This window comes from Citrobacter amalonaticus (assembly GCF_018323885.1).
Lineage (GTDB): Bacteria > Pseudomonadota > Gammaproteobacteria > Enterobacterales > Enterobacteriaceae > Citrobacter_A > Citrobacter_A amalonaticus.
On sequence record NZ_AP024585.1, the window covers coordinates 1,671,708 to 1,728,171 of the forward strand.

The window sequence follows — 56,464 nt, forward strand, 5'->3', positions numbered from 1 at the left end:
CCCATCGAGGCGGCAATGATCGCGCCAAGCGCCAGCAACTGGACAAACGTGAGCGTTTCGCCCAGAAACAGGATACCTGCCAGTGCGGCTAGTGCGGGTTCCATACTCATCAGCGTGCCAAAGGTGCGCGTAGGCAGACGGGTTAAGGCAATCATCTCCAGCGAGTAGGGGAGCGCCGTCGACAGTACCGCAACCGCCAGACCCAGCGGAATGACAGACCAGTGCCAGAGCGCTTCCCCGGCCTGCACAGCCCCAAGTGGGACGAAAACCAGAGCCGCAATCAGCGAACCTATCGCGACAGTGGCCGGGCCGTGCTCAGCGCCGGCGCGTTGTCCGCTGAGAATATAGATAGCCCAGCAGGCGCCTGCGCCCAGTGCCATGGTGGCGCCGAACAGGTCGACATGCGAAACGTCCTGACCCAGCGGCAGCAGGAACCAGAGTCCGAGAACCGCGAGTACCACCCAGATAAAATCAACGGGGCGTCGCGAAGAGAACAGGGCGACCGCCAGCGGCCCGGTAAACTCCAGCGCGACAGCGATCCCCAGCGGGACCGTCTGAATCGACAGATAGAAGAGGTAGTTCATTCCCCCCAGCGACAGGCCGTAAAAAAGCAGCGGCAGACGCTGCTCTTTGGCAAACCGCAGACGCCATGGCTTGAAGAAGACAATAAGAATCAGCGTGCCTAACGCCAGACGGAGAGCGGTGACACCGGGCGCGCCAACCAGCGGAAACAATGATTTTGCCAGCGATGCGCCGCTCTGGATTGAGGCCATGGCAATAAGCAGTACTAAAACAGGCAGCCAAACTGGCGTTTTACGTGACGACCCTGGCATCCGTTCTCCCGACATAACTGTAGATACACGCCATCCAGCAACTTGCCTGATTTGTGTATAGAAAAGTAAAAGAGGCAGTGTAATGGAAATAACCATCTACGGTTGAGTCTTCGTTGAAAAAAAATTTCTGGAAAGCCGTAAAATGGCGGCAAATTGATGGATTAATGCGCTGGCAGATTAGGAATAATCTGGATGAATGTCCTTTATTATGCGCGTAATAATGGGGCAAATATCTGGAAAAGTGATGTTAATTGAAAGAGATAGCGATTGATGGAAACGTTCTGTTACATGAAATTGCCCGTTAGACATCACTAATCGCAAAGAGTTTCTCATCAATTTTTGATATATTTAACACTTAGGATTTATTTGAAGCACATTTGAGGTGGTTATGAAAAAAATTGCATGTCTTTCAGCACTGGCCGCTGTTCTGGCTATCTCCGCAGGTTCCGCTGTCGCTGCAACGTCTACCGTTACCGGTGGTTATGCTCAGAGCGATGCTCAGGGCGCGGCGAACAAAATGAACGGTTTCAACCTGAAGTATCGCTATGAGCAGGACAACAACCCGCTGGGCGTAATCGGTTCCTTCACTTACACCGAAAAAGATCGTACTAACGGTGCAGGCGATTACAACAAAACTCAGTACTACGGTATCACTGCTGGTCCGGCTTACCGTCTGAACGACTGGGCAAGCATCTACGGTGTTGTGGGTGTGGGCTACGGTAAATTCCAGGACACCAACTATCCGACGCATAAAGATGACACCAGCGATTATGGTTTCTCTTATGGCGCAGGTGTGCAGTTCAACCCGATCGAAAACGTTGCTCTGGACTTCTCTTACGAGCAGAGCCGTATTCGTAGCGTTGACGTTGGCACCTGGATCGCAGGCGTCGGTTACCGCTTCTAATCACGTCAGTGATATAAAAAATCCGCCTCAAGAGGCGGATTTTTTTTGGATGTATTTCAATAGGTTATCGCGATTTGGTGCTAAAGATATCGGTTCCCAGGTGGTTATAATCCACCTTCTGCAATTTGAAATTGGTGATATACACCGGCCCGGCTTTCTGTTCAGAGATAAACCGGTACTTCATCTTAATCTCTTTTGCACTGATCCCTGTCCACTGTGAGAAAAAGCCAAGGAAGTCGTTGGCGGAGCGCCGCGCTTTGATGACTTTATGCGCTTTGTCATCGCTGGAGAGCACCATAAACGGGACCTGAAAGTTTTGCTGGAACTGGTCGTCATGCGCCAGATACTGCACTTCCTTCCCACGCTCTTTAAAGGCGAGACCGTGATCGGAGAAATACGCCAGCGAGAAACTGTCGCCGCTGTTGCGGAGCTGATCGTACAGTTTTCGCAGCAGGTCGTCGGTCTGAGTCATGGTATAGAGATAGCAGGAGGTTTCTTTCGACTGGACGAACGTGTCGTACTTGCCTTTTGTCCGATCGCAGGCCTGTGGATGAGACCCCATCAGATGCAGGACAATCAGCTGCGGCTGGGTGCGTTCCGTTTCCAGCACCTGTGCGGTCATTTTTAACAGCGCCTCGTCCTGGGTGTTTTTGTCCGCCTCGAAGTCACCGTTTTTAAGAAAATGCACTTCATCAGCCCGCTTTGCGATACTGGCGATAGCGGTATCGTATTCGCCGATTTGTCCCTGATTCGAGAACCACCACGTCTGGAAACCGGCGCGGTTTGCCAGCGTGACAAAGTTGTCCTGATACTGCGGCTTATCATCAACGACCCGGTTGAGGGTCAGCCCGAGCGATTTTTGCGTTGACCCGCTGGCCGCGACGTAATCGGCAAACAGGTAGCCGTTAACGCTGCTGGCAAACGGAGTGTTATCCCAGTGCCCGCCAAACGCCCCCAGCGCATCACGACGAGCGCTTTCACCGATCACCACCACATAGGTGTGATATTTCGGCTTCACGGCGGTGACAGTCCAGGTGTCTTTCATGCTGGCTAACTTCGCCATGCGCTCCTGCTCGTCAATGACTTCATTGTTATTGACGATGACGTCTTTGGCGAAACGGAACACCGGATAGCCGGTATCCTTTAATTTAAACACGCCGCCCCAGGCCAGGTTCTGTACGGGGGTGACAAAAAAAGCCACGACGCTGAACAGCAGGCACAGGCTGTCATATTTATTCCAGCGTTTCTTCTCTTCGTCAGGTTTGCGACGCACGGCGATCACGCCAAGAGCAAAGATAAACACCCCCATCAGGTAATTATACCAGGGGAAAATCGTCAGGATTTCCGTGGACTCTTCCATATTGGTCGAGTGCAGAGCCAGCAGCGTATTAAAGTTTGGCGATCCGTAGGCCTGGCCGAAAGGAAAGTAACAGGCGGCGACCAGCGAACACACGCCGATCAGCACCTTCTGCGCTTTCGGCGCGCTCCGCCAGAGCAACTGCAATATGCAGGTGAAGGCAAGGGTATACAGCAGACTAAACGGATAGCCCAGCGCCAGGTTGATCAGCAGCGACTGCAGAACATAAAAGCCAGTCCACGGGCTAAGGGCCCGGCTGCGAGCAAGAAGTGAGTCTTTGACGGTTAAATTCATATGCCACTATCGTAAAAACGCCATGTGCTTACCCTGGCGTCAAGGGTCATTACCTGCTGAGAGTGCGTGAAGAGGGAAAGAGGTCCGCATCTGCGAGCCGCAAGTTAGGCAGGGCTGCAAGAAGATAGAGCGTGTGAATGTGAAGGTCAACGGGCAGACAGAAATTGTTTTGCGAAGGGGTTAGCAAATCCGACAAAAAGAAGGGCTATTTTGACATAAGCAGAAGTGTAACGGCCGTAGATGACAGCCAGATGACGCGGCGTACCGCGACGCCGCGTTATTTATCCGAGGGCTTATCCTGCTCAGGTTTGCTGTTGATCATATCGCACAGCATTGAGAGCAGCATTAACCGGACTTTAAAGGGAGAGTGGCTAAACACGCGCATACACCTCTTAAACTCGTTCATATTGACCTCCTGACGTTCTGGTCCCTCGATCCGTGAGAGATGACTGCATTACATACAGATATAGCACAGGCTATATTATATAGCTATTGCTAAAACGTTAATTTTTTGTGCCTGGGCAACTCTGGTTTACAATGGACGCTCTCCAATTAGATGCTGTTAACGCGTCACAGGAATGAGGAAGCAGAATGAGTCGTCGCGCAGGTATGCCAACAACAAAAAAAGTGACGCAGTTAGTGAACGTTGAAGAACACGTCGAAGGGTTTCGTCAGGTGAGAGAGGCACATCGGCGTGAGCTGATTGACGACTATGTTGAGTTGATTTCTGATCTGATTATCGAAGTCGGTGAAGCGCGTCAGGTGGATATGGCGGCCCGGCTCGGGGTGTCCCAACCCACGGTGGCGAAGATGCTCAAACGCCTGGCCTCGGTGGGATTGATCGAAATGATCCCCTGGCGCGGCGTTTTCTTAACCCCGGAAGGGGAGAAGCTGGCGCAGGAAAGCCGTGAGCGCCATCAGATCGTGGAGAACTTCCTGCTGGTGCTGGGGGTGAGCGCTGAGATAGCCCGTCGCGATGCTGAGGGGATGGAGCATCATGTCAGTCAGGAGACGCTGGACGCATTCCGGCTGTTTACCGAACAACACGGAACTTCCGTTGAATGAACCTGCCTTTATTGCGGGCGTTGAAACGCGACCGTTTTTTTCAGCTATTGATTGTCGTTGGCGTGGCGTTGAGTCTGTGGGTGCCGTTCACGCCACGGACGTGGCCTGGCGCTATTGACTGGCACACCATTATCATCCTGAGCGGCCTGATGTTGCTGACTAAAGGCGTGGAGCTTAGCGGCTATTTCGATGTGCTGGGACGTAAAATGACCCGCCGCTTTGCGACTGAGCGCCGTCTGGCGATGTTCATGGTGCTGGCAGCGGCGCTGCTTTCCACTTTTCTGACCAACGACGTCGCGCTTTTTATCGTTGTGCCGCTGACCATTACGCTGAAGAAGCTGTGTGCGATACCGGTCAACCGGCTGATTATTTTTGAAGCGCTGGCCGTGAATGCTGGCTCGCTGTTAACGCCCATCGGCAACCCACAAAACATTTTGCTGTGGGGGCGTTCTGGTCTCTCATTTTTTGCCTTTATCAGCCAGATGGCGCCGCTTGCCGTTGCGATGATGGTGACGCTGCTGGTCGTGTGCTGGTTCTGCTTCCCTAATAAGCCGCTGTCGTACCACACCGGCACGCATGCGCCGCAATGGCAGCCGCGACTGGTATGGGGGTGTCTGGGGCTGTACCTCGTTTTTCTGACGGCGCTGGAGTTCAAACAAGAGCTGGTAGGGCTGGCGATTGTCGCGCTGGGGTTTCTGTTACTGGCGCGGCGTGTGGTGTTGAGCGTTGACTGGACGCTGTTGCTGGTGTTTATGGCGATGTTTATTGATGTTCATCTACTGACGCAACTGCCGGCATTGCAGGGAACGTTAAGTCACGTCGGCTCGCTGTCTGAACCCGGCCTGTGGCTGACGGCAATTGGTCTGTCGCAGTTTATCAGCAATGTTCCCGGCACCATCTTACTGCTGAATTACGTGCCTCCGACCGTGCTGCTGGCATGGGCGGTCAACATCGGTGGATTTGGTTTGTTGCCGGGATCGCTGGCGAATTTGATTGCGCTACGGATGGCAAACGACCGACGCATCTGGTGGCGCTTTCATCTCTATTCACTGCCGATGCTGGTGTGGGCGGCGTTGGTGGGGTATGGGCTGTTACTGCTGAGATAATCCCAAATAGAATCAACAAAAAAGGGCGGAAAAATTATCCGCCCTTTATATTGTCCAGATTCGTATCAATTCAGACGAACAGGCATCCCTGAACGGTTCTGAATCGCTTGCTCTACCACGTTCTGGTCAACATCGGCCTGATTGGTGATGTTCTGAATGCTCTTCGACAGGGTAATCGGTACGATTTCGCCGCCTTCAAACTGCGCTTCAGTCGTCGACAGTGGGTTGTGAACTTCGATGTAACGGCTGCCATCAGGCTCAGTGGTTGCTTTTACCGGCTCATCGATAAACTGTACGCGCGTGCCAACAGGCACATTCTGGAACAGGAATTTGATGTCTTCGTTACGCAGACGCACGCAACCGTGGCTCACGCGCAGGCCGATACCGAAGTTGGCGTTGGTGCCGTGAATGGCGTACAGACGCCCAATGTACAGCGCGTACAGACCCATCGGGTTATCCGGACCTGCCGGAACAACGGCAGGCAGCGGTTCACCTGCGGCACGATATTCAGCGTGCATTTTCGCGGTTGGCGTCCAGGTCGGACCGGCTTTCTTACGTTCTACTTTGGTGGTCCAGTTGATAGGCGTGTCTTTACCTAACTGACCAATACCGATAGGCAGGACGATCACCGTATTGGTGCCTTTCGGGTAGTAGTACAGACGCATTTCCGCGCTGTTAATCACGATACCTTCGTGCACGGTGTCCGGCAGAATCAACTGCTGCGGAATATTCAGCACGGTGCCGCCTTTCGGCAGGAAGGTATCCACGCCCGGGTTGGCTTCCAGCATGTTGGAAAGTCCCATCTGGTATTCAGCAGCAAAATATTCCAGCGGCTGCGTGTTACCTTCCGGGATGGTGATCACCTGATTCTGACCAATGACGCGACTACCATCCGTTGGCAGGGGATAAGTGACAGCGGATGCGGTATTGCAAAAGCCGACGACCGCGAGTGCTGCCGCGAAAAACGTTGTTAATTTCATATTCATGTTATGCGAGATTCATTGCCTGGCAGGCTGTTGGGTTGAGAATTCTGTAGTGTTGGGAGCGCATTATATGTGCATTCCTGTTAACAGGGAATTCAGATGTGTACGAAATCACATTTTTTTCCTGTTACCCCAGTGTAGTCGTTTGCGACGAGGCGCGATCTTATTTCAGACTTGTGGCATAATACGCGGTTTGTCACATATTCTTTAGGATACGTCCGTGTTAGTTTCCAGCAACGTCACCATGCAGTTCGGCAGTAAGCCGCTGTTCGAAAACATTTCCGTCAAATTTGGCGGCGGCAACCGTTACGGCCTGATTGGCGCCAACGGTAGCGGTAAATCCACCTTTATGAAAATTCTCGGCGGCGACCTTGAGCCGACGCTGGGTAACGTTTCTCTCGATCCGAACGAGCGTATCGGTAAGCTGCGCCAGGATCAGTTTGCTTTTGAAGAGTTCACGGTGCTCGATACGGTGATCATGGGCCACGGTGAACTGTGGGAAGTGAAGCAGGAGCGCGATCGTATCTACGCCTTGCCGGAGATGAGCGAAGAGGATGGCTACAAGGTGGCCGATCTGGAAGTGAAATACGGCGAAATGGACGGTTACTCGGCTGAAGCGCGCGCCGGTGAACTGCTGCTTGGCGTTGGTATTCCGGTAGAGCAACACTACGGTCCGATGAGCGAAGTCGCTCCCGGCTGGAAGCTGCGTGTACTGCTGGCCCAGGCGCTGTTTTCCAATCCGGATATTCTGCTGCTCGACGAACCGACCAACAACCTGGACATCGATACCATTCGCTGGCTGGAGCAGGTGCTGAACGAACGTGACAGCACCATGATCATCATTTCGCACGACCGTCACTTCCTGAACATGGTGTGCACGCACATGGCGGATCTCGACTACGGCGAACTGCGAATTTATCCGGGGAACTACGACGAATATATGACCGCCGCGACGCAGGCGCGCGAACGTCTGCTGGCGGATAACGCCAAGAAAAAAGCGCAGATTGCCGACCTGCAATCCTTCGTCAGCCGTTTTAGCGCCAACGCCTCTAAATCTCGTCAGGCGACGTCTCGTGCCCGTCAGATTGATAAAATCAAACTCGATGAAGTGAAGGCATCCAGCCGTCAGAACCCGTTTATCCGCTTCGAGCAGGACAAGAAACTGTTCCGTAACGCGCTGGAAGTGGAAGCGATCAGCAAAGGTTTTGATAACGGTCCGCTGTTTAAAGGCGTGAACCTGCTGCTGGAAGTCGGTGAAAAGCTGGCGGTACTGGGGACCAACGGCGTGGGTAAATCGACGCTGCTGAAAACGCTGGTGGGCGATCTGGACGCCGACAGCGGTACCGTGAAATGGTCGGAGAACGCGCGCATTGGTTATTACGCGCAGGATCACGAATATGAATTCGAAAACGATCTGACGGTCTTCGACTGGATGAGTCAGTGGAAGCAGGAAGGCGATGACGAACAGGCGGTGCGCAGCATCCTCGGTCGTCTGCTGTTCAGCCAGGACGATATCAAAAAGCCAGCTAAGGTGCTGTCGGGTGGTGAAAAGGGTCGCATGCTGTTCGGTAAATTGATGATGCAGAAACCAAACATTCTGGTCATGGATGAACCGACTAACCACCTCGATATGGAATCCATCGAATCCCTGAACATGGCGCTGGAGCTGTATCAGGGTACCCTGATCTTCGTTTCTCACGACCGTGAATTTGTGAGCTCGCTGGCGACCCGCGTGCTGGAAATCACCCCAGAGCGCGTGGTGGACTTCAGCGGCAACTACGAAGACTACCTGCGTAGCAAAGGGATCGACAACTAATTTCCCGTCGTCTTTCACGCTGCAGATGCGTTGGCTTCACCTGTTCACCCCGGTCACTTACTTATGTAAGCTCCCGGGGATTCACAGGTTTGCCGCCTTCCTGCAGCGCGAAATACTTAGGGAAAGGAGGCGTGCTCCTGTTCCCTCTCCCCGTAGGAGAGGGTTAGGGTATCAGCCCGCACTACACCACCCATTCACTCTCTTCAACGCCATTCACCAACAGCGTGCGTCTTTCGCCTGCCGGTAACGACACCTTCAGCGCTTTCCACGCCGGACGATAATCCCCGCGGGCGTTCACCTTCAGGTTAATGGTTGCGCCTTCGCATTGCATTTCCCACTCTACCCACAGCGCATTGCCGTGCTGATATCCCCATGACTCGCCGTCATCTTCAAACAGCAGACCAGAGGTCATTCCGACACCGTTGACCGGGTATAGCATCAGTTCCCGGGTATCGTCTTTTTCGGCACTGACATGGGTAATACGCTCGCTTAATGGCAGACCCGCCCCGGCGCGTACCAGCAGCGGCAGTTTTTCCAGCGGCGCATCACGGGTGATCCACTGACCGCCAGAGAACCACTCGTGAGTGTAAAAATCGTACCAGCCGGTTTCGTTATCCGGCAGCCAGACGCGGCGCTCGCGCTGACCCGCTTCTACCACGCTTGCCACCAGCAGGTCGCGGCCTAGCAGGAAGTCATCGCATTCTTCAAAGGTCTGCGCGTCATGCTCGTGGTCGAGGAACGTCGGACGTAGCATCGGTTCGTCATCGGCATGCGCCTGCCAGAGCAGGGTGTAGAGATAGGGCAGCAGCCGATAACGCAGCACTATCGCACTGCGAATGGCTGGCGTCACGCCCGGATACATCCATGGCTCGTTCACCGTATGATCGTCATTCCACGAGTGAATGGTAAAGCGTGGATGCATCACCCCATTCTGTACCCATCTTACGAACAGTTCGGCGTCGGGTTTATCGCCAGAGAATCCGCCGACATCGTGACCGACGTTGAACAGCCCGGAAAGACTCATTCCCAGCCCCATGCGGGTGTTATAACGCAGAGTATCCCAACTGGTGCGGTTATCGCCGCTCCAGGTCTGAACGTAACGTTGCATCCCGGCACAACCCGAGCGGGAAATCAGATACGGACGCTTATCCGGGGCAAAACGCTGTTGCGCTTCCAGCGAGGCGCGCATCATCAGTAACGGCATCACCGGGCGAATGTGTTTGATGGCAATTTCCTTGCCAAAGCCGTAACAGCGCGCTTCGCCGTCCCACACTTCGAACTCGTTGTTATCGTTCCAGGTGGAGTCGATGCCCATCTCCAGCAGTTGCGTCGTCACACCGTTCTGCCACCACTGAATGGTCTGCGGGTTGGTAAAGTCGAGGTGCGATCCTTCGTCATCCCAGAAGCTGGAACGTTCCGGTGAATCGGTTTCTGAATCACGAATAAACAGGCCGCTTTCCGCGACGTCGTTATAGCGAGGATGATCCTGCAACAGACAGGGCTTGATGTTGGCAGCAAGCTTCAGCCCGGCATCGTGGAATGCCTGACTCATCACTTTAGGTTGCGGCACTTTGTCGTAGTTCCAGTTAAAGACATAGCGCTTACCGTTAATTGAGGTATATCCCGACGAGAGCTGGAACGAGTCGCACGGAATCGCGTGTTCTTCACACAGTCGGATAAAGTTCATGAGTTGGTTTTGCGCGTCCGGCGCGTCGGTATAGTGCATCGTGGAACCGCTGTAGCCCAGACTCCACTTCGGCCCAAACAGCGTTTTTCCGGTCAGGCGCACAAAAGCTTTAGTGACGTCCAGGACCCGTTTGCCGGTAAACAGGTAGTAATCAATATCGCCTGCTTCCGCCTGCCAGCGGCGATAAGCGGTGTGATAATTATCGATCTCGTTCCCCAAATCCAGCCAGCAACTGCTCAGGTTGTCGTAAAACAGGCCGTAGCTCACGTCGTCGCGGCGGGTGAGAGTGAACGGGATGTGTTTGTACAGCGGGTCGGTGCTCACGGCGTTGTAACCCATCGCATCCAGATTACGCATTTCATAGCGCTTACCGTTACGCTGCAGATCGCCGGCTTTTTCACCCAGACCGTAAAAACGTTCGTCTTTACGGCGGCTCAGGTAATGTGCGACACCATCGCCGTGGGCGTTGATCAGATAGGCGCTGGTGGCGCGATCGTTGACCAGCGACTGCCAGGCGCCGGCATCGTTACGATATTCCCACTCCAGCCACAGTGGTTGATGGACGGTGACGCGCAGTTGTTGGGTCGACACCGTCACGCTATCGTCCTGCTGTGAAAGCGTCCAGTCCGGGCAACTGAAACCGCTGATGTCGTCGCGGTGCCGACCTTCCCACGGTACGTCTTTTTCAGGCGCGATGCTCCAGGTTCGGTCCAGCGCCAGTTCACCTTTGCGTTTGATCAGCACACGGAAGAGATTTTCTTCCAGTACGTAAAGACACAGACGGTGCTGTTTATCCACCACCAGTTCAAGGTGAGTGGCCGATTGTTTATCAAGGGTCCAGTTTTTCAGGGTTTTCATATGCAATACATCCACGATCAGGCGCGCTTGGCGCGACGTTCAGCAATAAATGCCACCAGGAAAACAGCGCCAATCAGGTCAAAGAAACCCATGGCAATGAAGAGGGGGTTAAAGCCGATTTTGTCAGCCGTAACACCAATCAAAAGAGAGAACAGGAAGCTGGCGATCCACGCCGCCGAACCGCGCATACCGTTAACGGTGGCCATCTGACCTTTATCAAACGACTCGACAACGAGCGCACTCAGCATGCAGGAGATGATCTGATGTCCGAAGCCGCCAATAGAGATCAGGATAATGGTGATATACGGGTCGCGGGTAATGGCCACAATGGCCAGAGAGATCATCAGGAACGCGCCCGTCACGGAACTGGCTACGACCGAGTTAACGCGGGAGCAGCCGAACCAGCGGGTATACAGACGCGTCAGGTAGCCACTCGCTACGCTGCCGAGATCGGCGGCCAGGAACGGTAGCCAGGCAAACATCGCGATCTGCTTCAGATCCATACCGTGTTCTTTGGCGAGATACAGCGGCACCCAGAAGCTCAGTACGGCCCAGGCAGGCTCCGCCATAAAAGCCGGGATGGCGATACCATAGAATCGTTTGTTTTTTGAGACGGTTTTTAACGCTGTCAGGAAAGGCAGCTTGACGGCTGGTGGTTCGTTATCCTGCTTAATAAAGTCCAGTTCATCTTTACTCAGATTCGGATGCTGTTCCGGGTTGTGATAGAACGCCCACCACAGGACGACCCACACCAGCGCCAGCACACCGGTAAACATAAACGCACCCTGCCAGCCAAACGAGGCGTGCGCGAAGTAGATGATAGGCGGCGCGAGCATCGCGCCAATCGAGAAACCCACGCCAGCCCAGCCGGCAGCGACGGGACGCTCTGATTTCGGAAACCATTCGCCGATTGTTTTCGCGTTGGCTGGGGTGGCGGCCGCTTCTGAGGCACCCATAAAAAAGCGCAGGAACGCAAGATGCAACCAGCTTCCGGCACCGGCATGAAAAATACACATGAGCGCCCAGATGCCAGCGCAAACCATGAAGCCAATTTTCAAACCAATCACGTCGATCAGCCATCCGCATAACGGCTGGAAAATGGTGTAGGCAATCTGAAATGCGCCGACAATCCACGAATATTGCTCGGTTGTGATGCCCAGGCTCTCTTTCAGTTCCGGTGCCAGAATGCCTAATGAATTTCGGGTGATGTAGTTAACGGTGACGCCGAGTAAAAAAAGTACCAGCACATACCAGCGCAGATTTTTTATGACGCGACGGGGTTTGCTTGTCGCAACCGTATTGTTGATGTCCTGACTCATTTTCTGTCTCCACAAGACGGACGGTAGGGGGATGAATGTTTAAAATGTCATACGGTTATCGCTTTAGTTTTTATTGCGTTAAGCGATGAAGTTGCTATACAACTAGTATGGAAGCTGTATGACAAATTCACCTTAAGGGAGAAAATGGGCGACCAATAGCAGAATTTGTGCAAGCTTTCTCATCAATGCACGCAGTCATCTGCCACTATTCATTCGAAGCGAGTCAGAGCTTCAATTTCAGGTCGTGAAAATTTTTTCATGAGGCAAGTGGAGCAAGATCACAAAATGGATAAAAGGTTAAAAATCAGGGAAATTGCCGCCCGAACGCAGCTCTCGATCAGCACCGTTTCGCGTGTGCTGGCGGGTAAGTCCAACACCAGCGACAACGCCCGGCGTCTCGTGCTGGAATGCGCACGTGAACTGGGTGTGATGGAGGGGATGGCGGCAGGACGTCTGCTACTCAATAGCCTGATGATCTTTGCGCCACAGCGGGCATTTGATGAGCGGTCCGACATCTTTTATTACCGTGTGATCCAGAGTGTGAATAAAGGACTGGCTTCGCACGAAGTCCGGTTGCGCTACTGCGCTCTTGAGGAACATGACAGTAATGCGCAATTGTTTCTGGCGCGAATGAACGAACCGGATACGCATGCCGCTATTTTGCTGGGGATCGACGATCCGCATATTCATGATTTAGCCGTTGATGTCGGAAAACCGTGCCTGTTGATTAACTGTCGCGATCGGCTCATGCGTCTTCCCGTGGTGGCACCCGATCATCGGGCGATTGGTGAACGAGCGGCGGGCTATCTGTTTGAAATGGGGCATCGTGAGGTGATGAACGTTCTCTGCCTGCGCCGATACACAATGGAGCTGCGCTTAGCAGGGATCCGCGATGCGTGGCGGTCACATAACATGAAGTTCACTGACGACCGCGATCTGCTGGTCGCCACAAATTTTAGCGCCAGAGAGACAGAACAACTGGTCAGTGAATGGATCAGCGAGAGAAAAGGGCAAGATTTACCCACCGCCTTTTTAGTCGGGGGAGATTTTATGGCGGCAGGGGTCATCAGCGCGCTGCAAAAACGGGGATTACGTGTCCCTCAGGATATCTCAGTGATGAGTATCGATGGTTTTAATCTGGCGTCGATTCAGGATGTCCTCTTAACAGCAGTTCATGTTCCTCGGGATGAGTTGGGGACAGAAGCGGTGTATATGCTCCAGCAACGTCTGGTGCGCCCGGAGGCGCCAGTCAGTTCGTTGTTACTCAATGGTACGCTTGCGGTACGGGAGTCGGTCCGGCGGATACGTCAGGGGAAACGACGCACCGCCGTTGAACAGGAAGGTCTGTATGATCGTTAACTCATCCCCAGCGCGCGCTTGCCGTGGATATTCAAATCCGCCAGCGTGAAGCGGCCTTCCCAGTCTGTTTCGTAATCCTCTCGCGGGAAATCGCCCGGTGACGCGCCTTTCTCCAGCGCGGCCTTCACGCTGTGCGCATAGGCCAGATTTTTCTCGCACAGCGGGGCGGCGGGAATATACATCACATTGCCCCAGCCCTGCTGATTGTCGACCGGCGCCACGGAGTGAATCACATCGCAATGCCACCAGACGGAATCGCCTGCTTCCAGTGGCGGAATACTGGTAAGCGCCTCAATCAACAAAGGATGCCATTGTTCGGATATCGGCAGTACCCGCCCTGGCGCCACGCCACACAGTTCATCTTCCGGAACATCATCGAGCAAAGGACGTAAAAGCACATAGGCCATGGCTTCCGGAATGGGGACGACATGCAGTAAACCCTGACCGGGCAACATATCCGACAGTGCGGTCCAGCCCTGGAAGGTGCGAAATACTGAACATTTGGTGGTGTTGTCCACCGTATACTCTTCCACTTCCGTACGATGGGCGGCCTGCCACGGATCGTATTCCGCCAGCTTGCCGTTAAACACATTCGCGAAGACGCGCTGATAGGCCGGCAGCAGCCAGCGTTCCAGCGCGCCGGAATCGGTGTGCGCGCCCAGCCCTTTTGACGTGGTTCCCGGTGGACGGCGACGGATCCTGTCTGGGTAGATCACGCTGACATCCGGGTTAAACCACTGTTTGCCCTCGCTTTCAAAGGTCCACAGACGGTTGAGGAACGACTGCACGTTAGCCATCTCTTCACTCTGTCTGGCCTGCATTTGCGCCTGCGACCAGTAGATCGGATAAATCTCCGGACGCGAAGCGGTGAGGGTGCCAAAGAAGTTATCGCCGGGGCCTTTGTACACCTCGTCAAAATGGTTTCTGTCCAGATAGTCCAGCATCGACTGATCCCAGGCCAGCGCCTGCTCACGTGGGAAGTGACCTTTGATGACCGCACAGCCGCGACGTTTGATCTGTTCGCGCTGCTGCGCCGTGACGGTGCCAGCGTTGATATCGGCATACGATAGTTCAGGCCACACCGGGGCGCCCTGCGCATTAAGTGCGTTGATTTCCGCCACGCGGGTGGCAATGGTATCGCTAATCTGGCTGAAGATCTGTTGGACGTCGCCGAGCTGCGCCCGCAGTTCCTGCTTCATCTGACGGGTCGCCGCTTTATGGTCGACCGGTAATGTGTCGCTTGTGAAGGAAAAAGCCATAACCACCTCGCATAAGTTTCACTCGAAACTAATTTATCTTACGGGTGATAATATAGGTTATAAAAAAGTTAATGCAAGTTTAAAATGTTGAGGTGTCAAACAGGGGAAGAAATTAAAACCGGAACAGGGTGTTCCGGTTATTGCCGTCACACGTTGAAAGGGACGGTGTTATCCAGCACGGCCTGAATCACGTTCAGCGCGCCGTCATGGTTATTGTCATCCGTCTGAAAGCGGGCGATTGCTTTGATACTGTCGGTGGCATTCGCCATGGCGAAAGCGTAGTGCGCCATTTTCAGCATTTCTGCATCATTGCCGCTGTCGCCAATCGCCACGACTTCTTTTGGTGAAAGGTTCCACCGTTTCAGCAATCGGCTGATGCCATTCGCTTTGTGCAGCCCCGGAATGATCAGATCGATAAAGCCGAAACCGCTGGTCACGGGTTTCATAATGCCGTCCAGCGCCGTGTGCAGGTGGTCGATAACCAACGGGATCTGCTGGTCTGGCAGATTCAGCGAGAACTTAAACAGCACGTCGTCGATGTCATGGTAGTCCTTCACCGGCTTCAGGCGGTGGTAGTGCTTCGACATCAGTGCGACAAAGGGTTCCGGCGCGTTTTCACTGACGTACGCGCTTTGCAGACCGCAGGCCACAAAGTTGAGCTGTTTATCTTTCAGCAATTCGCCCATCACAACCTGAGATTCGTGACGCGTGAGTTCGCCGTGAAAAAGCTGTTTGCCATGCTCAAACACCAGCGCGCCGTTTTCGGCAACGAAAGAGATCTCGTCTTTGAGTTCGGGGAAGAAAGAGATGAGCTGGTAATACTGATTGCCGCTGGCGACGACGAATTCAATGTTGCGTTTTTTTAGCTCATGGTACTGCGCCATAAATCGTGCGTGATCGTACTTTTTGGCGTCATTGAGAAAAGTTCCGTCCATATCGGTGACGATAACTTTAACGGTCATATAAAGCTCCTGGCTCAAAACTGCGACCAGAAACATTTTAATAACAATGTGACCTAAAGCACAAATTTATTTCGAATGAAAGCGGTGAAGAGGGACGAATAGGCCGGATAAGACGCTTTGTGTCGCCATCCGGCCTACGGGGAGAATTACAGCATATGTTCGGTACGGGCGATGATATCGTCCTGCGCGTCCGGTGAAAGCGCAGTGAAGAACGCGGAATAACCGGCGACACGGACCACCAGATCACGGTACTGATCAGGATGTTTTTTCGCCTCCAGCAAGGTTTCGCGCGACACGATGTTGTACTGAATGTGCCAACCTTTGTGCTCTTCAAAGAAGGTACGCAGCAGGATCATCAGTTTCTGCTTGTCGGATTCATTTTCCAGCGTTGCCGGGTTCAGCTTCTGGTTTAACAGTACGCCGCCCAGAATCGAACCGGTAGGCAGTTTACCAACCGAGCCAATCACCGCCGTTGGACCAAGATGGTCAGTACCGGACGCCGGGCTTGCCCCTTCGGCCAGCGGAGTATGGGCTTTACGACCATCTGGTGTGGCCATGGTCGCTGCGCCGAACGGTACGTTTGCCGAGATAGACGAGGTGCCCGCGTAATAATTGCCGCCGATCGGACCACGTCCGTAGCGTGGATTATGGTACTGCTTCAGTTCATCAATATAGGTCTGGTAAGCGCGAGCCAGCAGAGTGTCGACCGTGTCATCATCGTTGCCATACTTCGGCGCGCCGTTGATTAAACGCTGACGCAATTGTTCGTGGGTCAGGCCGTCAAAATCATCCGCCAGCGCGGCCGCAAGCTGTTGCTGACCGATGGCCCCCTGTTCGAAGACCAGTTTTTTCACCGCGGCCAGGCTGTTGCCGAGGTTGGCGATACCCACCTGCAAGCCGGATACCCAGTCATACTTCGCCCCACCTTGTTTAATGCTCTTCGCCCGTTCGATGCAGTCATCCACCAGTGCCGAGCAGAGAATATCGTGCACGTTCTCTTCAAGCATGGTGTCGACCACATACTCAATCTCAATCGATTTACGCGTGTAGTAGCGGATTTGCGCATCCCATGCGGCCATCACCTCATCGAAATTGTTGAAGTTACCGGCGGAAAGCGCTTTTCCCTGCGGCAGGAAGACTTTCCCGCTGGTGGCGTCACGACCGCCTTCCAGCGCGGCGAGCATCACGCGGGCAAAGTTGATAAAGCTCATGCCGGTGCAGCGGTAGCCCCACTTGCCGCCGACCGCGGTTTCGATACAGCCGATCGCTGCGTAATCGTAGGCGTCCTGCGGCTCAATTCCGAGTTTGATAAATTCCGGGATGACAATTTCATCGTTGTTAAATGCTGGCATCCCAAAGCCACAGCGGATCACCTGCACGCAGGCGTCGAGGAAGTCATTGCTCATCCCGGCGTGATAACGCACGCTGAGGTTAGGCTGAGTGGAGCGCAGACGACCGCACGATTCAAGGATCGCGTAAGAGAGCGGATTGACCGCATCCATCGATTGACCGTTAACCAGGCTTTGTCCGCCAATGGTGACGTTCTGATAGAGGGGGCTGCCTGCAGAGGCTTTAGAGTGCGATCCGGAACGGATTTTGTTCACTTCCAGCAGCTTAAGCCAGCAGCTGTGCAGCAATTCAATGGCGTGTTCGCGGTCCAGCGACTGGTTCAGCTCCACGTCACGGCGGTAGTACGGATAAAGATACTGGTCCATACGCCCGAACGACACCGAATGACCATTGGACTCAATTTGCAGAATCAACTGGATGAAGTAGCACAGTTGCAGCGCCTGCCAGAAAGTTTGCGGCGGCTGGTGGGCGATCAGATCGCAGTTTTCTGCTATCGCCAGGAGTTCGTTACGACGGCTGATACGCGTCTCTTCACTCGCCATTTTACGTGCCAGTTCGGCGAAGCGGGCGATGTGGTCACTGACGGCAACCAGCACAATATCAATGGCTTTCAGAAACTGCTCGCCATGCAGATCCTCGAGAACAGTCAGGTTAATACGAGAACGGCGCTCTGCGACTTTTTCCCGCAGGCCGTCAATGCCTTTTTCCAGCAGAAGCGGGAAGTTCACCGCCAGGTGTGCGTCACCGGAGGTCATGTTGCCTTCAGCTTTGATAATACCGGTTTCCAGCAACCCTTTTTGCTCATCAGTAAACATGCCGTAGCAGCGGTCCTGAACGGTCTGACCGCGCCACCACGGGCACACGGCATGCAGTACGCGCTTGTTCTCTTCACTGACCGCAAAACCAGCCCCTGGTCTGTCCGCCAGGTCGTCGATTTCTTTTTCAATCCATGACACGGTGTATTCCGGGAAGATCGGCGCGGCGCGGACTTCGCTTGCCTGGTTACCGATGATCAGCTCGTCGTGTTTGATCCAGATGGTTCGTTGTGCCAGATGATGTGCCAGCGCCAGCGCGCGGCGTACCGGAATCGGCTTGTCCAGATGCTGCTGGTACATTTCAGTGTAATGCTGCGCGCGTTCGGTACAGACCGGTGGTTTGACGATATGCACCAGCGCGGTTTTGTGTGCTTTGATGCGGTCGCTGAGCGTATCCAGTTTCAGTTGGGTCATGGGTTTATCCTCGTAAAGTCGCGGTCAAACCTTTCGTGCAGGCGTACTGCTGCGCAAAGGCGAGCAGATCGGGTGCATCCAGCGGCTTATCCGGCGCGTGGTAGGGTTGGTTGAGCAAGTGGTATTTATTGATGCCCAGCGTGTGGTAGGGCAAAAAGTGGATCTCGCTGACGTGCAGTTCGTCGGCGGCAAAATCGGTAATCGCTTTAATGGCCTCTTCATCCGCGTTAAACCCCTGAACCAGCGGAACGCGGATGATGATTTTTTTCCCGGCAGCGGCGAGCTTTTTCAGGTTTTCCAGCACGCGTGATGCGCTGCCATCCGTCCATTGCTTAAACGGCGCGTCGGCAACGTGTTTTAAATCTGCAAGGAACAGATCGATCCAGGGCAATGAAGGTTCAATGTATTTCCACGGCACATGCAGACAGGTTTCAACTGCGGTATGAATGCCCGCTTCGTGACTGGCTTTAAACAGCGACGCGGCCAGTTCTGGCTGCATAAACGGTTCGCCGCCCGAAAGCGTAATACCGCCACCGCTGCGGTCATAAAAAGGTTTATCGCGCAGAACGGTGGTCATTATTTCATCCACGCTTTTCACCTCGCCGCAGACGGTCAATGCCTGAGTGGGGCAACAATCGGTCAGGCGGGTAAGATGCGCGTCAGTGAGTTTTTCGCGATGGATAAGGAGGCCATTCAGCGCGCGTTCGATGACGCCCGGCGCCGCCTTTACGCAAAGCTCGCAGCCTTCGAGGCACAAACGTGCATCAAACAGCAGATCCTGCGTGCGCGCCCGGCTTTCCGGATTCTGACACCAGCGACAGCCCAGAGAGCATCCTTTAAGGAACACCACGGTGCGGATACCGGGGCCATCGTGTGTAGAATAGCGCTGAATATTGAAAATCATAAACGGCCTCATTTGTTTCGTATAAAGATTAAATAACTTTCGAATGAAAGTTATGTTGACGTGCGTCAACTAACAGAAAGGTTTTGCCGTGGTATCTTTCATTTATGCTAACGAGTCGTTGAGGAATGATTATGGAACTTTATCTGGATACGTCCGATGTTGACGCGGTGAAAGCGCTGGCGCGAGTTTTCCCGCTGGCGGGCGTGACCACCAACCCCAGTATTGTGGCGGCGGGGAAAAAACCGCTGGATGTCTTATTGCCACAATTGCATGAAGCGATGGGAGGACAGGGGCGTCTGTTCGCTCAGGTGATGGCGACAACGGCACAAGGGATGGTGAGCGATGCGCGCAAACTGCGTGGGATCATTGCTGATATCGTGGTGAAAGTGCCGGTCACGGCGGAAGGTCTGGCGGCGATCAAACTGCTGAAAGAGGAAGGCATTCCGACGCTGGGAACGGCGGTGTACGGGGCGGCGCAGGGGCTGCTGTCGGCGCTGGCGGGGGCGGAGTATGTTGCGCCTTACGTGAATCGTGTCGATGCGCAGGGCGGCGATGGCATTCAGACCGTCAACGATTTGCAGAATTTACTGACGATGCATGCGCCGCATGCCAAAGTGCTGGCCGCCAGTTTCAAAACACCGCGTCAGGCGCTGGATTGTCTGCTGGCGGGTTGTGAATCCATCACCTTACCGCTGGACGTTGCCCAGCAGCTGATTAGCTCTCCGGCTGTTGATGCGGCGGTGGCGAAGTTTGAACACGACTGGCAGAGTGCCTTTGGGCGCACGTCGCTGTAAATTGTAGGTCGGATAAGGTAACGTCGTCATCCGGCAATTCGCGCCATCATTGCCTGATGGCGCTACGCCTTATCAGGCCGGAATCTACTCAGGATGATGCTTCCCCACACACCTCGCAGCCCGGATTACGCATCAGCTTCATTTCGCGGAACTGGCAGGTCATGGCATCGTACATGACGATTTTCCCTGACGCGGGCTGACCATACTGCGCCAGCAGCTTTATCGCCTCCATTGCCTGTAACGACCCTATCACCCCAATCAGCGGCGCCATCACTCCGGCTTCCACGCAGGTCAATGCATTTTCACCAAACAGACGGCTCAGACAGCGATAGCAGGGCTCACCTTCTTTGTAGGTAAAGACAGAGATCTGGCCTTCCATGCGGATCGCCGCGCCAGAAATCAGCGGGACTTTTGCCGCATAACAACCCGCATTGAGCTGGTTACGAATCGCGACGTTATCGGTGCAGTCCAGCACCAGATCGTGTTCGGCGATGAGTGCCCGAAGGGCGGACTCGTCCAGCAGCGCATTAATCGGGGTAATCGCGACGTGCGGATTAATTCGTCTTAGCGCGGCATGCGCCGACTCCACTTTCGGCTGGTTGAGGGTCGCATCGCTGTGCAGCGTCTGGCGCTGCAGATTTGACAGCGACACGGTGTCGAAATCGAGCAGCGTCAGGTGGCCGACGCCGGCGCTCGCCAGATACTGCGAGGACGCACAGCCCAGCCCACCGAGGCCCACTACCAGTACTCTGGCTTCCTTCAACGCTTCCTGTCCGTCAAAGTCAAAGCCGCGCAAAATGATCTGCCGGTTGTAGCGCAGCATCTCCTGATCGCTGAGTTCTGCCATCACAGGCCTCCGAACAGCGCGTTGAAGGGTTCGACTTCCACCCATTCACCCACTTCGACGTTACCACGATCGCGCTCCAGCACAATGAAGCAGTTGCCCTGACTGAAGGAACTAAAAATATGTGAACCCTGATGGCCTGTGGTACTTACTTCCAGTTCACCGTTAGCAGTGCGCTGCAGCATACCTCGCTGGAAATCGAGACGTCCCGGCGTTTTCTTCAGTCGCGAAGCGGTACGGACGCGCTGGCGCGCGGGTAATCCGCTGGCCGTATTGCCGCTCAGTTTCGCCAGCAGCGGCTGAACCAACTGGTAGAAAGTCAGCGCCGCTGAGACCGGGTTGCCCGGCAGACCGCAGAACCAGCTGTTGCGCAGTTTGCCAAAGGCGAACGGTTTGCCCGGCTTGATTGCCAGTTTCCAGAAAGCGATTTCGCCCAGCTCTTCAAGAATGGTTTTTGTGTAATCCGCTTCACCGACCGACACGCCGCCGGAGCTAATCACCACATCCGCCTGACTGTCGGCTTCGATAAACGCCGTGCGCAGGGCGTGCGGATCATCGCGGATGATGCCTAAATTAATTACGTCGCAACCTAACTGTTGCAGCATCAGGTGCACCGTCAGGCGGTTGGTATCATAAATCTGACCTTCGCCGAGTGGTTGACCGGGCAGTTGCAGTTCATCTCCCGTCGAGAACAGCGCAACGCGCACTTTACGCACCACCTGGACGTCGGCAATGCCGAGCGAGGCCAGTACCGGCAGTTCGCCTGTGGTAAGACGCGTACCGGCAGGGAAAACCACCGCGTTTTGCCCGATGTCTTCGCCACGACGGCGGATATTTTGCCCGGCGCGAACGTCGGCGGTAAAACGCACGCCGTTGTCTGTCTGTTCAGTCTGCTCTTGCATCACTACCGCGTCACATCCCGGCGGTACTGGCGCACCGGTCATAATGCGAATACAGCTGCCCGCAGGCCATTCTCCCTGGAACGGCTGACCGGCGAACGCTTTGCCAGCGACCGGCAGCGGATGTCCGTTGGCGAGATCGGCCAGGCGTACCGCGTAACCGTCCATCGCCGAATTATCGAAGCCCGGGACGTCCAACGGCGAAACCACGTCAGTCGCCAGAATTCTGCCAAAGCACTGCACCAGCGGTAACGTCTCGACGGCGGTGAGCGGGGTAACACGCGACAACATTTCAGTAAGCGCCGTTTCCAGCGGCATCAGTCCGGCGGTAAATTCCATGAAAACACTCCTGCGGGGCAAAATCGAATCCGTCTATTATGTCAGAAAATGCGAGGGGACTGTATGCCACCTCGGACTTAGGAAGGGTGTGAATGCTTTACATGCTAATCGCATCTTTCTATAGTCAAAAATCGAATCAATAACTCTACAGAATTCTGATATTTGTAGAAGACGGACGGCAAATATGGGCAAAGCAGTCATTGCAATTCACGGCGGTGCAGGGGCGATTACCCGCGCGCAGATGAGCCAGGAGCAGGAATTACGCTATATCCAGGCGCTTTCCGACATTGTCGACGTCGGCCAAAAGATGCTGGAAGCGGGAGAAAGCGCGCTGGATGTGGTCACTGAAGCCGTGCGACTGCTTGAAGAGTGTCCGCTGTTTAATGCCGGGATCGGCGCGGTGTATACCCGTGATGAGACCCATGAGCTGGACGCCTGCATCATGGATGGCAATACCCTGAAAGCCGGCGCGGTGGCGGGCGTCAGCCATCTGCGTAACCCGATCCTTGCTGCCAGACTGGTGATGGAGCGTAGCCCGCATGTCATGATGATTGGCGCAGGCGCTGAAAAATTCGCGGCCGGAGAAGGGATGGCGCTGGTGTCTGCGGATCTCTTTTCGACGCCTGAACGTTATCAACAACTGCTGGTCGCGCGCTCAAGCGGCGAAACCGTGCTGGATCACAGCGGCGCGCCGCTGGACGAAGGCAAAAAAATGGGCACCGTGGGCGCGGTAGCGCTGGATGTGCATGGCAATCTGGCGGCAGCGACGTCGACCGGAGGCATGACCAACAAATTACCGGGCCGCGTCGGCGACAGTCCGCTTGTTGGGGCGGGCTGTTATGCCAATAATGCCAGTGTGGCGGTCTCCTGCACCGGTACCGGCGAAGTGTTTATCCGCGCGCTGGCGGCTTACGATATTGCGGCGTTGATGGATTACGGCGGGCTGAGCTTATCGGAGGCCTGCGAGCGGGTAGTGATGGAGAAGTTACCGGCACTCGGCGGGAGCGGCGGGCTGATCGCCATCGATCATGAGGGGAATGTGGCCTTGCCGTTTAATTGCGAAGGCATGTATCGCGCCTGGGGTTATGCCGGGGATACACCAACGACCGGGATTTACCGGGAAAAAGGGGACACCGTTGCCACACAGTGATGCGCTTGATGCCAGCGACGTGCTGGCCGTCAGCAATCTGAATATAGCCTTTCAACAGGACCAGCAGCGTACTGAGGCGGTGCGGAACCTGTCGTTTCGTCTCAGGCGTGGCGAAACGCTGGCGATTGTCGGTGAATCCGGTTCAGGAAAATCGGTCACCGCGCTGTCGCTGATGCGACTGATTGAACAGTCTGGTGGTGAGGTGCAGTGCGAGCAGATGCTGCTGCGTCGTCGGAACCGCGAGGTGATTGAGCTGGGCGAACAGAGTACGTCGCAGCTTCAGCGGGTCCGTGGCGCCGATATCGCCATGATCTTTCAGGAGCCGATGACATCGCTCAATCCGGTGTTTACCGTGGGTGAGCAGATAGCCGAGTCCATTCGCCTGCATCAGGGGGCGGGACGGGAAGAGGCGATGGCGGAGGCGAAGAGGATGCTCGATCAGGTTCGCATTCCGGAGGCGAAAGCGATCCTTTCACGCTATCCCCATCAGCTATCCGGCGGCATGCGCCAGCGGGTAATGATTGCGATGGCGCTCTCGTGTCGCCCGGCGGTGCTGATTGCCGATGAACCGACAACCGCGCTGGACGTCACGATTCAGGCGCAAATCCTGCAATTGATCAAAGTCCTGCAACGAGAGATGTCGATGGGAGTGATTTTCATCACTCACGATATGGGCGTGGTCGCGGATGTCGCCGATCGTGTACTGGTGATGTATCAGGGCGAAGGGGTGGAGACCGGCACTGTGGAACAGATCTTCCGCGCGCCACAGCATCCTTACACGCAGTCATTATTAGCGGCGGTACCGCAACTTGGGGCGATGAAAGGTCTCCCTTATCCGCGCCGCTTCCCGTTGATCTCTCTGAGCGAGCCGGAAAAGCGTGAGCGGCCTGTCGATCAAAATACGGTGGTCGAGGGAGAGCCCATTTTGCAGGTACGCAATCTGGTGACTCGTTTCCCGTTACGTAGCGGTATCCTTAATCGGGTGACCCGTGAAGTGCATGCGGTGGAAAATGTCAGCTTTGATCTCTGGCCTGGCGAGACGCTATCGCTGGTCGGTGAGTCAGGCTGTGGCAAATCCACCACCGGACGTGCGCTACTGCGCCTGGTGGAGTCGCAGTCCGGCGAGATTATTTTCAACGGTCAGCGAATCGATACGTTGTCCGACAGTCAATTGCAGCCATTGCGTCGCGATATTCAGTTTATTTTTCAGGATCCATACGCCTCACTCGACCCGCGACAAACCGTGGGTTATTCGATCATGGAGCCACTGCGCGTCCACGGGTTGTTGCAGGGGAAGGCGGCGGCCGATCGGGTGGCGTGGCTGCTGGAGCGTGTCGGGTTGAAACCTGAACATGCGTGGCGTTACCCGCATGAGTTTTCCGGCGGACAGCGCCAGCGGATCTGTATTGCCCGCGCGCTGGCGCTCAATCCAAAAGTGATTATTGCCGATGAGTCGGTCTCCGCGCTGGATGTGTCGATTCGCGGGCAAATTATCAACCTGCTGCTCGACTTGCAGCGAGAGCTGGGGATTGCCTGGCTGTTCATCTCGCATGATATGGCCGTCGTTGAACGGATCAGCCACCGCGTGGCGGTGATGCATATGGGGCAGATTGTTGAGATCGGCCCACGCGCTGCGCTGTTTGAAGATCCTCAGCATCCGTATACCCGCAAGCTCATGGCGGCGGTTCCGGTTGCCGACCCCGGACATCACCGCCCGCAGCGGGTGCTGCTGTCGGACGATCTGCCCAGCAACATTTACCGGCGCGGCGAAGCGCCCGCACCGGTTTCATTGCAGTTAGTCGGGCCCGGACATTATGTCGCGCGTCCACAACAAGAAAATGCGCTATTGCGTTTATAACAATCAGGCAGGGTTCAGGAGAAAAAAGATGACAAAATTACTCGCCCGACATTGGCTGCTGGCATTAGGCGCGACGACCGCGCTGGCAGCCTCCCCGGCGTTTGCCGCGAAAGATGTAGTGGTCGCGGTGGGGTCCAACTTCACCACGCTCGATCCATATGATGCGAATGACACCTTATCGCAGCAGGTGGCAAAATCGTTTTATCAGGGGCTGTTTGGCCTTGATAAAGAGATGAAGCTGAAGAACGTGCTGGCAGAAAGTTACACCGTCTCTGACGACGGCCTGGTGTATACCCTTAAACTGCGTCAGGGGGTGAAATTCCAGGACGGGACCGACTTTAACGCCGAGGCGGTGAAAATAAACCTCGATCGCGCCAGCGATCCCGCCAATAGCCTTAAGCGTTATAACCTGTATAAAAACATCGCCAAAACAGAGGCTGTCGATCCCGCGACGGTAAAAATCACTCTGAAGCAGCCGTTCTCCGCGTTTATTAATATTCTGGCGCACCCGGCAACGGCGATGATCTCACCAGCCGCGCTGGCGAAATACGGCAAAGAGATTGGCTTTCATCCGGTCGGCACTGGTCCGTATGTGCTGGACACCTGGAATCAAACCGATTTTGTGAAGGTGAAGAAATTTGCCGATTACTGGCAGCCGGGATTACCGAAGCTGGATAGCATCACCTGGCGTCCGGTCACCGATAACAATACCCGTGCGGCGATGCTGCAAACCGGGGAAGCACAGTTTGCCTTCCCGATCCCCTACGAGCAGGCGGCGCTGTTAGAGAAAAACAAAAATCTGCAGCTGGTCGCCAGTCCGTCGATCATGCAGCGTTACATCAGCATGAACGTGACGCAAAAACCGTTCGACAACCCGAAAGTCCGCGAGGCGTTAAACTACGCCATCAACCGTCAGGCGCTGGTGAAAGTGGCGTTTGCTGGTTACGCGACCCCGGCTACCGGCGTGGTGCCGCCGTCGATTGCTTATGCGCAAAGCTACACGCCCTGGCCTTACGATCCGGCAAAAGCGCGTGAACTGCTGAAAGAAGCGGGTTATCCAAACGGTTTTAGCACCACGCTATGGTCATCGCACAATCACAGTACCGCCCAGAAAGTGTTGCAGTTTACCCAACAGCAACTGGCGCAGGTGGGGGTTAAAGTGCAGGTGACGGCGATGGATGCCGGTCAGCGCGCGTCGGAAGTTGAGGGCAAAGGGCAGAAAGAGAGCGGCGTGAGAATGTTCTACACCGGCTGGTCGGCGTCGACCGGTGAAGCCGACTGGGCATTGTCGCCGCTGTTTGCCTCACAAAACTGGCCGCCAACGCTGTTTAACACCGCGTTCTACAGCAATCCGCAGGTTGACACTGACCTCGCCGACGCGCTGAAAACGACCGATCCGCAAGAGAAAGCGCGGCTGTACAAAGCGGCGCAGGATATCGTCTGGAAAGAGTCGCCGTGGATCCCGCTGGTGGTGGAAAAACTGGTCTCGGCGCACAGTAACAAACTGACCGGTTTCTGGATCATGCCAGATACCGGATTCAGCTTTGATGATGCAGATTTGAAATAAGCCACAGCGGAAATCGGATGCTTAACTATATCCTTAAACGCCTGCTGGGGTTGATTCCGACCCTGTTCATTGTTGCGGTGCTGGTGTTTTTATTTGTTCACCTGTTGCCCGGTGACCCGGCGCGACTGATTGCCGGGCCGGAAGCCGACTCGCAGGTGATTGAGCTGGTTCGTCAGCAACTCGGTCTCGACAGGCCGCTGCATGTCCAGTTCTGGCATTACATGACTAACGTGTTGCAGGGCGATTTTGGCCTCTCGATGGTTTCCCGTCGGCCGGTCTCGGAGGAGATCGCCAGCCGGTTTATGCCGACGCTGTGGCTGACGTTGACCAGTATGATCTGGGCCGTTCTGTTCGGTATGGCGGCGGGAATTGTCGCGGCGGTATGGCGTAATCGCTGGCCGGATCGCCTCAGCATGACGCTGGCCGTTACCGGGATCTCCTTTCCGGCGTTCGCGCTGGGGATGTTGTTAATGCAGGTGTTCTCCGTGGAGTTAGGCTGGTTGCCGACCGTCGGGGCCGATAGCTGGCAGCACTATATTCTGCCGTCTGTCACCCTTGGCGCGGCGGTGGCCTCAGTGATGGCACGCTTTACCCGCGCCTCATTTGTCGATGTGCTCAGTGAAGACTATATGCGTACCGCCCGGGCGAAAGGGGTCAGCGAAACCTGGGTGGTGCTCAAGCATGGGCTGCGCAATGCGATGATCCCGGTGGTCACCATGATGGGGTTACAGTTCGGCTTTTTGCTCGGCGGGTCTATCGTGGTCGAAAAGGTCTTCAACTGGCCCGGTCTCGGACGTTTGCTGGTGGACTCCGTAGAGATGCGCGATTATCCGGTGATTCAGGCGGAAGTCCTGTTGTTCTCACTGGAATTTATACTTATCAACTTAGTGGTGGATGTGCTGTATGCCGCCATTAACCCGGCTATCAGGTACAAGTAAGGATGCGTTTACTTAACTGGCGCCGTCAGGCGATTTTAGATGCCATGCCAATGGTGAAACCCGAGCGGGTACGCACGCCGTGGCACGAATTCTGGCGACGTTTTCGCCGTCAGCATGTGGCGTTGATAGCAGGCCTGTTTGTGCTGCTGCTGATCCTGGTGGCAATCTTCGCCCGCTGGCTGACGCCGTTCGATGCGGAAAACTATTTCGATTACGACAGGCTGAATGACGGACCGTCGATGATGCACTGGTTCGGCGTGGATTCGCTGGGCAGAGATATCTTCAGCCGCGTGCTGGTTGGCGCGCAAATTTCACTGGCGGCAGGGGTTTTTGCAGTATTGATTGGCGCGGTTATTGGCACCGTCCTGGGGCTGCTCGCGGGTTACTATGAAGGCTGGTGGGACCGGGTCATCATGCGCATCTGCGACGTGCTGTTTGCGTTTCCGGGTATCCTGCTGGCGATTGCTGTGGTCGCGGTATTAGGCAGCGGCATTGCCAACGTGATTATCGCGGTGGCGATCTTCTCAATCCCGGCATTTGCGCGTCTGGTGCGCGGCAACACGCTGGTGCTGAAACGCCAGACGTTTATCGAATCGGCGCGCAGTATTGGTGCCAGCGATGCGACCATTATTTTCAGTCATATCCTGCCAGGAACCGTCTCGTCGATTGTGGTCTTTTTTACCATGCGTATTGGTACGTCGATCATCTCTGCGGCAAGTCTGTCGTTTCTGGGACTGGGCGCACAGCCGCCGACGCCGGAGTGGGGCGCGATGCTGAATGAAGCGCGGGCGGATATGGTGATGGCGCCGCATGTGGCGCTGTTCCCGGCGGTGGCGATTTTCCTGACGGTACTGGCGTTTAATCTGTTAGGCGATGGCCTGCGCGACGCGCTGGACCCGAAGATAAAAGGGTGAACCACAGGCCTGATAAGACGCGTTGGCGTCGTTATCAGGCATTGCCGGATGGGGCATAAATGCCTTATCCGGCTGGGTCAGTAAGAGTTAAGCGCGGGTGCCCCACAGGTCGTACTCGTCGGCGTTTTCCACTTTCACGCGGATTACGTCGCCCGGCTTCACGTTGGTTTCACCGTTCAGATAGACTGCGCCGTCGATTTCCGGGGCGTCGGCCATGCTGCGACCAATCGCGCCTTCTTCGTCGACTTCATCGACGATCACCAGAATTTCGCGACCAACTTTTTCCTGCAAACGTTCCGCAGAGATCTGCTGTTGCAGTTGCATAAAGCGGTTCCAGCGCTCTTCCTTCACCTCTTCCGGTACCTGATCCGGCAGCGCATTGGCGCCAGCGCCTTCTACCGGGCTGTATTTGAAGCAGCCTACGCGGTCGAGACGCGCTTCTTTCAGGAAGTCGAGCAGCATCTGGAAATCGTCTTCCGTTTCACCCGGGAAGCCAACAATAAACGTTGAGCGCAGGGTCAGCTCCGGACAGATTTCACGCCATTGCTTGATGCGCGCCAGCTGGCGGTCAACCGAGCCGGGGCGCTTCATCAACTTGAGAATACGTGGGCTGGCGTGCTGAAGCGGGATATCCAGATATGGCAGGATCTTACCTTCCGCCATCAGCGGGATCACGTCATCAACGTGCGGATACGGGTAGACATAGTGCAGACGCGTCCAGATACCCAGTTTAGACAGCTGTTCACACAGGCTGACCATGCTGGTTTTCACCGGTTCACCGTTATAGAACCCGGTACGATGCTTCACATCCACGCCATAGGCGGAGGTGTCCTGAGAAATCACGAGGATCTCTTTCACACCGGCATCGACCAGACGCTTTGCTTCGCTCAGCACATCACCAATTGGACGGCTAACCAGATCGCCGCGCATGGACGGAATGATGCAGAAGGTGCAGCGATGATTGCAGCCTTCAGAAATTTTCAGGTAGGCGTAATGACGCGGGGTCAGCTTCACGCCTTGTTCCGGCACCAGGCTCAGGAACGGATTGTGCTTCGGTTTCGGCACGTAGTGGTGAACATGTTCCAGAACCTGCTCATAGCTATGCGGCCCGGTGATTTCCAGCACTTTCGGATGGACTTCACGGATCTGATCTTCTTTCGCGCCCAGACAGCCGGTGACGATCACTTTGCCGTTTTCGTTCAGCGCTTCGCCAATGGCTTCCAGTGATTCCTGCACTGCGCTGTCGATAAAACCGCAGGTATTGACGATCACCATATCGGCGTCGTCGTAACTCGGGACGACATCGTAGCCTTCGGTACGCAGTTCAGTCAGGATACGTTCCGAATCGACGAGGTTTTTCGGACAGCCGAGGGAAACGAAGCCGATTTTCGGCTGGTGGGTTACTTTGCTCATAGCTTAAAAATTGTTCAGTTATTGGAATGTTCAGGGCAGGGATTCTACAGAGTTCCGCACAAAAATTGTATTGCTATCTCACCCGATAAGGGCGGGAAAGTCGGTATTGGCTTATAGCGACTTTGTAAATTATGTTAATGGCGGGTGAATTATTGATCTCAGGCATCACATTGTACAAAAAATAGCCATACTATTATGTTGCACCATGGCTGGAAGAGGAGGAACGAAGTATGTTCGTTGACAGACTGAGAACCGATCTGCTGAATAAGCTTATCAACGCCAGGATCGACCTCGCTGCGTATCTGCAGCTAAGGATGGCGAAAGGATACATGTCAGTCAGCGAGAATGATCATCTACGTGAGAACTTTTTCGAACTGAACCGAGAGCTGCACGATAAATCGTTGCGCTTGAATCTGCATCTCGATCAGGAAGAGTGGGATGCTTTGCACCATGCCGAAGGCGCACTCGCCGCTGCGGCGGTGTGCCTGATGAGCGGACACCACGACTGTCCGAATTTTATTGCCGTCAATGCAGAAAAACTCAATACCTGCCTGACAACCTTAACGCTGAGCATTCAGAGTTTGCAGGCTCATTCCACGCTTGAAGATGCCTGATTCCAGGGGGAGGCGACTCCCCCTTTCATCGTTAAGTTTTTGTAAAAATGCCTTCCTGACGTTCTTCGCTGACTACGCTTTAACCAGAGTCAACAAGGAGGCGTTATGCGTCGTTCGCTTATCCCAGTAATGACATTGCTAATTTTCCCCTGGTTTGCTCAGGCGAAAACGCCTGCGGTCAATGTTGAGGTGCTGCAAACCAAACTTGACCACCCGTGGGCGCTGGCCTTTCTGCCGGGCGACGACGGCATGCTGATCACTCTGAAGGGTGGGCAGTTGCGCCACTGGCAGGCAGGAAAAGGGCTTTCTGACCCGCTGCCTGGGGTGCCAAAGGTGTGGGCAAACGGGCAGGGCGGTCTGCTGGACGTGGCGCTGGCTCCGGACTTTAGCCAGTCCCGGCGCGTCTGGCTCAGTTTTTCCCAGGCTGATGCAGAGGGAAAAGCAGGAACTGCGGTGGGCTATGGTCGACTCAGCGACGACCTTTCGCGGCTGGAAAACTTCCAGACGGTCTTCCGGCAGATGCCAAAACTCTCTACCGGCAATCATTTCGGTGGACGACTGGTGTTTGACGGTAAGGGGCATCTGTTCATCGGGCTGGGGGAAAACAACCAGCGGCCGACGGCACAGGACCTCGACAAACTGCAGGGGAAAGTGGTGCGTCTGACCGATCAGGGGAAAATCCCGGCGGACAATCCGTTTGTTAATCAGCCTGGCGCGCGCCCGGAAATCTGGTCTTATGGGATCCGTAATCCGCAGGGGATGGCGATGAATCCGTGGAGCGATACGCTGTGGCTCAATGAGCACGGGCCGCGCGGCGGAGATGAGATCAATATCCCCGAAAAAGGCAAAAACTACGGCTGGCCGCTGGCGACATGGGGCATTAACTATAGCGGGCTGAAAATCCCGGAAGCGCAGGGCGAAAAGGTGGCAGGTACCGAACAGCCCATTTTCTACTGGCAGAAATCACCTGCCGTTAGCGGGATGGCCTTTTATGACCACGATACTTTCCCTCAGTGGCGGCAGAAACTGTTCATTGGCGCACTGAAGGACCAGAATGTGATTGTGATGAGGGTGAATGGCAATACGGTCGCTGAAGAGGGGCGCATTCTGGGTGAGCGAAAACAGCGGATCCGCGACGTACGCGTCGGGCCCGACGGTTATCTGTATGTCTTAACCGACGAGTCCGATGGCGAGTTGCTTAAAGTCAGCCCGCGTACCTGAACGGCTTAGCTGACCGGGATCATGACCGTTTTACGAAACGCCGGGCGCTCGCTGAGCTGCTGGTACCAGCGCTCAAGATGCGGACGCGGTGTCCATGTCAGTCCCACGTTGAACAGGTTGTAGACAAACGGCGCGATGGCGATGTCACCGGTGCCAAACGCTTTTCCCGAGAACCAGGGCTGGTCGGCCAGCGCCGCGTCGAGGATCGCGAACAGCTCGTCGCAGCGTTTCGCTCCGGCATCGATAGCGGCGTGATCGCGCTGTTCCGGCGGTGTTCTCACTAAACCAAAAAGCACCACACGGTGTGCTGGACTGAGGGTTTGATTCGCCCAGTCCATCCATTTTTCGCCTTCAGCCCGACGCGCCGGTGACTCGACCCACAGGCGTTTTTGTCCATACTGGGCAGCCAGGTAACGCACGATGGCGTTGGACTCCCACAGCAGCAGGTCGTTTTCATCATCACGTAGCAAAGGCACCAGACCGTTCGGGTTCATCGCCAGATAATCGGCATCATGGTTCAGGCCAAACTGTCCTCCCGCCAGGATATGATTAAACGGTAATTCCAGTTCTTCGAGCGTCCACAATACTTTTTTGACGTTGGTTGAGTTATTCCGGCCCCACAGCGTAATCATAATTACCCCTCAAAAAATGGACAGCCTCAGGGCTGCGTTCACTCCACATGGTGAGATAAAGCTAACATTTACGCAACAGCCAACAAAAAATTCCTCTCCGTTGCGGCATAGCGGGGGGTTATTGCATAAACTTTAAAAACTTTACCAACTTACGGTTCACTTACGCTTCTTAGTGCGTTATTACTCACCGCACTTATTATACGGTGGTATGACGTATATTTTTTGAATGGATACTCGGGTGGCATTTATGACGCAATACGTTTCTTCCCTTCGTAATTTCGCAGCGGGTTCAGCCCTTCTCTTTCTCTTTGCGCCGACGGTGATGGCGGCGGAACAGACCATTGAACCGCCGAGCGTCGATGCGCGCGCATGGATTTTAATGGATTACGCCAGCGGTAAGGTGCTGGCAGAAGGCAATGCCGATGAGAAACTGGATCCGGCCAGTCTGACGAAAATCATGACCAGCTATGTGGTGGGGCAGGCACTCAAAGCGGGCAAAATTAAACTGACCGACATGGTGACGATAGGCAAAGACGCGTGGGCGACCGGTAACCCGGCGCTGCGCGGCTCCTCGGTCATGTTCCTGAAGCCCGGCGATCAGGTGGCGGTTTCCGATCTCAATAAAGGGGTGATTATTCAGTCCGGCAACGACGCCTGTATCGCACTGGCAGACTATGTTGCAGGGAGCCAGGAGTCGTTTATCGGTCTGATGAATGGTTATGCGAAAAAGCTTGGGTTGACGAACACCACCTTCCAGACGGTACACGGTCTGGATGCGCCGGGCCAGTTCAGCACCGCGCGTGATATGGCGCTGCTGGGTAAAGCACTGATCCACGATGTGCCGGAAGAGTATGCGATCCATAAAGAAAAAGAGTTCACTTTTAACAAGATTCGCCAGCCCAACCGAAACCGTCTGCTCTGGAGCTCCAGCCTGAACGTTGACGGCATGAAAACAGGCACCACGGCCGGGGCCGGATACAATCTGGTCGCGTCGGCCACCCAGGGCGATATGCGTCTGATTTCGGTGGTATTAGGCACCAAAACTGACCGTATCCGCTTTAATGAATCAGAAAAACTGTTGACCTGGGGGTTCCGCTTCTTTGAGACCGTAACGCCTATCAAACCGGATGCCACCTTTGTGACCCAGCGCGTCTGGTTTGGTGACAAGAGTGAGGTGAATCTGGGGGCTGGCGAAGCCGGTTCTGTGACGATTCCGCGCGGTCAACTGAAAAACCTGAAAGCCAGCTTTACGCTGACGGAACCGCAGCTCACCGCGCCGCTGAAAAAGGGCCAGGTGGTCGGGACGATTGACTTCCAGTTGAACGGCAAATCGATTGAACAGCGTCCGTTGATCGTGATGGAGGCGGTAGAAGAGGGCGGCTTCTTTGGCCGGATGTGGGATTTCGTACTGATGAAATTTCATCAGTGGTTCGGTAGCTGGTTCTCTTAAGTCCTGATGATTGCCGGATAGCGCTGACGCCTGTCCGGCAAACGGCAATTAGTACATAAGCTTAATTCGCTGCGCTTTGGCGAAGCTGACAAATTCATCGTCAGGGCAGCAGTCGCTTACCACGATGTCAAAGTGTTTTAAATCTCCCATCCGCGCCGGACGGACCTTGCCAAATTTGCTGTGATCGGCCACCAGTACGTGGTGTTGCGCCATCGACATTGCCCAGTGTTTCACCGGCAATTCTTCCAGATTAAAACAGGTCGCCCCTTTGCTGATATGAACGCCGGCAGCGGAATAAAAGGCGATATCCGGACAGATATTGTTCAGGGTTTCCTGAGCATCAAGCGGTTTGAAAATCGCATTGCTGGCGTGAAATTCGCCGCCGGAGAGGATTGCCCGGCACAGCGGTTTTTCCTGCAATGCCAGAAACGTATTCAGGGAATAGCAGACGGCGGTAAACGGGATGTCATTATCGATCGCTTCGATGATCCACGGCGTCGTCGTACCGCAGTCAAAAAACAGCGTCTGATGCGGCTGCACCAGACTTGCCGCCAGCTGCGCCGCACGACGTTTTTCTTCCACTAAGCGGGATTTTTGATCGCTGAGCAGATAGTGGCTGGCGCTGCGGGGTTCCAGCACAATATAGCCACCGAGCAGCACTACCGGCGCACTGTTGTTATTCAGGTCGCGGCGAATGGTCATTTCAGAGACGCCCAGCAGGGTCGCGGCTTCCTTAAGATGGAGTTTATCGCTGCGTTTCAGTGCCTGCAGCAATTGACCAATACGCTCTTCGCGACGTGTTTCCATAATTCCCCTGGATGAATAATTAAGCGCTCTGTCTCTTTCAGTGCGCTTAATATTACTCTTTTTTCCTTCGTCTAGTCACGTACCCAGCCTTTACGAATCGGCAGGGCGAAGCAGATGCGGTAACCGTGTTGCAGGCCACGATAGAGGGCCGGACCGAATTTTTGCCAGATCATCTGCGCGCTCAGGCAGCCGATCATCCCAGCCAGCAGTCCGCCGAGCATGTCGAGCGGCCAGTGCACGCCAAGATAGACGCGGGACCAGGCGATGGTGACGGCCAACACCATCAACAGAACGCCGGACCAGAGACGATGCCAGAACAAAAACGCCAGCGCGAAGGTAAATATCACCGTGCCGTGATCGCTGGGGAACGAGTCATCTGCCGCATGCTGGAGATAATTGTAGCCAATGCGATCGGCAAACGGACGATCGTGTGGGAACAGGTGTCCCATTACCCATGACACCAGCAGGCTAACGACCAGCGCCATCGCCATTTTGACTATCAACTGCCGCTGCGCGCAAACCTGTTCACGCGGTCCCCACAGCCAGAGAACAACGGCTAACAGCGGGACGATGTTGATCAGATCTTTGGCGATAAAAATGGCGAGGGAAATCATCCACGATGCCGAGTCCGGCGTGGCATTGATAAAGTAGAACAGCGAATAGTTAATATTTTCCAGCATAGCAGTCAGACTCAGTTCGTTTAATGAAAATCCAGGCAGGCCGAGAATAAAAGTGTCCGTCCGCAGGGTAAAGAGGGATTGTCTTATTTACCTGTAAAAGAAGGTGTTTCAGACATCGCTCGTGATTTTCACTCAGCATAACCGCGTCAACGTAGACTAACCTTAAACCCAGGGAAGGATTTTCATGAGCGGGTAAAAATGTGCGCATTTTGCTTTTACCACGCATAATTCACTATCTCAGGTGAGGCTCTTTCATTACACTTTGCGCGATTTTTTATTGTCGAAGAGATTGCATGCAAAACCGTTTACAACAAGGTGCCCGTCTTGGACGTCAGGCGCTGCTTTTCCCTCTCTGTCTGGTGCTCTACGAATTCTCCACCTACATTGGCAACGATATGATCCAACCCGGCATGCTGGCGGTGGTGGAACAATATCAGGCGGGGATCGACTGGGTACCCACCTCCATGACCGCCTATCTGGCCGGCGGTATGTTTTTGCAATGGCTATTAGGGCCACTGTCGGATCGCATTGGCCGTCGTCCGGTGATGTTAGCGGGCGTGGTGTGGTTTATTGTCACCTGCCTGGCAACGCTGCTGGCGCAAAGCATCGAACAATTTACCCTGCTGCGTTTTTTGCAGGGCATCAGTCTGTGCTTTATTGGCGCGGTGGGTTATGCGGCTATCCAGGAGTCCTTTGAAGAGGCCGTGTGTATTAAAATCACCGCCCTGATGGCGAACGTCGCGCTGATAGCGCCACTGCTTGGACCGCTGGTGGGAGCGGCGTGGGTGCATGTCCTGCCGTGGGAAGGCATGTTTGTGCTGTTCGCCGCACTGGCGGCGATCGCGTTCTTTGGTCTGCAGCGGGCGATGCCGGAGACCGCCACGCGGATCGGCGAGCCGCTATCGCTAAAGGCGCTGGGTAATGATTACAGACTGGTGCTGAAAAATGGGCGCTTTGTCGCCGGCGCGCTGGCGCTGGGGTTCGTCAGCCTCCCGTTGCTGGCCTGGATCGCCCAGTCACCGATTATTATCATCAGCGGCGAACAACTTAGTAGCTACGAGTATGGCCTGCTACAGGTGCCGATTTTTGGCGCGCTGATCGCCGGGAACCTGATGCTGGCGCGCCTGACCGCTCGGCGTACGGTGCGTTCGCTCATCATCATGGGCGGCTGGCCGATTGTGCTGGGACTGCTCATCGCCGCGGCGGCCACCGTCGTCTCGTCCCATGCGTATCTGTGGATGACGGCTGGTCTGAGCGTTTACGCCTTTGGCATCGGTGTGGCCAACGCCGGACTGGTGCGCCTCACCCTGTTCGCCAGCGACATGAGTAAAGGCACGGTCTCTGCGGCGATGGGAATGCTGCAAATGCTGATCTTTACCGTCGGGATTGAACTGAGTAAGCACGCTTATCTGCTCGGCGGGAATGGGCTGTTCAGCCTGTTTAATCTGGCGAGCGGCATGCTGTGGCTGTTGCTGATGTTTATCTTCCTGAAAGATAAACAGGCCGGGAATACCCGGGAAGGGTAATGGCGACATTGTTGGCCCGCTAAGCGCACCGCCATCAGGCAATAAAATCGGATGGCGGTGTAAACACCTTAGCCTGGTGAATAACGCAAGTCGTTGTTAATTAAATGGCGCTTCGTTCTTCAGGACATAATCAATGATGTCGAGGACGCCTTCTTTGTTGTTTGAGCCAGCTCGATATTTCGCGGCCTTCGCAATCGTATCTGCCGCATTTTCCATTGCAAAACTAAAGCCCGCCTGGCGCAGCATTTCAACATCATTTCCGCCATCCCCAAACACCACGACTTCACTATCGTCAATTCCCCAACGCTGCTGGAGCAGGCGCAGTCCGTTCGCTTTGTGTACGCCGGGGATAATGAGATCGATGCTGCCATAGCCGGTGTGAACAGGCACCATGATATCGCCAATGGCGTCGTGCAGGGCTTGCTGAACTTCCGGGATCCGGTCATCAGAGATGTTCAGGCCAAATTTGAAAAACACGTCATTGATATTGTTGAAATCATCCACGAATTCGAGGCGGTGATAGTACATGCCGGCGGTGGCTTTCATCTCGTCGTTGTACGCTTTCAGGGTATACGCACTGTTCTTACCGCAGGCGATGATTTCGACATCGGCGCGGGTTAACAGGTGATCGACGATGGCGGTAAAATCGGATTTCGCCAGATCACCGTTAAAGATATCCTGGCCTTCGCTTACCACCCAACCGCCGTTTTCGGCGACAAAGGAGATCTCATGGGCAATCTCAGGAAAGAAAGAGATGAGCTGGTAGTACTGATTGCCGCTGGCGACCGCAAAACGAATACCCTGCGTTTTCATCTGCTGATACTGTGCAAGAAAACGTTCGCGATTATAGGTCTTTTGATCGCTCAGAAAAGTGCCATCCATATCGACTGCAATTAACTTAATACCCATTTATCCCTTCTCCATCGCAGTTTGCGTAGTTGAATTTGGTTTGGCGACGGCTCTGGCGACAACGGCGGCCAGCAGCACCAGCGCCAGCACCACCAGCATGGCGCTACGTAAACCGTAGTGTTCGCCGAGGTAGCCGAGCAGCGGAGGGCCAACGAGAAAGGCGAGATAGCCGGTGGTTGCCACGACGCTAACGCGTGTCGGTGCATCCGGCCCCGTGTCGCTGGCCGCAGAAATGGTTAACGGGAAACCGAGCGATGCGCCCAGGCCCCACAGTATCACAGAGACGCCGGCCACCCAGGCGCTGTCGACGAAAATAATCAGACCAATACCGAGCGCGCCCATCAGGGCGCTGGCGCGAACCACCGCCACACGACTGTAACGGTCAATAAACCAGCCACCGGTAAAGCGCCCGACGGTCATCCCGAGCGTGAACCCTGCGTAAATCAGCGAGCCGGATGTCGGGCTAAACCCGTGACCGTCGACCATCAGCAGCGGTAGCCAGTCGTTGGCGGACCCTTCAGCAAAGGCCATCGCCAGCACCACAACGCCAATCAGCAGCAACTGAATATCGCGCCAGAAGGGGACGCCTTTTTCCTGGTGATGAGAACCGTCGTTGGCGTTTTTGCCCGTCCCGTCAGGAATGGCCTGGATGGCAATAAAAATCGGCGCAATCGCCACCAGCGAAGCCAGTACAATATGCGTGGTTGCCGCGACGCCGAAGGCTGTCAGTGCCATCCCGATACCCGCGCCCGCCAACGTGCCGAAGCTGTAAAAACCGTGCATCATCGGCAAAACGGTTTTGTTCATCTCACGTTCGACGGCCGCCCCTTCAATATTGATCGCCACTTCTGCGGAACCAAAACTGGCGCCGAATACACCTAAGCCCAGCGCGAACAACACCGGGGAGGTGAGCCAAAGCGCCAGGCTTAGCACCAGCATCCCTACAATTGCGCAGGACATGGTGGTGCGAATCACCTTTCGAGTGCCAAATCGTTTCACCAGCCAGGCCGAACAAAGGATGCCGCTCATCGAACCAATCGAGAGACCAAACAGTACGGCCCCCATTTCCGCCGTCGAGACCGAAAGCGTGTCACGAATGGCGGGCGTGCGCGTGGCCCAGGAGGCCATCAGCAAGCCGGGCAAAAAGAAGAACATAAAAAGCGCCCAGGTTCGGCGTTGCAGGGCTTTGCGGGAGGAAGTCAATGTCATCAGGGAAGCACCAAAAGTACAACAATAGCGACAACACTAGCAAGTTTGTGTACATTTGTACATAAATCAGAAGGGGAATTTATGAGCAGACGACCAAACGATCCGCAGCGTCGGGAAAGGATACTTCAGGCAACTCTGGAGACAATTGCTGAGCATGGGATCAGTGCTGTAACGCATCGTAAAATCGCCAGCTGTGCAGGGGTTCCACTGGGATCCATGACGTATTACTTCGAGGGTATGGACTCGTTGATTGAAGAAGCGTTCACGCGTTTTACGTGCGATATGGCGCAGCAATATCGTGATTTTTTTGCCGGGGTGACCGGCCCGGAAATGGCCTGCGAATCGATCACCTCCCTCATTTACAGTTCAGAAGTGACGACGCCGCATAATATGGAGCTGATGTATCAGCTGTACGCGATGATGAATCGTAAGCCGACGCTAAGAAGTGTGATGCAGGACTGGATGCAAACCAGTCAGAGAACGCTTGAGCAGTGGTTTGATCCTATTACCGCCCGGGCGCTAGACGCTTTTATTGAAGGAATGACGTTGCATTTTGTGACTGACCGGACGCCGATGACGCGCGAAGAGATCCTGCAGATGGTTAAACGCATCGCCGGGTGAGCATCGTTGAGGGCGATAGTGGTTGTCTCCCCGGCGACACAAATGTCTTGCGCCACACGATCCTGCTCTTCATGCCGATCATCAGTCAGTATGGTTGAGGAGGGGGGTAAAGACGGGAGAGGAGAAATGCAGGCAACAAAAAACCCATCAACCTTGAACCAAAACGGCGGGGTTGATGGGCTCCACAAATTGGGGACATCAAAGAAAAGCAGTGGCACTAGTTATGACTGACACCTTGAGGAAAAGTTCTACATATCTGCAAAAAATTTTCACTTAAGGGACAACTTCAGTTTTAGCCTAAGCCTGGCCAGATGATGATGATGAGTGTCCCCGCCAGTGTCAGCAGCACGTTGGCTATCGCGTAGGTGCCTGCGTAACCGAGTGCCGGGATATTGCTACGCGCGGTATCGCTGATAATTTCCATTGCCGGTGCGCAGGTACGCGCCCCCATCATGGCGCCAAAAAGAAGCGCCCGGTTCATGCGCAAGACATAGGCGCCGAACAGGAAGCAAATGATCACCGGCACCAGGCTGACGATCAGACCAGCAATCAGCATTTGACCGCCAATTGCCCCTAACCCCTGACCGATGCCACTGCCTGCGCTTAAGCCAACGCCCGCCATAAAGACCATCAGGCCGAACTCTTTCACCATATTCAGCGCTCCCTGCGGGATGTAGCCAAATGTGGGATGGTTAGCACGCAGGAAGCCCAGCATGATCCCGGCGAACAGCAATCCAGCGGCGTTACCGATGCCGAAACTGAAGTTGCTGAACTGGAAGGTGATCATGCCGATCATCAGACCAATAATGAAGAACGCACAGAAGGCCAGCAGATCGGTGACCTGGCTGTGAATCGAGATAAAGCCAATACGATCCGCGATTGTTTTCACCCGGCGCGCGTCGCCGCTGACCTGCAATACGTCGCCTTTGTTGAGCACCACGTTGTCATCAATTGGCATTTCAATCTGCGAACGAATCACGCGGTTCAGGAAGCAGCCGTGATCGGTGAGCTTCAGTTGCGCAAGACGGCGTCCCACGGCATTGTGGTTTTTCACCACGATCTCTTCCGTGACGATCCGCATGTCGAGCAGGTCGCGGTCGAACACCTCTTTGCCGTTACGAAAGCTGGGGTCGAGGCGGGCATGAGCATCCGGATAGCCGACCAGCGCGATTTCATCACCCATCTGCAGCACGGCGTCACCGTCCGGGTTTGCCAGAATACCGTTACGACGGATGCGTTCAATGTAGCAGCCAGTTGCGCGGTAAATGCCGAGCTCCCGCAGGTTCTTTCCGTCCGTCCAGGCGACCAGTTCCGGGCCGACGCGATAAGCACGAATGACCGGCAGGTACACCTTCCGGTTCGTGTCGGTGTCCAGACCGCGTTCACGGGCGATTTGCTGGGCGCTGGTTTGCAGATCCTGATGCTGTAATTTTGGCAGATAGCGTGCGCCGACGATCAGGCTGACCAGACCGATCAGGTAGGTCAGTGCGTAGCCCAGGCTCAGGTTATCCAGCGCCCGGGAAAGCTGTGCGCTCTCCATTCCAAAATGGCGCAGCGTATCGCCAGCACCGACCAGAACCGGGGTAGACGTCATTGAACCAGCCAGCATACCGGCCGTCAGGCCGATGTCCCAGCCAAATAGCTTACCCAGCCCCAGGGCGATCAGCAGCGCGCTGCCGACCATCACCAGAGCCAGCATCAGGTAATTCTTCCCGTCCCGAAAAAAAATGGAAAAAAAGTTAGGACCCGCTTCAACGCCGACACAAAAAATAAACAGCATAAAGCCCAGATTCAGTGCGTCAGTGTTAATACTGAAATGCTGTTGCCCTAATAAGAGAGAGACGACTAAAACGCCAATGGAATTACCCAGTTGGATGGAACCCAGACGCAATTTACCGAGACACAGGCCGAGAGCCAGTACAACGAATAATAACAGGATGTAATTCCCATTTAACAAATCGGCGACGTTTATATTCACGGAGACTAACTTCTTGTTTACGAGTAAGCTGTTGAAAGAAATGGTAATTTAGGCTACTGTTTTGCCATCAAATAAGGGCGATTGTGACATATTCACAGCCCGAATATAAGCAGCACAACAATATAATCTGGCTAGTTTAATCTCATTACGTATCAACGGCTATAAGAATCGTGTTGGCGTATTTTGGCACGGAATGCTGAACGGCTTTATCTGACTGGACGCCTTTGGCGAAAAGTGTGTTCGATAGAGACAGTGTCAGGAGAAAAGATTGAAATATAAGCATGGTTGGGTAGGAGCGGTCTGCTGCTTTGTGCTCTTTGTGGTTGTCTGTCTTTTTCTGACGATGAACATGAAAGGGGCATTTCGGGCGGCCGGGCATCCTGAAATTGGGCTACTGTTTTTTACGCTGCCAGGCGCGGTCGCCAGTTTTTGCTCTCATCGCCGGGAGGTGATCAAACCGCTCCTTGGCGCGATGCTTGCAGCACCTTGTTGTTTGCTGTTCACGCGTCTTTTCTTTACGCCCACTCGCTCGCTGTGGCAGGAGATGGCGTGGTTATTCAGCGCCGTATTCTGGTGCGCTTTGGGAGCCTTATGCTTCCTGTTCATCAGCAGTTTGTTCAGACCGCGACAGCGTAAAAACCAATAACGCCCTCCGAAGAGGGCGTTATGACATCACTCACAGTACTCAGGCGAACAGGTTCAAATTCTCTTTCGCCCAGGCTTCAAAATCGGTGCAACCGCCGATGTGTTTCTGATCAACAAAAATCTGCGGCACGGTTTCAACCGGTTTGCCGACGGTCTTTTCCAGGTCCGCTTTGGTGATGCCTTCCGCGTGGATGTCGATGTAGCGATAGTTGAAATCATCGCGCTCGTTGCTCAGTTTCTCTGCCAGTTCTTTTGCGCGTACACAGTAAGGGCAACCCGGGCGACCAAAAATAACGGTAAACATTGTAGTCTCTCTCCTCGAACTCAAAGCCTGACGGCGAATGGCTGCTATGATGACGCTAATCGTCAGTCTTGAACAGTAGGTTGCACCTTTTACTTCGATACATTTAGTCTATATCTGTTAAACACATTCACGCTGAACGCCTTAAACTATGTCTCACAAAAGGGGGCTTCCTGTGCGTATGACCGGCGCGTTACCGAAAAGTGTATTGATTCTGGAAATGGTGGGTATGGTGCTCCTGGCGCTGGCTTTGCTGTTGCTGAACCACTACCTGACGCTTCCCGCGCCGTTTAACAGCTCGTTAGCGGTCATTATCATGCTTTTTTTGGGCGTGCTGTTGATGATCCCCGCCGCACTGGCATTCGTCTGGCAAGTCGCGCAGCGGCTGGCGCCCCAGCTGATGAAGCCCTCATCCGATTCATCCCGTTCTGACCGAGAAAAAGAGAATGACTCCAACCATTAACCTTCTGCGTCGTCACCGTTCGATTCGCCATTATACCGATCAACCGATTACGCCTGAACAGCGAGAGGCGATTCTGGCCGCCGCTCAGGCGACCTCCAGCTCCAGCTTTTTGCAGTGTACATCCATTATTCGTATTACGGATCCGGTACTACGTGACGCACTGGTACCCTTAACCGGCGGTCAACAGCACGTCGCGCAGGCCGCTGAGTTTTGGGTCTTCTGCGCCGACTTCAACCGTCATCTGCAGATTTGCCCTGAAGCACAATTAGGCCTTGCAGAGCAGTTGTTGCTGGGCGTCGTTGATACGGCGATGATGGCGCAAAACGCGCTGACGGCGGCGGAATCGCTGGGACTGGGTGGTGTCTATATCGGCGGATTACGCAATAACATCGAATCTGTCACCGAGTTGCTGGCGCTGCCAAAACACGTACTGCCGCTGTTTGGGCTGTGCCTGGGCTGGCCTGCTGATAACCCGGAGCTGAAGCCGCGCCTGCCCGCAGCGATAGTGATGCACGAAAATCGTTATCAGCCGCTCGATAAGGACGTGCTGGCTGATTATGACGAACAGCTCGCGCAGTATTATCTCAGCCGTGGCAGCAATACCCGCCGTGACACCTGGAGCGATCATATTCGCCGCACGCTGATTAAGGAAAATCGTCCCTTTATCCTGGAATATTTGCATAAACAGGGTTGGGCCACGCGCTAAAAATTCCGCCGCTGTGTATGATACGCGGGATAGTGATCGAGTGATGCAGAGAGGTGCAGGGTGAAAATTGCCATATTGTCCCGGGATGGAACGCTCTACTCGTGTAAGCGCCTGCGTGAAGCGGCGATGACGCGTGGTCATCTGGTTGAAATACTCGACCCGCTTTCCTGTTATATGAACATCAATCCGGCGGCGTCCTCAATTCATTATAAAGGACGCAAGTTGCCTCATTTTGATGCCGTCATTCCGCGTATTGGTTCGGCGATTACCTTTTATGGTACGGCGGTGCTACGCCAGTTTGAGATGCTGGGCAGCTATCCGTTGAATGAATCTGTAGCGATTACCCGCGCCCGCGATAAGCTGCGTTCGTTGCAGTTGCTGGCGCGTCAGGGTATCGATCTCCCGATTACCGGCATTGCGCACTCGCCGGATGACACCAGCGATCTGATCGATATGGTTGGTGGCGCGCCGTTGGTGGTGAAACTGGTGGAGGGAACGCAAGGAATTGGCGTGGTACTGGCAGAAACCCGTCAGGCTGCCGAGAGCGTCGTGGATGCGTTCCGGGGGCTTAACGCCCACATTCTGGTTCAGGAATATATTAAAGAGGCCAAAGGTCGCGATATTCGCTGTCTGGTGGTGGGGGATGAGGTGGTTGCTGCCATCGAACGACGGGCGAAGGACGGCGATTTTCGTTCTAATCTCCATCGCGGCGGCGTCGCCTGCATTGCCAACATTACTCCCCGTGAGCGCAAAATTGCGATAAAAGCCGCGCAGACGATGGGGCTTGATGTTGCTGGTGTTGATATTTTACGCGCCGAGCGCGGCCCGCTGGTGATGGAAGTGAATGCTTCTCCGGGTCTGGAAGGGATCGAAAAAACCACCGGTATCGATATCGCCGGGCGGATGATTCAGTGGATCGAACGCCACGCGACGGCTGAATTTTGTCTCAAAACGGGTGGCTAGTCTTTAATATCGCCGATGATCGTGGCATGACGAACACTTTTTGCGTAAGCTGTGCCGGTATTTTTTTATCGTAAGAGGTAGCACATTATTATGACAGAATTGGTCGTTCCCACTCTGGATACGTTGCGGCAATGGCTCGACGACCTGGGCATGAGTTTTTTTGAATGTGATACCTGTCAGGCACTGCATTTACCACACATGCAAAATTTTGACGGCATCTACGATGCGAAATTAGATCTCGTCGATAATACGCTGCTGTTTTCCGCGATGGCTGAAGTGAGGCCTTCTGCGTTACTGCCGCTGGCCGCGGATCTGTCTGCCATCAATGCCAGTTCCCTCACCGTGAAGGCGTTTCTGGATATGCAGGATGATAATCTGCCAAAGCTGGTGGTTTGCCAGTCTTTATCCGTTATGCAAGGGGTAACTTACGCGCAGTTCGAGTGGTTCGTGCGCCAGAGCGAAGAGCAGATATCCATGGTCATTCTTGAAGCGGGCGCGCACCAGATGCTGTTTACCGCCGAAGAAGACGCGCAAAAAAGCAGCGTTGAGAACCATTTTCTTCACTGATTTTAACGTGAAGTATGGCGCGTATAGCGCAGTCGCTGCCAGAGCGGCTGCGGTTTACGTTCTTTTATTCTGCATTTAACCTTTCTTTAAAGAATTATTCACCTCCTTTCCCGCTGTTTCGCTTTATCACATAGACATAAATTGCATAAAAAATTGATAAAAGGCGTTTTTTAATCTGGGCTATAGCCTGAAACCCTGGCTAAAGTTATTCTTGCGAAGCTTAATTACAGCGAGCAATAACGGTCGGGGGAGCGTCCACTCTTCCTGGTTTTTGCCGAGTGACAAACTATGCACGTTTCTTGCATAGCATTGAGTGCAACTTTTTTGGTTCGTTTGTTAACGAACTTTGATAAGGAAAGAGATTATGACCGCCTTAAATAAAAAATGGCTATCGGGTCTGGTTGCGGGTGCTCTGATGGCCGTCTCTGCCGGCACGCTCGCTGCAGAACAAAAAACACTCCATATCTATAACTGGTCTGATTATATTGCGCCGGATACGGTCGCTAATTTTGAAAAAGAGACCGGCATCAAAGTGGTCTATGACGTTTTTGACTCCAACGAAGTGCTGGAAGGCAAACTGATGGCAGGTAGCACCGGTTTTGATCTGGTAGTGCCTTCCGCGAGCTTTCTTGAACGTCAGTTGACGGCAGGCGTTTTCCAGCCGCTGGATAAGAGCAAACTGCCGGGCTGGAAAAACCTCGATCCGGAATTGCTGAAACTGGTCGCCAAACACGACCCGGACAATAAATTCGCGATGCCGTATATGTGGGCGACCACCGGTATTGGCTACAACGTCGATAAAGTGAAAGCGGTGCTCGGCGCTGATGCCCCGCTTAATAGCTGGGATCTGGTGCTGAAGCCGGAAAATCTTGAAAAACTCAAGAGCTGTGGCGTCTCTTTCCTCGATGCGCCGGAAGAGGTGTTTGCCACCGTGCTGAACTATCTGGGTAAAGATCCGAACAGCACCAAAGCAGACGACTATACCGGACCGGCTACCGATCTGCTGCTCAAGCTGCGGCCGAATATCCGTTACTTCCACTCTTCGCAGTACATCAACGACCTGGCTAACGGCGATACCTGTGTGGCGATTGGCTGGGCGGGAGATGTCTGGCAGGCCGCCAACCGGGCGAAAGAGGCGAAGAATGGCGTCAATATCTCCTTCTCGATTCCGAAGGAAGGGGCAATGGCCTTCTTTGATGTCTTCGCGATGCCAGCAGATGCCAAAAATAAAGACGAGGCCTATCAGTTCCTCAACTACCTGTTGCGCCCGGATGTGATTGCGCATATCTCTGACCACGTGTTCTACGCGAATGCCAACAAAGAGGCGACGGCGTTGGTGAGTGCAGAAGTGCGTGATAATCCAGGTATTTATCCGCCAGCAGACGTGCGCGCGAAGATGTTCACCCTGAAAGTTCAGGATCCGAAGATTGACCGCGTCCGTACGCGTGCCTGGACCAAGGTGAAAAGCGGTAAATAACCTTTTACCGTAGGCCGGGCAAGCGAAGCGCTCCCGGCAACTGGCGCACCGTTCTGGTGCGCCTGCACCATGATTTGTTTCTGCCGGAGAGCACCCCGTGAATGATGCCACCCCACGCCCGCAGGCGAAAACCCGTAAAGCGCTGACGCCGCTCCTCGAAATCCGCAACCTGACCAAATCCTTCGATGGTCAGCACGCTGTCGATGACGTAAGTCTGACCATTTATAAAGGCGAAATCTTTGCCCTGCTGGGCGCATCAGGCTGTGGAAAATCCACGCTGTTGCGCATGCTGGCGGGGTTTGAACAACCTACTACAGGACAAATCATGCTGGATGGCGTCGACCTGTCCCAGGTGCCGCCTTATTTACGGCCCATCAATATGATGTTTCAGTCCTATGCGCTGTTTCCCCATATGACGGTGGAACAGAATATCGCCTTTGGCCTGAAGCAGGACAAACTGCCGAAAGCAGAAATTGCCAGCCGGGTCGACGAGATGTTAGGTCTGGTGCATATGCAGGAGTTCGCTAAACGCAAACCGCATCAGCTTTCCGGCGGTCAGCGTCAGCGTGTGGCGCTGGCGAGAAGCCTGGCAAAACGGCCTAAACTTCTGCTGCTCGACGAACCGATGGGCGCACTGGATAAAAAGCTGCGTGACCGTATGCAGCTCGAAGTGGTCGATATCCTTGAGCGCGTCGGCGTAACCTGCGTGATGGTGACGCACGATCAGGAAGAGGCGATGACCATGGCCGGGCGTATCGCCATTATGAACCGTGGCAAGTTTGTGCAAATCGGTGAGCCGGAAGAAATTTACGAGCACCCGACCACGCGCTACAGCGCAGAGTTTATCGGCTCGGTCAATGTCTTTGAGGGCGTAATTAAAGAGCGCCAGGAAGACGGTCTGGTGCTCTATTCTCCTGGGCTGGTGCATCCGTTGAAGGTCGATCCGGATGCGTCGGTGGTGGATAACGTGCCGGTGCACGTGGCGCTGCGTCCGGAAAAAATCATGCTCTGCGAAGAGCCGCCTGCCGACGGTTTTAACTTCGCCGTCGGTGAAGTGGTGCACATTGCCTATCTTGGCGATCTCTCCATCTATCACGTTCGCCTGAAAAGCGGACAGATGATCAGCGCCCAGTTGCAAAACGCTCACCGTTATCGCAAAGGTCTGCCGACCTGGGGCGATGAGGTGCGTCTGTGCTGGGATGCGGACAGTTGTGTGGTGTTGACGGTTTAAGGAGCGAAGATGAGTACACTTGAACCTCCGGCACGCGTAGAAAAACCAGGCGGCTTTACGTTCTGGCTGGCGCGCGTGCAGATGAAACACGGGCGCAAACTGGTGATAGCGCTGCCTTACGTCTGGCTGATCCTGCTGTTTCTGCTGCCTTTTCTGATCGTCTTTAAAATCAGTCTGGCGGAGATGGCGCGAGCGATCCCGCCGTATACGGAGCTGATGGAGTGGGCCGACGGGCAACTGTCGATCACCCTTAATCTCGGTAACTTCCTGCAGTTGACGGACGATCCGCTCTACTTTGATGCTTATCTGCAGTCACTACAGGTGGCGGGGATCTCAACGCTCTGCTGTCTGCTGCTGGGGTATCCATTGGCGTGGGCGGTGGCGCACAGCAAGCCGTCAACGCGTAATATTCTGCTGCTGTTGGTGATCCTGCCGTCGTGGACCTCGTTTTTGATCCGCGTATATGCCTGGATGGGGATACTGAAAAATAATGGCGTGTTGAATAACTTTCTGCTGTGGCTGGGCGTAATTGACCAGCCGCTGACCATTCTGCACACCAATCTGGCGGTGTATATCGGTATTGTGTACGCCTATTTGCCGTTCATGGTGCTGCCGATTTATACCGCACTGACGCGGATTGATTACTCGCTGGTGGAAGCGTCGCTGGATCTGGGTGCGCGTCCGTTGAAAACGTTCTTTAGTGTGATCGTCCCGCTGACCAAAGGCGGCATTATTGCCGGTTCTATGCTGGTGTTCATTCCGGCGGTGGGCGAGTTTGTGATCCCGGAACTGCTCGGCGGGCCAGACAGCATCATGATTGGTCGCGTGCTGTGGCAAGAGTTCTTTAACAACCGCGACTGGCCGGTGGCGTCTGCGGTCGCGATTGTCATGTTGCTGCTGCTGATCGTCCCGATTATGTGGTTTCACAAACATCAGCAAAAAAGCGGAGGGACCCACGGATGAACAACTTACCGGTAATTCGTTCGCCCTGGCGGATTGTGATTCTGGTGCTCGGGTTTACTTTCCTGTATGCACCGATGCTGATGCTGGTCATCTACTCGTTTAACAGTTCCAAACTGGTCACGGTGTGGGCTGGATGGTCAACGCGCTGGTATGGCGAACTGTTCCGCGATAGCGCAATGATGAGCGCAGTGGGGTTGAGTCTGACCATCGCCGCCTGCGCGGCGACCATGGCGGCGATACTCGGCACGATTGCTGCGGTGGTGATGGTGCGTTTTGGTCGCTTTCGCGGGTCGAACGGCTTTGCCTTTATGATCACCGCGCCGCTGGTGATGCCGGATGTGATCACCGGGCTCTCTTTGTTGCTGCTGTTTGTCGCACTGGGGCACGCTATTGGCTGGCCGTCAGATCGTGGCATGCTGACTATCTGGCTGGCACACGTCACGTTCTGTACGGCGTATGTGGCGGTGGTGATCTCCTCGCGCCTGCGTGAACTGGATCGCTCCATTGAGGAAGCGGCGATGGATCTGGGGGCGACGCCGCTGAAGGTGTTCTTTGTGATTACGCTGCCGATGATTATGCCAGCGGTGGTCTCCGGCTGGCTGCTGGCATTTACCCTGTCGCTGGACGATCTGGTCATTGCCAGCTTTGTCTCCGGACCGGGCGCGACCACGTTACCGATGCTGGTCTTCTCCAGCGTGCGGATGGGCGTTAACCCGGAAATTAACGCCCTGGCGACGCTGATACTCGGGGTGGTGGGAATTGTTGGTTTTATCGCCTGGTATTTGATGGCTCGCACGGAAAAACAGCGGATCCGCGATATCCAACGTGCAAGACGTGACTGAAGACACTAAAATCTGCCAACCTGGCTACATAATGCCGCGCTCGTCGCGGCATTGTTTTCATGGAAGACGATTCGTTGGGATTTTTTAATAAAACATCCTCATCACATGCCCGCCTGAATGTGCCCACGCTGGTGCAGGTGGCGGCGCTCGCCATTATTATGATCCGTGGGCTCGACCTGCTGATGATTTTCAACACCCTTGGCATTCGCGGACTGGGCGAGTTTATTCATCGCAGCGTGCAGACATGGAATTTAACGCTGGTTTTTCTCGGCAGCCTGATGCTGGTATTTATTGAAATCTGGTGTGCGTTTTCACTGGTGAAAGGGCGTAACTGGGCGCGCTGGATCTATCTCCTCACGCAGGTGATTGCCGCCAGCTATTTGTGGGCGGCCTCGCTGGGCTACGGCTATCCAGAGCTGTTCAGCATTGCGGGTGAGTCAAAGCGGGAGATTCTGCGTACGCTGGTAATGCAAAAACTGCCCGATATGCTGGTGCTGTTATTACTGTTTGTGCCCGCAGCCAGTCGTCGCTTCTTCCGCTTACAATAATGTGTATAATCCTCGCCCCTGTTTAGATAAAGGTTTCCGTATGCAGTGCGCACTCTATGACGCCGGTCGTTGTCGTTCCTGTCAGTGGATCACGCAGCCCGTGGGCGAGCAACTCACCGCCAAAACCGCCGATCTGCGAAATTTGCTTACCGGTTTTCCCGTCGGAGAATGGTGCGTGCCGGTCAGCGGCCCGGAGCAGGCGTTTCGCAATAAGGCGAAGATGGTGGTCAGCGGCAGCGTGGAAAAACCGTTGCTGGGCATGTTGCATCGCGATGGTACGCCAGAAGATCTGTGCGATTGCCCGCTCTATCCGGCCTCGTTTGCGCCGGTGTTTGCTGTGCTGAAACCGTTTATTGCGCGGGCCGGACTAACTCCCTACAACGTGGCACGCAAGCGGGGAGAGCTTAAGTACCTTTTGCTGACGGAAAGTCAGTTTGATGGCGGTATGATGCTGCGCTTTGTTCTGCGTTCCGACAGTAAACTGGCGCAGTTGCGTGCTGCGCTGCCGTGGTTGCAGGCGCAACTGCCGCAACTGAAGGTCATCAGCGTCAATCTTCAGCCGGTACATATGGCGATTATGGAAGGGGAGACAGAAATCTTCCTGACTGAACAGCAGGCGCTGGCGGAGCGGTTTAACGACGTGCCGCTGTGGATCCGCCCGCACAGTTTCTTCCAGACCAACCCGGCGGTGGCAAGCCAATTATATGCCACAGCGCGTGACTGGGTGCGGCAGTTGCCGGTGAACCACATGTGGGATCTGTTCTGTGGTGTCGGTGGGTTTGGTCTGCACTGCGCGACGCCGCAGATGCAGTTGACGGGAATTGAAATTGCGCCGGAAGCCATTGCTTGTGCGAAGCAGTCAGCGGCGGAACTGGGCTTAACCAATCTTCATTTTCAGGCGCTGGATTCGACGCAGTTTGCCACCGGGCAGGGGGCTGTGCCGGATCTGGTGCTGGTGAACCCGCCGCGCCGCGGAATTGGTAAATCCTTGTGTGATTACCTCAGCCGAATGGCACCGCAATTTATCATCTATTCCAGCTGTAATGCGCAGACGATGGCGAAAGACATTGCCGCATTGCCAGGCTATCGCATTGAACGGGTACAGCTTTTCGATATGTTCCCACATACCGCGCATTATGAAGTGCTGACATTGTTGCTGAAGGACGAGTCACGGTTTGCCGGATAGCGGCGATGGCGCCTTATCCGGCTTGCGAGTGAAGTGTATTTTGTAGGCCTGATAAGCGTAGCGTCATCAGGCACTCTACAGCCAATTCTCGGTCTTACTGCGGGAACCACTGGTCGTTGATTTTTTGGTACGTACCATCGGCCTTGATCGCCGCCAGCGCAGCGTTCAGTTTATCCAGCAGCACTTTATTATCCGGGCGAACCGCGATGCCGAGGCCGGTACCGAAGTACTGTGGATCGGTGACTTTCTCGGTTGCCACACCCAACTGCGGGTTAGTTTTCAGCCACTCGTTCACGACGGCGGTATCACCGAATACACCATCTATACGGCCATTTTTCAGGTCGATAAACGCATTCTGATAGCTGTCATAGGCCACGGTTTTCACTTCCGGGTGCTTGTCCTGCAAGTATTTCTGGTGAGTGGTGCCGTTTTCCATCCCGATACGTTTACCTTTCAGGTCGGCAAAGGTTTTATAGGTATCTTTCTTCGAAATTACCAGCGCCGAGTTGGCATAGTAGGGGGTCGTAAACGCCACCTGTTTGCTCCGCTCTGGGGTGATATCCATACCGGAAATCACGGCGTCATATTTTTTGAACTTGAGCGCCGGGATCAGGCTGTCAAATGCATGGTTGGTGAAAGTACATTCTGCCTGCATCTGTTTGCATAAGGCTTTTGCCAGATCGAGGTCGAAGCCGACGATTTGGTTATTGGCATCCATAGATTCGAACGGTGGATAGGTCGCAGAGACGCCAAAACTGATTTTTTCAGCGGCAGAGGCACCGAAGGTGAAAGAGGCAAGTAATGTGGCCAGAACTAACTTTTTCATGGTTGGACTCCCGTTATGATGAGGCGCCGTTTCTGCGGCATGGATTTACAATGCCAGTAAATGAATTTGTATGCAATAAAAATGATTAACTATTTTGTGATAAATAAAAAAAGACGGACAGGTTATAAACTTGTCCGTCTTGTTGGTTGTGATTTATGCAATAAAGTGCTTAGTTTCGACGTTCGAATGCCAGCGCTTTGCGCTCGATCAGACGCATCATTAACGTCAACAGGCCGTTGACGATCAGGTAGATAACTCCCGCTGCGCCGAACACCATCACATCATAGGTGCGACCGTACAGCAGCTGACCATAACCCATCACTTCCATCAGCGTGATGGTATATGCCAGAGAGGTACTTTTGAACACCAGCACCACTTCGTTGGAATACGAGGAGAGGGCGCGTTTAAAGGCATACGGCAACAGGATTGCCAGCGTGTCTTTCTTGCTCATCCCCAGCGCGCCGCAGGACTGCCACTGGCCTTCCGGAATCGCGCGAATCGCCCCGTAGAACAGTTGAGTGGTATAAGCTGCGCTGTTCAGCGACAGTGCAATCAAGGCGCACAACCACGGCTCTGACAGCAGATGCCACAGAACCGGATACTCCTGCAGAGACGGAAACTGACCCGGTCCGTAGTAGATCAAGAAGATCTGAACCAGCAGCGGCGTACCGGTAAACAGCGTGATATAGCCACGCACCAGCCAGACTACCACCGGCGTTTTCAACGTCAGAACAATCGTGAAAATCAACGCCAGAATCAGGGCAACGACAATGGATGCCACCGTCAGGGTCAGGCTGGTATGCAGTCCTTTCAGCAGTTCAGGTAAATACTCAAACATCAGCCTGGTCTCCGCTCAAAACGTGTCGCGCGCAGGTCAATGCGTTTGAGAATGTACTGGCTCACCAGCGTAATCACCAGGTAGATCGCCGCAGCGATAATGTACCAGTTAAACGGTTCCTGGGTTCGCGTGGCGATACTCTTGGTTTGCAGCATCAGGTCGTTGACGCTGATGAGGCTCACCAGCGCGGTATCTTTCAGCAATACCAGCCACTGGTTGCCCAGCCCCGGCAGCGCATGACGCCACATTTGCGGCATCACCAGCCGGAAGAAAATGGCGGTCTTCGACAGTCCCAACGCCTGGCCGGATTCCCACTGCCCCAGCGGTACCGCTTTTAGCGCGCCGCGCAACGTTTGAGACGCATAGGCTGCGTAGAGCAGAGAGAGGGCAATCACCCCACACAGGAAGGGGCTGACGTCGAAGTTTTCGATCTCCATTCGTACCGGAATCTGCACGACGCCCAGATTGATCGTAAAGCCATCAGAGAGCATCAGCAGCAGTTGAGAGGAGCCGAAATAGATAAACAGCACCACCAGAATTTCCGGCAGGCCGCGTAAAATGGTGACCAGCGCGGAACCCGTCCACGCGACAGGACGCCATTTCACTGACTCCCAGACGGCGAAAAGCATTGCCAGCGCCAGGCCGAGGATCAGTGCACAAACGGCAAGGCCGACGGTCATCCCGGCGGCGCTTGCAAGTGGGAAAAATTCGTTCATCAAGGCTTACTTCTGGAACCATTTGTTATAGATGGTCTCGTAAGTCCCATCTTTCTTCACTTTTTCCAGCGCAGTGTTGAATTTCTGCTGCAGTTCCTCATTGCCCTGGCGTACGGCGATGCCGAGGCCGGTGCCGAAGTAATCTTTATCCGTCACTTTGTCGCCAACCGGCGCCAGCTTCGGATTGTCTTTCAGCCACTCTGTGACCACCGCGGTATCACCGAACACACTGTCAATACGGCCGTTTTGCAGATCCAGTTTCGCATTCTGGTAGCTGTCATACGGAACGGTAGTGATTTCCGGGTGCTTATCCATGATGAATTTCTGGTGAGTGGTGCCATTCTGCACGCCCACTTTCTTGCCTTTCAGCTGATCAACGCCAGTGAATTTACCCTGCTGACCAATGAACAGCGCGGAGTTGTCATAGTAAGGGGTCGTGAACAGCACCTGTTTTTCACGCTCGGGCGTGATATCCATCCCGGCCATCACCGCGTCGAAACGGCGGAATTTCAGGCTTGGGATCAGGCTGTCAAATGCCTGGTTGGTAAAGGTACAGGTCGCGTCGATCTCTTTACACAGCGCATTGGCCAGATCGACATCAAAGCCGACAATCTTGTTATTAGCGTCCATGGATTCAAACGGAGGATAGGACGCTTCGGTCGCAAAACGAATGGTCTGGGCTGCTGTAGCGGAAAGGCTAAAGCCTGCGATAAGCGCGGCAATCAGAACTTTTTTCATTGTGTTGTCCCGAATCTTAGTGAGAGAGATAGTTTTTAAATGCTTCGGTCTGCGGGTCGGCAAAGCAACTCGCATTACCCTGCTCGACGATATGACCGTTTTCCATATACACGACGCGGCTGGCGGTTTTACGCGCCACTTCCACTTCGTGCGTCACGATCACTTGTGTAATTTTAGTTTCCGCCAGTTCACGAATGATGCTGACGATCTGCGCGGTAATTTCCGGGTCCAGCGCGGCGGTGGGTTCATCAAACAGCAACACCTGCGGCTCCATCATCAACGCGCGGGCAATGGCCACACGCTGCTGTTGTCCGCCGGAGAGATGCAGCGGATAGCGATCGCTATAAGGTTTCAGGCGCAGGCGTTCAAGCAGCTTTTCGGCGCGCGCCAGTGCCTGATCTTTCGACAGACCCAGCACGCGGCAGGGTGCCTCAATCAGATTCTGTTGCACAGTGAGGTGCGGCCACAGATTGTATTGCTGAAAGACCATTCCGACGTTCTGACGCAGCTCGCGAATTGCTTTATCTGACGGCGTCTTGCGGAAATCGAAGTGATTTCCCGCAATGTTAAGCGTACCGGAACGCGGCATCTCAAGCAGATTGAGTACCCGCAGCAGTGAGCTTTTACCGGCCCCGCTTGGGCCCAGTAACACCAGTGTTTCACCCTGCGGGCAATCCAGCGTGATATCGAACAGCGCCTGATGCGCGCCGTAGAAGCAGTTAATGCCGTTTAATTGAATACTCATTGATGCTCGTATACTGGCCGTCTGATAGCTATTGAAGCCGCAGATAGTACCTTTGACAGAATAGTTATGCAATATTTATGCTTTAAAAGTTAAATATAACGCGCATTTCTCATTAAACATAGCACAAAATAGCGAGGGGGAAGGTCGGTAAGAACAATTGTCGGCATTCCATGCAGAATGCCGGACAATTTACGGGGGGACAATTTTTAGCGCGTTTAAGCGGAGAGATTAACGGTTTTCAACCGACTGACGAAGCGTACCGGCCGGGGCATGCACGCTGCCGCCGAGATAGCGAACATCATCAATGGCCCAGCACTGGCCTTCACGGATCATCAGCACTTCATCCTGCCAGTTCTGATCGCCCTGTTTCAGCGCAACGCGTAGCGGGATGTTTCGTGCATCACTATTCGGAATGGTCGAGGCGCTGGCAACACTGGCGCTGTCCGGCGGCGTGGCGCGGCTGGAGAACGGATCGCTGCTCATCAATTGACGATGCGCACTGTCACGACTGGCATCCGACAGCAGTTTCGCCAGGCTGTCGCTCAGATAAGGGCGCAGGGCGGTGAGATCATTACTGCGGTGCTGGATACGATAGTCATAGAATTGTTGAGCCACACTGTCCGGGCCGCCATCCACACAGGCCCCCGCACGCGGCCCGTTGTCTTTATAGGCTGGCGTGACGGTAGTGCAGGCGCTGAGCAGCAGCGCGCAAGGGATGAGCAGGGAGAGTTTCGAATAGCGCATAGTGATTTCCTTATAAGCGTTCTGCCATGAGTCTTCTAAGATAACAGTCATCTACGATAATCAATTATATCCTTTCAATGATAGTGTATGGCGCTGATAATGTGCTGAATGTAACCAGGAGAGACATCATGCAATTTTCGACAACCCCCACGCTCGAAGGACAAAGCATCGTGGAATACTGCGGTGTGGTCACAGGCGAAGCCATTCTGGGCGCGAATATTTTCCGGGACTTTTTTGCCGGTATCCGCGATATCGTCGGCGGTCGTTCAGGCGCTTACGAAAAAGAGTTACGCAAAGCGCGTGAAATTGCTTTCGCA

The 56,464-nt window shown here is 54.4% G+C and carries 55 protein-coding genes (2 of these 55 only partly in view); 29 read left to right on the forward strand and 26 right to left on the reverse strand.

The window, feature by feature from the left end; all coding sequences use genetic code 11:
- Positions 1-833, reverse strand: the 5' portion of a protein-coding gene (rhtA, locus tag KI228_RS07790; RefSeq protein WP_043001272.1) for a threonine/homoserine exporter RhtA. It extends 55 nt beyond the left edge of the window; the window shows 833 of its 888 coding nt (coding positions 1-833); it begins with the start codon at positions 831-833; the stop codon falls past the left edge of the window.
- Between the two features lie 270 nt (positions 834-1,103).
- Here rhtA and KI228_RS07795 point away from each other — a divergent pair, with 270 nt between their 5' ends.
- Entirely contained in the window at positions 1,104-1,148 is a 45-nt protein-coding gene (locus KI228_RS07795) for a hypothetical protein (protein ID WP_125340082.1), read from the forward strand.
- 73 nt (positions 1,149-1,221) lie between these two features.
- Positions 1,222-1,737, forward strand: a complete 516-nt coding sequence (gene ompX, locus KI228_RS07800; protein ID WP_043001271.1) for an outer membrane protein OmpX — start codon at positions 1,222-1,224, stop codon at positions 1,735-1,737.
- Between the two features lie 64 nt (positions 1,738-1,801).
- On the opposite strand, the gene KI228_RS07805 is transcribed toward ompX, so the two are convergent.
- Together KI228_RS07805 and mntS are read right to left on the reverse strand one after the other, a co-directional pair.
- Positions 1,802-3,388: a phosphoethanolamine transferase gene (locus tag KI228_RS07805; RefSeq protein WP_054177083.1), complete on the reverse strand. Its 1,587-nt coding sequence runs from the start codon at positions 3,386-3,388 to the stop codon at positions 1,802-1,804.
- Between the two features lie 277 nt (positions 3,389-3,665).
- Positions 3,666-3,794 (reverse strand): manganase accumulation protein MntS, encoded by a 129-nt coding sequence (gene mntS, locus KI228_RS07810; protein WP_043001269.1) that lies wholly within the window; start codon positions 3,792-3,794, stop codon positions 3,666-3,668.
- Between the two features lie 185 nt (positions 3,795-3,979).
- Between mntS and mntR the strand changes: the two genes are divergently transcribed.
- Both mntR and KI228_RS07820 read left to right on the forward strand, forming a co-directional pair.
- Positions 3,980-4,453 carry a manganese-binding transcriptional regulator MntR gene (gene mntR / locus KI228_RS07815; protein WP_043001268.1) on the forward strand — a complete coding sequence of 158 codons (474 nt, stop codon included), beginning with the start codon at positions 3,980-3,982 and terminating at the stop codon, positions 4,451-4,453.
- A complete protein-coding gene (locus KI228_RS07820) occupies positions 4,450-5,559 on the forward strand; it encodes an anion transporter (RefSeq protein ID WP_044264246.1) in 1,110 nt (369 codons plus the stop codon). Before mntR ends, KI228_RS07820 begins: the two co-directional genes overlap by 4 nt.
- Positions 5,560-5,624: 65 nt before the next feature.
- On the opposite strand, the gene ldtB is transcribed toward KI228_RS07820, so the two are convergent.
- Entirely contained in the window at positions 5,625-6,545 is a 921-nt protein-coding gene (ldtB, locus tag KI228_RS07825; protein ID WP_061070346.1) for a L,D-transpeptidase, read from the reverse strand.
- Between the two features lie 217 nt (positions 6,546-6,762).
- On the opposite strand from ldtB, the gene KI228_RS07830 reads away from it, so the two are divergent.
- Entirely contained in the window at positions 6,763-8,358 is a 1,596-nt protein-coding gene (locus KI228_RS07830) for an ABC-F family ATPase (protein ID WP_043001266.1), read from the forward strand.
- Between the two features lie 181 nt (positions 8,359-8,539).
- Here the strand turns inward: KI228_RS07830 and KI228_RS07835 are convergent, their stop codons facing one another.
- Positions 8,540-10,903 (reverse strand): glycoside hydrolase family 31 protein, encoded by a 2,364-nt coding sequence (locus KI228_RS07835; protein ID WP_061070345.1) that lies wholly within the window; start codon positions 10,901-10,903, stop codon positions 8,540-8,542.
- 17 nt (positions 10,904-10,920) lie between these two features.
- Positions 10,921-12,222 (reverse strand): MFS transporter, encoded by a 1,302-nt coding sequence (locus tag KI228_RS07840; RefSeq protein ID WP_061070344.1) that lies wholly within the window; start codon positions 12,220-12,222, stop codon positions 10,921-10,923.
- Between the two features lie 285 nt (positions 12,223-12,507).
- Here KI228_RS07840 and KI228_RS07845 point away from each other — a divergent pair, with 285 nt between their 5' ends.
- On the forward strand, positions 12,508-13,581 hold the full coding sequence (locus KI228_RS07845) for a LacI family DNA-binding transcriptional regulator (protein WP_061070343.1): 1,074 nt from the start codon (positions 12,508-12,510) through the stop codon (positions 13,579-13,581).
- On the opposite strand, the gene KI228_RS07850 is transcribed toward KI228_RS07845, so the two are convergent.
- The 4 genes from KI228_RS07850 to KI228_RS07865 all read right to left on the reverse strand — a co-directional run bounded on the left by KI228_RS07850 (position 13,578) and on the right by KI228_RS07865 (position 19,285).
- Positions 13,578-14,840, reverse strand: a complete 1,263-nt coding sequence (locus KI228_RS07850) for a DUF1479 domain-containing protein (RefSeq protein ID WP_061070342.1) — start codon at positions 14,838-14,840, stop codon at positions 13,578-13,580. The genes KI228_RS07845 and KI228_RS07850 overlap by 4 nt on opposite strands.
- Before the next feature lie 146 nt (positions 14,841-14,986).
- A complete protein-coding gene (locus tag KI228_RS07855) occupies positions 14,987-15,802 on the reverse strand; it encodes a Cof-type HAD-IIB family hydrolase (RefSeq protein WP_061070341.1) in 816 nt (271 codons plus the stop codon).
- Between the two features lie 146 nt (positions 15,803-15,948).
- The gene (locus KI228_RS07860; protein WP_061070340.1) at positions 15,949-18,381 is read right to left on the reverse strand and encodes a glycyl radical protein; all 2,433 of its coding nucleotides are present in this window, start codon (positions 18,379-18,381) and stop codon (positions 15,949-15,951) included.
- Positions 18,382-18,385: 4 nt separating this feature from the next.
- Positions 18,386-19,285 carry a glycyl-radical enzyme activating protein gene (locus tag KI228_RS07865; RefSeq protein WP_044264234.1) on the reverse strand — a complete coding sequence of 300 codons (900 nt, stop codon included), beginning with the start codon at positions 19,283-19,285 and terminating at the stop codon, positions 18,386-18,388.
- A 131-nt stretch (positions 19,286-19,416) separates the two neighbouring features.
- Between KI228_RS07865 and fsa the strand changes: the two genes are divergently transcribed.
- Positions 19,417-20,079 (forward strand): fructose-6-phosphate aldolase, encoded by a 663-nt coding sequence (fsa, locus tag KI228_RS07870; RefSeq protein ID WP_043001258.1) that lies wholly within the window; start codon positions 19,417-19,419, stop codon positions 20,077-20,079.
- 88 nt (positions 20,080-20,167) lie between these two features.
- On the opposite strand, the gene moeB is transcribed toward fsa, so the two are convergent.
- Both moeB and moeA read right to left on the reverse strand, forming a co-directional pair.
- A complete protein-coding gene (gene moeB, locus KI228_RS07875) occupies positions 20,168-20,926 on the reverse strand; it encodes a molybdopterin-synthase adenylyltransferase MoeB (RefSeq protein WP_061070339.1) in 759 nt (252 codons plus the stop codon).
- A complete protein-coding gene (gene moeA / locus KI228_RS07880) occupies positions 20,926-22,161 on the reverse strand; it encodes a molybdopterin molybdotransferase MoeA (protein ID WP_099433406.1) in 1,236 nt (411 codons plus the stop codon). Before moeA ends, moeB begins: the two co-directional genes overlap by 1 nt.
- Positions 22,162-22,345: 184 nt before the next feature.
- On the opposite strand from moeA, the gene iaaA reads away from it, so the two are divergent.
- From iaaA to gsiD, 5 genes are read left to right on the forward strand one after another with little or no spacing between them, the layout of a single operon-like run.
- Positions 22,346-23,311 (forward strand): beta-aspartyl-peptidase, encoded by a 966-nt coding sequence (iaaA, locus tag KI228_RS07885; protein WP_043001255.1) that lies wholly within the window; start codon positions 22,346-22,348, stop codon positions 23,309-23,311.
- Complete coding sequence (gene gsiA / locus KI228_RS07890; RefSeq protein ID WP_043001254.1) at positions 23,298-25,169, forward strand: glutathione ABC transporter ATP-binding protein GsiA; 1,872 nt, start codon at positions 23,298-23,300, stop codon at positions 25,167-25,169. Before iaaA ends, gsiA begins: the two co-directional genes overlap by 14 nt.
- Positions 25,170-25,197: 28 nt before the next feature.
- On the forward strand, positions 25,198-26,736 hold the full coding sequence (gene gsiB / locus KI228_RS07895; protein WP_044256396.1) for a glutathione ABC transporter substrate-binding protein GsiB: 1,539 nt from the start codon (positions 25,198-25,200) through the stop codon (positions 26,734-26,736).
- 17 nt (positions 26,737-26,753) lie between these two features.
- Positions 26,754-27,674, forward strand: coding sequence for a glutathione ABC transporter permease GsiC (gene gsiC / locus KI228_RS07900; protein WP_044256395.1), 921 nt, complete (start codon positions 26,754-26,756; stop codon positions 27,672-27,674).
- A gap of 2 nt (positions 27,675-27,676) precedes the next feature.
- A complete protein-coding gene (gene gsiD, locus KI228_RS07905; protein WP_061070337.1) occupies positions 27,677-28,588 on the forward strand; it encodes a glutathione ABC transporter permease GsiD in 912 nt (303 codons plus the stop codon).
- Between the two features lie 87 nt (positions 28,589-28,675).
- Here gsiD and rimO read toward each other — a convergent pair whose 3' ends face one another.
- Complete coding sequence (rimO, locus tag KI228_RS07910; RefSeq protein WP_043001250.1) at positions 28,676-30,001, reverse strand: 30S ribosomal protein S12 methylthiotransferase RimO; 1,326 nt, start codon at positions 29,999-30,001, stop codon at positions 28,676-28,678.
- Between the two features lie 230 nt (positions 30,002-30,231).
- Between rimO and bssR the strand changes: the two genes are divergently transcribed.
- Positions 30,232-30,615, forward strand: a complete 384-nt coding sequence (gene bssR / locus KI228_RS07915) for a biofilm formation regulator BssR (protein WP_043001249.1) — start codon at positions 30,232-30,234, stop codon at positions 30,613-30,615.
- Positions 30,616-30,720: 105 nt separating this feature from the next.
- The gene (locus KI228_RS07920; RefSeq protein ID WP_044264228.1) at positions 30,721-31,836 is read left to right on the forward strand and encodes a PQQ-dependent sugar dehydrogenase; all 1,116 of its coding nucleotides are present in this window, start codon (positions 30,721-30,723) and stop codon (positions 31,834-31,836) included.
- A 5-nt stretch (positions 31,837-31,841) separates the two neighbouring features.
- Here KI228_RS07920 and KI228_RS07925 read toward each other — a convergent pair whose 3' ends face one another.
- Positions 31,842-32,468, reverse strand: coding sequence for a glutathione S-transferase family protein (locus KI228_RS07925; protein ID WP_061070336.1), 627 nt, complete (start codon positions 32,466-32,468; stop codon positions 31,842-31,844).
- Positions 32,469-32,715: 247 nt separating this feature from the next.
- Here KI228_RS07925 and dacC point away from each other — a divergent pair, with 247 nt between their 5' ends.
- On the forward strand, positions 32,716-33,918 hold the full coding sequence (gene dacC / locus KI228_RS07930) for a serine-type D-Ala-D-Ala carboxypeptidase (RefSeq protein WP_044256495.1): 1,203 nt from the start codon (positions 32,716-32,718) through the stop codon (positions 33,916-33,918).
- A 48-nt stretch (positions 33,919-33,966) separates the two neighbouring features.
- Here dacC and deoR read toward each other — a convergent pair whose 3' ends face one another.
- Both deoR and ybjG read right to left on the reverse strand, forming a co-directional pair.
- Positions 33,967-34,725: a DNA-binding transcriptional repressor DeoR gene (gene deoR, locus KI228_RS07935; protein ID WP_043001246.1), complete on the reverse strand. Its 759-nt coding sequence runs from the start codon at positions 34,723-34,725 to the stop codon at positions 33,967-33,969.
- 71 nt (positions 34,726-34,796) lie between these two features.
- The gene (ybjG, locus tag KI228_RS07940) at positions 34,797-35,405 is read right to left on the reverse strand and encodes an undecaprenyl-diphosphate phosphatase (protein WP_044264225.1); all 609 of its coding nucleotides are present in this window, start codon (positions 35,403-35,405) and stop codon (positions 34,797-34,799) included.
- Positions 35,406-35,698: 293 nt separating this feature from the next.
- Here ybjG and KI228_RS07945 point away from each other — a divergent pair, with 293 nt between their 5' ends.
- Positions 35,699-36,931, forward strand: a complete 1,233-nt coding sequence (locus KI228_RS07945; RefSeq protein WP_043001244.1) for an MFS transporter — start codon at positions 35,699-35,701, stop codon at positions 36,929-36,931.
- Positions 36,932-37,027: 96 nt separating this feature from the next.
- On the opposite strand, the gene KI228_RS07950 is transcribed toward KI228_RS07945, so the two are convergent.
- Positions 37,028-37,840 (reverse strand): Cof-type HAD-IIB family hydrolase, encoded by an 813-nt coding sequence (locus tag KI228_RS07950; RefSeq protein WP_061070335.1) that lies wholly within the window; start codon positions 37,838-37,840, stop codon positions 37,028-37,030.
- On the reverse strand, positions 37,841-39,049 hold the full coding sequence (locus KI228_RS07955) for an MFS transporter (RefSeq protein WP_043001242.1): 1,209 nt from the start codon (positions 39,047-39,049) through the stop codon (positions 37,841-37,843). It abuts the gene before it with no gap.
- Between the two features lie 81 nt (positions 39,050-39,130).
- On the opposite strand from KI228_RS07955, the gene KI228_RS07960 reads away from it, so the two are divergent.
- A complete protein-coding gene (locus tag KI228_RS07960; RefSeq protein WP_061070334.1) occupies positions 39,131-39,670 on the forward strand; it encodes a TetR/AcrR family transcriptional regulator in 540 nt (179 codons plus the stop codon).
- A 292-nt stretch (positions 39,671-39,962) separates the two neighbouring features.
- Here the strand turns inward: KI228_RS07960 and KI228_RS07965 are convergent, their stop codons facing one another.
- Positions 39,963-41,648 carry an aspartate:alanine antiporter gene (locus KI228_RS07965; protein ID WP_043001240.1) on the reverse strand — a complete coding sequence of 562 codons (1,686 nt, stop codon included), beginning with the start codon at positions 41,646-41,648 and terminating at the stop codon, positions 39,963-39,965.
- Between the two features lie 268 nt (positions 41,649-41,916).
- Between KI228_RS07965 and KI228_RS07970 the strand changes: the two genes are divergently transcribed.
- The gene (locus KI228_RS07970) at positions 41,917-42,294 is read left to right on the forward strand and encodes an inner membrane protein YbjM (RefSeq protein WP_044256385.1); all 378 of its coding nucleotides are present in this window, start codon (positions 41,917-41,919) and stop codon (positions 42,292-42,294) included.
- A 39-nt stretch (positions 42,295-42,333) separates the two neighbouring features.
- Here KI228_RS07970 and KI228_RS07975 read toward each other — a convergent pair whose 3' ends face one another.
- A complete protein-coding gene (locus KI228_RS07975; RefSeq protein WP_000495514.1) occupies positions 42,334-42,597 on the reverse strand; it encodes a GrxA family glutaredoxin in 264 nt (87 codons plus the stop codon).
- Between the two features lie 172 nt (positions 42,598-42,769).
- Here KI228_RS07975 and KI228_RS07980 point away from each other — a divergent pair, with 172 nt between their 5' ends.
- From KI228_RS07980 to rlmC, 10 genes are all read left to right on the forward strand, one after another.
- Entirely contained in the window at positions 42,770-43,057 is a 288-nt protein-coding gene (locus tag KI228_RS07980; protein ID WP_043001238.1) for a DUF1418 family protein, read from the forward strand.
- Positions 43,041-43,763: an oxygen-insensitive NADPH nitroreductase gene (nfsA, locus tag KI228_RS07985; RefSeq protein WP_043001237.1), complete on the forward strand. Its 723-nt coding sequence runs from the start codon at positions 43,041-43,043 to the stop codon at positions 43,761-43,763. Before KI228_RS07980 ends, nfsA begins: the two co-directional genes overlap by 17 nt.
- Positions 43,764-43,823: 60 nt before the next feature.
- Positions 43,824-44,726, forward strand: coding sequence for a 30S ribosomal protein S6--L-glutamate ligase (gene rimK / locus KI228_RS07990; protein WP_044256380.1), 903 nt, complete (start codon positions 43,824-43,826; stop codon positions 44,724-44,726).
- A 90-nt stretch (positions 44,727-44,816) separates the two neighbouring features.
- Entirely contained in the window at positions 44,817-45,293 is a 477-nt protein-coding gene (locus KI228_RS07995; protein ID WP_043001235.1) for a type III secretion system chaperone family protein, read from the forward strand.
- A 364-nt stretch (positions 45,294-45,657) separates the two neighbouring features.
- Positions 45,658-46,770 (forward strand): spermidine/putrescine ABC transporter substrate-binding protein PotF, encoded by a 1,113-nt coding sequence (potF, locus tag KI228_RS08000; RefSeq protein WP_043001234.1) that lies wholly within the window; start codon positions 45,658-45,660, stop codon positions 46,768-46,770.
- Between the two features lie 97 nt (positions 46,771-46,867).
- Positions 46,868-48,001 carry a putrescine ABC transporter ATP-binding subunit PotG gene (potG, locus tag KI228_RS08005; protein WP_044264253.1) on the forward strand — a complete coding sequence of 378 codons (1,134 nt, stop codon included), beginning with the start codon at positions 46,868-46,870 and terminating at the stop codon, positions 47,999-48,001.
- A gap of 9 nt (positions 48,002-48,010) precedes the next feature.
- Positions 48,011-48,964: a putrescine ABC transporter permease PotH gene (potH, locus tag KI228_RS08010; protein ID WP_061070333.1), complete on the forward strand. Its 954-nt coding sequence runs from the start codon at positions 48,011-48,013 to the stop codon at positions 48,962-48,964.
- Complete coding sequence (gene potI, locus KI228_RS08015) at positions 48,961-49,806, forward strand: putrescine ABC transporter permease PotI (RefSeq protein ID WP_042320333.1); 846 nt, start codon at positions 48,961-48,963, stop codon at positions 49,804-49,806. The genes potH and potI overlap by 4 nt, the downstream gene beginning before the upstream one ends.
- Positions 49,807-49,865: 59 nt before the next feature.
- A complete protein-coding gene (locus tag KI228_RS08020; RefSeq protein WP_043001232.1) occupies positions 49,866-50,354 on the forward strand; it encodes a YbjO family protein in 489 nt (162 codons plus the stop codon).
- 40 nt (positions 50,355-50,394) lie between these two features.
- Positions 50,395-51,540, forward strand: coding sequence for a 23S rRNA (uracil(747)-C(5))-methyltransferase RlmC (rlmC, locus tag KI228_RS08025; RefSeq protein WP_061070332.1), 1,146 nt, complete (start codon positions 50,395-50,397; stop codon positions 51,538-51,540).
- Positions 51,541-51,634: 94 nt separating this feature from the next.
- Here the strand turns inward: rlmC and artJ are convergent, their stop codons facing one another.
- The 6 genes from artJ to KI228_RS08055 all read right to left on the reverse strand — a co-directional run bounded on the left by artJ (position 51,635) and on the right by KI228_RS08055 (position 56,147).
- Positions 51,635-52,366 (reverse strand): arginine ABC transporter substrate-binding protein ArtJ, encoded by a 732-nt coding sequence (gene artJ / locus KI228_RS08030; RefSeq protein WP_043001230.1) that lies wholly within the window; start codon positions 52,364-52,366, stop codon positions 51,635-51,637.
- 169 nt (positions 52,367-52,535) lie between these two features.
- Entirely contained in the window at positions 52,536-53,204 is a 669-nt protein-coding gene (gene artM, locus KI228_RS08035; protein ID WP_042320323.1) for an arginine ABC transporter permease ArtM, read from the reverse strand.
- Complete coding sequence (gene artQ / locus KI228_RS08040; protein ID WP_043001228.1) at positions 53,204-53,920, reverse strand: arginine ABC transporter permease ArtQ; 717 nt, start codon at positions 53,918-53,920, stop codon at positions 53,204-53,206. Before artQ ends, artM begins: the two co-directional genes overlap by 1 nt.
- A 6-nt stretch (positions 53,921-53,926) precedes the next feature.
- The gene (gene artI, locus KI228_RS08045) at positions 53,927-54,658 is read right to left on the reverse strand and encodes an arginine ABC transporter substrate-binding protein ArtI (RefSeq protein WP_043001227.1); all 732 of its coding nucleotides are present in this window, start codon (positions 54,656-54,658) and stop codon (positions 53,927-53,929) included.
- Positions 54,659-54,674: 16 nt separating this feature from the next.
- Positions 54,675-55,403: an arginine ABC transporter ATP-binding protein ArtP gene (gene artP, locus KI228_RS08050; RefSeq protein ID WP_043001226.1), complete on the reverse strand. Its 729-nt coding sequence runs from the start codon at positions 55,401-55,403 to the stop codon at positions 54,675-54,677.
- A 228-nt stretch (positions 55,404-55,631) separates the two neighbouring features.
- Entirely contained in the window at positions 55,632-56,147 is a 516-nt protein-coding gene (locus KI228_RS08055; RefSeq protein ID WP_044264217.1) for a lipoprotein, read from the reverse strand.
- Between the two features lie 128 nt (positions 56,148-56,275).
- Between KI228_RS08055 and KI228_RS08060 the strand changes: the two genes are divergently transcribed.
- Positions 56,276-56,464, forward strand: the 5' portion of a protein-coding gene (locus KI228_RS08060; RefSeq protein WP_042320310.1) for a heavy metal-binding domain-containing protein. The gene runs 135 nt beyond the window's last position; only the first 189 of its 324 coding nucleotides appear in the window; its start codon is at positions 56,276-56,278; its stop codon lies beyond the right edge, outside the window.

Excerpts from the sequence above, each read along its gene's own strand:
- ompX (WP_043001271.1), top strand. The coding sequence starts at position 1,222 with ATGAAAAAAATTGCATGTCTTTCAGCACTGGCCGCTGTTCTGGCTATC.
- KI228_RS07805 (WP_054177083.1), bottom strand. The coding sequence starts at position 3,388 with ATGAATTTAACCGTCAAAGACTCACTTCTTGCTCGCAGCCGGGCCCTT.
- mntS (WP_043001269.1), bottom strand. The coding sequence starts at position 3,794 with ATGAACGAGTTTAAGAGGTGTATGCGCGTGTTTAGCCACTCTCCCTTT.
- mntR (WP_043001268.1), top strand. The coding sequence starts at position 3,980 with ATGAGTCGTCGCGCAGGTATGCCAACAACAAAAAAAGTGACGCAGTTA.
- KI228_RS07820 (WP_044264246.1), top strand. The coding sequence starts at position 4,450 with ATGAACCTGCCTTTATTGCGGGCGTTGAAACGCGACCGTTTTTTTCAG.
- ldtB (WP_061070346.1), bottom strand. The coding sequence starts at position 6,545 with ATGAATATGAAATTAACAACGTTTTTCGCGGCAGCACTCGCGGTCGTC.
- KI228_RS07835 (WP_061070345.1), bottom strand. The coding sequence starts at position 10,903 with ATGAAAACCCTGAAAAACTGGACCCTTGATAAACAATCGGCCACTCAC.
- KI228_RS07840 (WP_061070344.1), bottom strand. The coding sequence starts at position 12,222 with ATGAGTCAGGACATCAACAATACGGTTGCGACAAGCAAACCCCGTCGC.
- KI228_RS07845 (WP_061070343.1), top strand. The coding sequence starts at position 12,508 with ATGGATAAAAGGTTAAAAATCAGGGAAATTGCCGCCCGAACGCAGCTC.
- KI228_RS07850 (WP_061070342.1), bottom strand. The coding sequence starts at position 14,840 with ATGGCTTTTTCCTTCACAAGCGACACATTACCGGTCGACCATAAAGCG.
- KI228_RS07855 (WP_061070341.1), bottom strand. The coding sequence starts at position 15,802 with ATGACCGTTAAAGTTATCGTCACCGATATGGACGGAACTTTTCTCAAT.
- KI228_RS07860 (WP_061070340.1), bottom strand. The coding sequence starts at position 18,381 with ATGACCCAACTGAAACTGGATACGCTCAGCGACCGCATCAAAGCACAC.
- KI228_RS07865 (WP_044264234.1), bottom strand. The coding sequence starts at position 19,285 with ATGATTTTCAATATTCAGCGCTATTCTACACACGATGGCCCCGGTATC.
- fsa (WP_043001258.1), top strand. The coding sequence starts at position 19,417 with ATGGAACTTTATCTGGATACGTCCGATGTTGACGCGGTGAAAGCGCTG.
- moeB (WP_061070339.1), bottom strand. The coding sequence starts at position 20,926 with ATGGCAGAACTCAGCGATCAGGAGATGCTGCGCTACAACCGGCAGATC.
- moeA (WP_099433406.1), bottom strand. The coding sequence starts at position 22,161 with ATGGAATTTACCGCCGGACTGATGCCGCTGGAAACGGCGCTTACTGAA.
- iaaA (WP_043001255.1), top strand. The coding sequence starts at position 22,346 with ATGGGCAAAGCAGTCATTGCAATTCACGGCGGTGCAGGGGCGATTACC.
- gsiB (WP_044256396.1), top strand. The coding sequence starts at position 25,198 with ATGACAAAATTACTCGCCCGACATTGGCTGCTGGCATTAGGCGCGACG.
- gsiC (WP_044256395.1), top strand. The coding sequence starts at position 26,754 with ATGCTTAACTATATCCTTAAACGCCTGCTGGGGTTGATTCCGACCCTG.
- gsiD (WP_061070337.1), top strand. The coding sequence starts at position 27,677 with ATGCGTTTACTTAACTGGCGCCGTCAGGCGATTTTAGATGCCATGCCA.
- rimO (WP_043001250.1), bottom strand. The coding sequence starts at position 30,001 with ATGAGCAAAGTAACCCACCAGCCGAAAATCGGCTTCGTTTCCCTCGGC.
- bssR (WP_043001249.1), top strand. The coding sequence starts at position 30,232 with ATGTTCGTTGACAGACTGAGAACCGATCTGCTGAATAAGCTTATCAAC.
- KI228_RS07920 (WP_044264228.1), top strand. The coding sequence starts at position 30,721 with ATGCGTCGTTCGCTTATCCCAGTAATGACATTGCTAATTTTCCCCTGG.
- KI228_RS07925 (WP_061070336.1), bottom strand. The coding sequence starts at position 32,468 with ATGATTACGCTGTGGGGCCGGAATAACTCAACCAACGTCAAAAAAGTA.
- dacC (WP_044256495.1), top strand. The coding sequence starts at position 32,716 with ATGACGCAATACGTTTCTTCCCTTCGTAATTTCGCAGCGGGTTCAGCC.
- deoR (WP_043001246.1), bottom strand. The coding sequence starts at position 34,725 with ATGGAAACACGTCGCGAAGAGCGTATTGGTCAATTGCTGCAGGCACTG.
- ybjG (WP_044264225.1), bottom strand. The coding sequence starts at position 35,405 with ATGCTGGAAAATATTAACTATTCGCTGTTCTACTTTATCAATGCCACG.
- KI228_RS07945 (WP_043001244.1), top strand. The coding sequence starts at position 35,699 with ATGCAAAACCGTTTACAACAAGGTGCCCGTCTTGGACGTCAGGCGCTG.
- KI228_RS07950 (WP_061070335.1), bottom strand. The coding sequence starts at position 37,840 with ATGGGTATTAAGTTAATTGCAGTCGATATGGATGGCACTTTTCTGAGC.
- KI228_RS07955 (WP_043001242.1), bottom strand. The coding sequence starts at position 39,049 with ATGACATTGACTTCCTCCCGCAAAGCCCTGCAACGCCGAACCTGGGCG.
- KI228_RS07960 (WP_061070334.1), top strand. The coding sequence starts at position 39,131 with ATGAGCAGACGACCAAACGATCCGCAGCGTCGGGAAAGGATACTTCAG.
- KI228_RS07975 (WP_000495514.1), bottom strand. The coding sequence starts at position 42,597 with ATGTTTACCGTTATTTTTGGTCGCCCGGGTTGCCCTTACTGTGTACGC.
- nfsA (WP_043001237.1), top strand. The coding sequence starts at position 43,041 with ATGACTCCAACCATTAACCTTCTGCGTCGTCACCGTTCGATTCGCCAT.
- KI228_RS07995 (WP_043001235.1), top strand. The coding sequence starts at position 44,817 with ATGACAGAATTGGTCGTTCCCACTCTGGATACGTTGCGGCAATGGCTC.
- potF (WP_043001234.1), top strand. The coding sequence starts at position 45,658 with ATGACCGCCTTAAATAAAAAATGGCTATCGGGTCTGGTTGCGGGTGCT.
- potH (WP_061070333.1), top strand. The coding sequence starts at position 48,011 with ATGAGTACACTTGAACCTCCGGCACGCGTAGAAAAACCAGGCGGCTTT.
- potI (WP_042320333.1), top strand. The coding sequence starts at position 48,961 with ATGAACAACTTACCGGTAATTCGTTCGCCCTGGCGGATTGTGATTCTG.
- KI228_RS08020 (WP_043001232.1), top strand. The coding sequence starts at position 49,866 with ATGGAAGACGATTCGTTGGGATTTTTTAATAAAACATCCTCATCACAT.
- rlmC (WP_061070332.1), top strand. The coding sequence starts at position 50,395 with ATGCAGTGCGCACTCTATGACGCCGGTCGTTGTCGTTCCTGTCAGTGG.
- artJ (WP_043001230.1), bottom strand. The coding sequence starts at position 52,366 with ATGAAAAAGTTAGTTCTGGCCACATTACTTGCCTCTTTCACCTTCGGT.
- artM (WP_042320323.1), bottom strand. The coding sequence starts at position 53,204 with ATGTTTGAGTATTTACCTGAACTGCTGAAAGGACTGCATACCAGCCTG.
- artQ (WP_043001228.1), bottom strand. The coding sequence starts at position 53,920 with ATGAACGAATTTTTCCCACTTGCAAGCGCCGCCGGGATGACCGTCGGC.
- artI (WP_043001227.1), bottom strand. The coding sequence starts at position 54,658 with ATGAAAAAAGTTCTGATTGCCGCGCTTATCGCAGGCTTTAGCCTTTCC.
- artP (WP_043001226.1), bottom strand. The coding sequence starts at position 55,403 with ATGAGTATTCAATTAAACGGCATTAACTGCTTCTACGGCGCGCATCAG.
- KI228_RS08055 (WP_044264217.1), bottom strand. The coding sequence starts at position 56,147 with ATGCGCTATTCGAAACTCTCCCTGCTCATCCCTTGCGCGCTGCTGCTC.